Annotated in this window: 50 protein-coding genes and 1 pseudogene (1 of these 51 running past the window's edge); 21 read left to right on the top strand and 30 right to left on the bottom strand. The window is 33.1% G+C overall.

Annotated elements, in window-relative coordinates:
- The 4 genes from ACRBBL_RS19245 to ACRBBL_RS19230 all read left to right on the top strand — a co-directional run.
- A protein-coding gene (locus ACRBBL_RS19245; protein ID WP_431370711.1) for a DUF4856 domain-containing protein crosses the window boundary here: on the top strand, positions 1–551 show its end. The gene continues 655 nt to the left of window position 1, outside the view; the window shows 551 of its 1,206 coding nt (coding positions 656–1,206); its start codon lies beyond the left edge, outside the window; it ends in the stop codon at positions 549–551.
- Positions 552–821: 270 nt separating this feature from the next.
- Positions 822–1,934, top strand: coding sequence for an imelysin family protein (locus ACRBBL_RS19240; RefSeq protein ID WP_431370710.1), 1,113 nt, complete (start codon positions 822–824; stop codon positions 1,932–1,934).
- A gap of 182 nt (positions 1,935–2,116) precedes the next feature.
- Positions 2,117–3,448, top strand: coding sequence for an HTTM domain-containing protein (locus ACRBBL_RS19235; protein ID WP_431370797.1), 1,332 nt, complete (start codon positions 2,117–2,119; stop codon positions 3,446–3,448).
- Between the two features lie 10 nt (positions 3,449–3,458).
- On the top strand, positions 3,459–5,885 hold the full coding sequence (locus ACRBBL_RS19230) for a TonB-dependent receptor domain-containing protein (protein WP_431370709.1): 2,427 nt from the start codon (positions 3,459–3,461) through the stop codon (positions 5,883–5,885).
- A gap of 429 nt (positions 5,886–6,314) precedes the next feature.
- Here the strand turns inward: ACRBBL_RS19230 and ACRBBL_RS19225 are convergent, their stop codons facing one another.
- From ACRBBL_RS19225 to ACRBBL_RS19210, 4 genes are all read right to left on the bottom strand, one after another.
- Positions 6,315–9,290: a T9SS type A sorting domain-containing protein gene (locus ACRBBL_RS19225; RefSeq protein WP_431370708.1), complete on the bottom strand. Its 2,976-nt coding sequence runs from the start codon at positions 9,288–9,290 to the stop codon at positions 6,315–6,317.
- Between the two features lie 9 nt (positions 9,291–9,299).
- Positions 9,300–10,211, bottom strand: a complete 912-nt coding sequence (locus tag ACRBBL_RS19220) for a hypothetical protein (RefSeq protein WP_431370707.1) — start codon at positions 10,209–10,211, stop codon at positions 9,300–9,302.
- A gap of 215 nt (positions 10,212–10,426) precedes the next feature.
- Entirely contained in the window at positions 10,427–11,248 is an 822-nt protein-coding gene (locus ACRBBL_RS19215; protein ID WP_431370706.1) for a tetratricopeptide repeat protein, read from the bottom strand.
- The gene (locus ACRBBL_RS19210; RefSeq protein ID WP_431370705.1) at positions 11,239–11,793 is read right to left on the bottom strand and encodes an RNA polymerase sigma factor; all 555 of its coding nucleotides are present in this window, start codon (positions 11,791–11,793) and stop codon (positions 11,239–11,241) included. Before ACRBBL_RS19210 ends, ACRBBL_RS19215 begins: the two co-directional genes overlap by 10 nt.
- An 80-nt stretch (positions 11,794–11,873) precedes the next feature.
- Between ACRBBL_RS19210 and ACRBBL_RS19205 the strand changes: the two genes are divergently transcribed.
- The 6 genes from ACRBBL_RS19205 (at position 11,874) to ACRBBL_RS19180 (ending at position 19,390) form a co-directional block, all read left to right on the top strand.
- Positions 11,874–13,175, top strand: a complete 1,302-nt coding sequence (locus tag ACRBBL_RS19205) for a S8 family peptidase (protein ID WP_431370704.1) — start codon at positions 11,874–11,876, stop codon at positions 13,173–13,175.
- 26 nt (positions 13,176–13,201) lie between these two features.
- Positions 13,202–15,952 carry a CHAT domain-containing protein gene (locus tag ACRBBL_RS19200; RefSeq protein ID WP_431370703.1) on the top strand — a complete coding sequence of 917 codons (2,751 nt, stop codon included), beginning with the start codon at positions 13,202–13,204 and terminating at the stop codon, positions 15,950–15,952.
- Positions 15,953–16,123: 171 nt separating this feature from the next.
- A complete protein-coding gene (locus tag ACRBBL_RS19195) occupies positions 16,124–16,945 on the top strand; it encodes a hypothetical protein (RefSeq protein WP_431370702.1) in 822 nt (273 codons plus the stop codon).
- A gap of 29 nt (positions 16,946–16,974) precedes the next feature.
- Positions 16,975–17,811: a hypothetical protein gene (locus tag ACRBBL_RS19190; protein ID WP_431370701.1), complete on the top strand. Its 837-nt coding sequence runs from the start codon at positions 16,975–16,977 to the stop codon at positions 17,809–17,811.
- Positions 17,812–18,041: 230 nt separating this feature from the next.
- Positions 18,042–18,977, top strand: a complete 936-nt coding sequence (locus ACRBBL_RS19185) for an NAD-dependent epimerase/dehydratase family protein (protein ID WP_431370796.1) — start codon at positions 18,042–18,044, stop codon at positions 18,975–18,977.
- A 191-nt stretch (positions 18,978–19,168) separates the two neighbouring features.
- The gene (locus ACRBBL_RS19180) at positions 19,169–19,390 is read left to right on the top strand and encodes a hypothetical protein (protein ID WP_431370700.1); all 222 of its coding nucleotides are present in this window, start codon (positions 19,169–19,171) and stop codon (positions 19,388–19,390) included.
- Positions 19,391–19,429: 39 nt separating this feature from the next.
- On the opposite strand, the gene ACRBBL_RS19175 is transcribed toward ACRBBL_RS19180, so the two are convergent.
- From ACRBBL_RS19175 to ACRBBL_RS19130, 10 genes are all read right to left on the bottom strand, one after another.
- On the bottom strand, positions 19,430–20,995 hold the full coding sequence (locus ACRBBL_RS19175) for an ArnT family glycosyltransferase (RefSeq protein ID WP_431370699.1): 1,566 nt from the start codon (positions 20,993–20,995) through the stop codon (positions 19,430–19,432).
- Positions 20,996–21,057: 62 nt separating this feature from the next.
- A complete protein-coding gene (locus tag ACRBBL_RS19170) occupies positions 21,058–21,678 on the bottom strand; it encodes a lipid-A-disaccharide synthase N-terminal domain-containing protein (RefSeq protein ID WP_431370698.1) in 621 nt (206 codons plus the stop codon).
- Positions 21,675–22,388 carry a glycosyltransferase gene (locus ACRBBL_RS19165; protein WP_431370697.1) on the bottom strand — a complete coding sequence of 238 codons (714 nt, stop codon included), beginning with the start codon at positions 22,386–22,388 and terminating at the stop codon, positions 21,675–21,677. Before ACRBBL_RS19165 ends, ACRBBL_RS19170 begins: the two co-directional genes overlap by 4 nt.
- A gap of 157 nt (positions 22,389–22,545) precedes the next feature.
- A complete protein-coding gene (locus ACRBBL_RS19160; RefSeq protein ID WP_431370696.1) occupies positions 22,546–23,019 on the bottom strand; it encodes a DUF6428 family protein in 474 nt (157 codons plus the stop codon).
- Positions 23,020–23,037: 18 nt separating this feature from the next.
- On the bottom strand, positions 23,038–23,364 hold the full coding sequence (locus ACRBBL_RS19155) for an ArsR/SmtB family transcription factor (protein ID WP_431370695.1): 327 nt from the start codon (positions 23,362–23,364) through the stop codon (positions 23,038–23,040).
- A 1,269-nt stretch (positions 23,365–24,633) separates the two neighbouring features.
- Entirely contained in the window at positions 24,634–25,818 is a 1,185-nt protein-coding gene (locus ACRBBL_RS19150; protein ID WP_431370694.1) for a THUMP-like domain-containing protein, read from the bottom strand.
- 3 nt (positions 25,819–25,821) lie between these two features.
- Positions 25,822–26,922, bottom strand: coding sequence for an AI-2E family transporter (locus ACRBBL_RS19145; protein WP_431370693.1), 1,101 nt, complete (start codon positions 26,920–26,922; stop codon positions 25,822–25,824).
- Positions 26,923–26,958: 36 nt separating this feature from the next.
- Positions 26,959–27,474 carry a TrmH family RNA methyltransferase gene (locus ACRBBL_RS19140; RefSeq protein WP_431370692.1) on the bottom strand — a complete coding sequence of 172 codons (516 nt, stop codon included), beginning with the start codon at positions 27,472–27,474 and terminating at the stop codon, positions 26,959–26,961.
- A 6-nt stretch (positions 27,475–27,480) separates the two neighbouring features.
- Positions 27,481–27,822 carry a cyclic-phosphate processing receiver domain-containing protein gene (locus ACRBBL_RS19135; RefSeq protein ID WP_431370691.1) on the bottom strand — a complete coding sequence of 114 codons (342 nt, stop codon included), beginning with the start codon at positions 27,820–27,822 and terminating at the stop codon, positions 27,481–27,483.
- Positions 27,823–28,187: 365 nt separating this feature from the next.
- Positions 28,188–28,829 (bottom strand): DUF4159 domain-containing protein, encoded by a 642-nt coding sequence (locus tag ACRBBL_RS19130; RefSeq protein WP_431370690.1) that lies wholly within the window; start codon positions 28,827–28,829, stop codon positions 28,188–28,190.
- A 40-nt stretch (positions 28,830–28,869) separates the two neighbouring features.
- On the opposite strand from ACRBBL_RS19130, the gene ACRBBL_RS19125 reads away from it, so the two are divergent.
- The gene (locus ACRBBL_RS19125) at positions 28,870–29,613 is read left to right on the top strand and encodes a DUF1223 domain-containing protein (protein ID WP_431370689.1); all 744 of its coding nucleotides are present in this window, start codon (positions 28,870–28,872) and stop codon (positions 29,611–29,613) included.
- 270 nt (positions 29,614–29,883) lie between these two features.
- Here ACRBBL_RS19125 and ACRBBL_RS19120 read toward each other — a convergent pair whose 3' ends face one another.
- The 3 genes from ACRBBL_RS19120 to tsaD all read right to left on the bottom strand — a co-directional run bounded on the left by ACRBBL_RS19120 (position 29,884) and on the right by tsaD (position 32,311).
- Positions 29,884–30,591 carry a 16S rRNA (uracil(1498)-N(3))-methyltransferase gene (locus ACRBBL_RS19120; RefSeq protein WP_431370688.1) on the bottom strand — a complete coding sequence of 236 codons (708 nt, stop codon included), beginning with the start codon at positions 30,589–30,591 and terminating at the stop codon, positions 29,884–29,886.
- 76 nt (positions 30,592–30,667) lie between these two features.
- Positions 30,668–31,000 carry a TfoX/Sxy family protein gene (locus ACRBBL_RS19115; RefSeq protein ID WP_431370687.1) on the bottom strand — a complete coding sequence of 111 codons (333 nt, stop codon included), beginning with the start codon at positions 30,998–31,000 and terminating at the stop codon, positions 30,668–30,670.
- A 288-nt stretch (positions 31,001–31,288) separates the two neighbouring features.
- The gene (gene tsaD, locus ACRBBL_RS19110) at positions 31,289–32,311 is read right to left on the bottom strand and encodes a tRNA (adenosine(37)-N6)-threonylcarbamoyltransferase complex transferase subunit TsaD (RefSeq protein ID WP_431370686.1); all 1,023 of its coding nucleotides are present in this window, start codon (positions 32,309–32,311) and stop codon (positions 31,289–31,291) included.
- A 162-nt stretch (positions 32,312–32,473) separates the two neighbouring features.
- Here tsaD and ACRBBL_RS19105 point away from each other — a divergent pair, with 162 nt between their 5' ends.
- The 4 genes from ACRBBL_RS19105 to ACRBBL_RS19090 all read left to right on the top strand — a co-directional run bounded on the left by ACRBBL_RS19105 (position 32,474) and on the right by ACRBBL_RS19090 (position 40,417).
- A complete protein-coding gene (locus tag ACRBBL_RS19105) occupies positions 32,474–36,997 on the top strand; it encodes a translocation/assembly module TamB domain-containing protein (RefSeq protein ID WP_431370685.1) in 4,524 nt (1,507 codons plus the stop codon).
- A gap of 419 nt (positions 36,998–37,416) precedes the next feature.
- Positions 37,417–38,403, top strand: a complete 987-nt coding sequence (pfkA, locus tag ACRBBL_RS19100) for a 6-phosphofructokinase (protein WP_431370684.1) — start codon at positions 37,417–37,419, stop codon at positions 38,401–38,403.
- A gap of 30 nt (positions 38,404–38,433) precedes the next feature.
- Positions 38,434–39,429 carry a type I glyceraldehyde-3-phosphate dehydrogenase gene (gap, locus tag ACRBBL_RS19095; protein WP_431370683.1) on the top strand — a complete coding sequence of 332 codons (996 nt, stop codon included), beginning with the start codon at positions 38,434–38,436 and terminating at the stop codon, positions 39,427–39,429.
- 112 nt (positions 39,430–39,541) lie between these two features.
- Positions 39,542–40,417, top strand: a complete 876-nt coding sequence (locus ACRBBL_RS19090) for an N-acetylglucosamine kinase (protein WP_431370682.1) — start codon at positions 39,542–39,544, stop codon at positions 40,415–40,417.
- Between the two features lie 109 nt (positions 40,418–40,526).
- Here the strand turns inward: ACRBBL_RS19090 and ACRBBL_RS19085 are convergent, their stop codons facing one another.
- The 3 genes from ACRBBL_RS19085 to ACRBBL_RS19075 all read right to left on the bottom strand — a co-directional run bounded on the left by ACRBBL_RS19085 (position 40,527) and on the right by ACRBBL_RS19075 (position 42,894).
- Entirely contained in the window at positions 40,527–40,745 is a 219-nt protein-coding gene (locus ACRBBL_RS19085) for a hypothetical protein (protein WP_431370681.1), read from the bottom strand.
- Positions 40,746–40,884: 139 nt separating this feature from the next.
- On the bottom strand, positions 40,885–41,721 hold the full coding sequence (locus ACRBBL_RS19080; protein WP_431370680.1) for a hypothetical protein: 837 nt from the start codon (positions 41,719–41,721) through the stop codon (positions 40,885–40,887).
- A gap of 135 nt (positions 41,722–41,856) precedes the next feature.
- Positions 41,857–42,894 carry a GMP reductase gene (locus tag ACRBBL_RS19075; protein WP_431370679.1) on the bottom strand — a complete coding sequence of 346 codons (1,038 nt, stop codon included), beginning with the start codon at positions 42,892–42,894 and terminating at the stop codon, positions 41,857–41,859.
- A gap of 149 nt (positions 42,895–43,043) precedes the next feature.
- On the opposite strand from ACRBBL_RS19075, the gene ACRBBL_RS19070 reads away from it, so the two are divergent.
- Both ACRBBL_RS19070 and ACRBBL_RS19065 read left to right on the top strand, forming a co-directional pair.
- Positions 43,044–45,065, top strand: a complete 2,022-nt coding sequence (locus ACRBBL_RS19070; RefSeq protein ID WP_431370678.1) for a tetratricopeptide repeat protein — start codon at positions 43,044–43,046, stop codon at positions 45,063–45,065.
- Between the two features lie 503 nt (positions 45,066–45,568).
- Complete coding sequence (locus ACRBBL_RS19065) at positions 45,569–47,035, top strand: beta/gamma crystallin-related protein (protein WP_431370677.1); 1,467 nt, start codon at positions 45,569–45,571, stop codon at positions 47,033–47,035.
- A 105-nt stretch (positions 47,036–47,140) separates the two neighbouring features.
- Here the strand turns inward: ACRBBL_RS19065 and ACRBBL_RS19060 are convergent, their stop codons facing one another.
- From ACRBBL_RS19060 to panB, 4 genes and pseudogenes are all read right to left on the bottom strand, one after another.
- On the bottom strand, positions 47,141–47,287 hold the full coding sequence (locus tag ACRBBL_RS19060; protein WP_431370676.1) for a hypothetical protein: 147 nt from the start codon (positions 47,285–47,287) through the stop codon (positions 47,141–47,143).
- A 133-nt stretch (positions 47,288–47,420) separates the two neighbouring features.
- A complete protein-coding gene (locus ACRBBL_RS19055; RefSeq protein WP_431370675.1) occupies positions 47,421–48,116 on the bottom strand; it encodes an RluA family pseudouridine synthase in 696 nt (231 codons plus the stop codon).
- 62 nt (positions 48,117–48,178) lie between these two features.
- Positions 48,179–48,490: pseudogene (locus ACRBBL_RS19050) on the bottom strand (four helix bundle protein); the annotation flags it as partial.
- Positions 48,491–48,665: 175 nt separating this feature from the next.
- Positions 48,666–49,484, bottom strand: coding sequence for a 3-methyl-2-oxobutanoate hydroxymethyltransferase (gene panB / locus ACRBBL_RS19045; RefSeq protein ID WP_431370674.1), 819 nt, complete (start codon positions 49,482–49,484; stop codon positions 48,666–48,668).
- Between the two features lie 228 nt (positions 49,485–49,712).
- Here panB and ACRBBL_RS19040 point away from each other — a divergent pair, with 228 nt between their 5' ends.
- A complete protein-coding gene (locus tag ACRBBL_RS19040) occupies positions 49,713–50,495 on the top strand; it encodes a hypothetical protein (RefSeq protein ID WP_431370673.1) in 783 nt (260 codons plus the stop codon).
- Between the two features lie 65 nt (positions 50,496–50,560).
- On the opposite strand, the gene ACRBBL_RS19035 is transcribed toward ACRBBL_RS19040, so the two are convergent.
- The 5 genes from ACRBBL_RS19035 to ACRBBL_RS19015 all read right to left on the bottom strand — a co-directional run bounded on the left by ACRBBL_RS19035 (position 50,561) and on the right by ACRBBL_RS19015 (position 53,245).
- The gene (locus tag ACRBBL_RS19035; RefSeq protein WP_431370672.1) at positions 50,561–50,851 is read right to left on the bottom strand and encodes a YciI family protein; all 291 of its coding nucleotides are present in this window, start codon (positions 50,849–50,851) and stop codon (positions 50,561–50,563) included.
- Between the two features lie 9 nt (positions 50,852–50,860).
- Positions 50,861–51,343, bottom strand: a complete 483-nt coding sequence (locus ACRBBL_RS19030) for a GyrI-like domain-containing protein (protein WP_431370671.1) — start codon at positions 51,341–51,343, stop codon at positions 50,861–50,863.
- Complete coding sequence (locus tag ACRBBL_RS19025) at positions 51,343–52,221, bottom strand: bile acid:sodium symporter family protein (protein ID WP_431370670.1); 879 nt, start codon at positions 52,219–52,221, stop codon at positions 51,343–51,345. Before ACRBBL_RS19025 ends, ACRBBL_RS19030 begins: the two co-directional genes overlap by 1 nt.
- Positions 52,222–52,298: 77 nt before the next feature.
- Positions 52,299–52,811 carry a hypothetical protein gene (locus ACRBBL_RS19020; RefSeq protein WP_431370669.1) on the bottom strand — a complete coding sequence of 171 codons (513 nt, stop codon included), beginning with the start codon at positions 52,809–52,811 and terminating at the stop codon, positions 52,299–52,301.
- Between the two features lie 2 nt (positions 52,812–52,813).
- Positions 52,814–53,245, bottom strand: coding sequence for a hypothetical protein (locus tag ACRBBL_RS19015; protein ID WP_431370668.1), 432 nt, complete (start codon positions 53,243–53,245; stop codon positions 52,814–52,816).
- Positions 53,246–53,424: 179 nt separating this feature from the next.
- On the opposite strand from ACRBBL_RS19015, the gene ACRBBL_RS19010 reads away from it, so the two are divergent.
- Entirely contained in the window at positions 53,425–53,883 is a 459-nt protein-coding gene (locus ACRBBL_RS19010; RefSeq protein ID WP_431370667.1) for a nuclear transport factor 2 family protein, read from the top strand.
- Positions 53,884–54,161: 278 nt separating this feature from the next.
- On the opposite strand, the gene ACRBBL_RS19005 is transcribed toward ACRBBL_RS19010, so the two are convergent.
- Positions 54,162–55,580 (bottom strand): L-serine ammonia-lyase, encoded by a 1,419-nt coding sequence (locus tag ACRBBL_RS19005; RefSeq protein ID WP_431370666.1) that lies wholly within the window; start codon positions 55,578–55,580, stop codon positions 54,162–54,164.
- Positions 55,581–55,814: 234 nt separating this feature from the next.
- Here ACRBBL_RS19005 and ACRBBL_RS19000 point away from each other — a divergent pair, with 234 nt between their 5' ends.
- A complete protein-coding gene (locus tag ACRBBL_RS19000; RefSeq protein ID WP_431370665.1) occupies positions 55,815–55,994 on the top strand; it encodes a hypothetical protein in 180 nt (59 codons plus the stop codon).
- Between the two features lie 149 nt (positions 55,995–56,143).
- Positions 56,144–57,671: molecular chaperone DnaK (dnaK, locus tag ACRBBL_RS18995; RefSeq protein ID WP_431370664.1), on the top strand; the 1,528-nt coding region annotated here is incomplete at its 3' end.

Here is a 57,671-nt window from a genome sequence, read left to right as displayed (position 1 = left end):
AAGACTATACAACAATGGAGCATAAATGGGATGAAGCATTCGGGTATCTTTACGGAACTGACAATGCAACAGCACCAATTTTAAATGAAGATAGTTTTTTAAACAAATACCTTTCAAGAGTAGAAAATGATGCTGACTTTGCAGGAATAGCTTCAGAGGTATACGAAGCATTCAAATTAGGTAGAGCTGCAATTGTTGCTAAAAACTACACAGTTCGTGATGCGCAGGCAAATATTATTAGAGAAAAAATATCTACAGTAATTGGAGTAAGAGCAGTTTACTACTTACAACAAGGGAAAAATAACTTAGGAACGGACAATGCAAGTGCATTTCACGATTTATCGGAAGGATTCGGATTTATCTACAGTTTACAATTCACGCGTAAGCCAGGAACAAACCAACCATATTTCACAAAAACTCAAGTTGATGGATTTATCGATCAGTTATTGACAGGAAACGGATTTTGGGATCTAACACCTGCAATCTTAGACGAAATTTCTGATACAATATCAGCGGAATTCAACTTTACTACTACTCAGGCTGGTAGCTAAGAAAAATTATTTAGAATTAATACTATTTCTGCTTTAAAATTGCGTGTATAAAACACCGTTATTTTTTGATTAGACAAAAAGGAAAAAGCAAGCATAGCCTAAGCTACGGTTAAATTTTATTTTGAAGGATAAGCGAAAAAGAACAAGTTTTAGTGGGTAATTTTAAAATAGAAATAGTATAAAATAAAAAAGTAGCAAATGTATTAGGATAACGTTTGCTACTTTTTTATTTTTGCCATGTTTATTTAGAATAAATAGAAATAAGAAAAAATGAAGAAGTTTTTATCAATAGTAGTAGTAGCCTTATTTATTGCAGCTTGTAGTTCAAGTGACGATTCATCAGATTCAAATGGTGGTGGAAATGAAACTGCATTTGACAGAGGTACAATGTTGCGCAATATCGCTGACAATATTGTAATTCCTTCATATGAAGCGTTAAACACAAACCTAGAAGCATTTGTTACTGCGAAAAACAACTTCTTTATCACAACAAACCTTGCAAATCTTGAAGCACTTCGTTCAGCTTGGTTAACGGCATACAAATCATGGCAACATGTAGAAGCTTTCAATATTGGAGAAGCAGAACAAACGCTGTATTATTTCCAAATGAACACCTATCCTGTAAATACTACAGATGTAGAAAATAACATTGCAAGCGGAACTTACGACTTAACACATACTAATAATAATGACGCTGTTGGTTTTCCAGCTTTGGATTATATGTTATACGGACTTGGAGATACAGATGCTTCCATACTTGCAAAATACACAGCTACTACAGATGGTGATAAGTACAAAGCATACCTTTCCGATTTAGTAAATCAAATGAAAACATTGACACAATCTGTGTTAAACGATTGGACAGCTACATACAGAGATACATTTATTGCAAGTACAGCAAACACGGCAACAAGCGCATCTAACAAATTCATTAACGATTTTATTTTCTACTATGAAAAAGGATTGAGAGCAAATAAAATTGGAATTCCAGCAGGAAACTTCTCTGCAACTCCGTTACCAGATAGAGTAGAAGCATATTACAATCAAGAAGTATCTAAAGAACTGGCTTTGGAAGCGTTAACTGCTGTGCAAAACATTTTTAACGGAACTCAATTTGGCGGAAGCGCCAGTGGAGAAAGTTTTAAAACTTATTTAATCTCGTTAGATAGAGCTGATTTAGCTACACTCATTATCAATCAGTTGAATACTGCTCGTGGAAAAATTCAAGAATTAAACGCAAACTTTGCAACACAAATAAATACAGATAATACAAAAATGACAGAAGCGTATGATGCGCTACAAGCCGCTGTCGTTTTACTAAAAGTTGACATGCTTCAAGCGTTCAACGTTGCTGTAGATTATAATGATGCAGACGGCGACTAAATACCTAAATTACTCGTAATACAAGGGTTGTCGTAAGTAGGCAACCTTTTTTTGTGCGAAAGTTAACGACTTTGAAGAAATTTTTCGAAGTATTTATTTAGAAGAAACAATTAAAAGTGTTTCGACACAAACCGTTGAAGCATCTAAATCTCGATTATCGAGTGAATCGATTTAAAACATACATGCAACAGCAAACCAACGCGGCGCCATTGGCAGTTTTTCGTATAGGTTTCGGATTGATGATGTTCTACGGAATCATTCGTTTTTGGGCACATGGCTGGATTGAAAGTATCTATCTTGAACCCAAATTCCACTTCTCATATTACGGTTTTGAATGGGTAAAACCATTAGGAAATTATACATACCTCATCTTTATTATCTGCGGATTATCTGCCTTTTTTGTTACCTTAGGACTCAAGTATAGACTGGCAATTATCACGTTCTTTCTGAGTTTTACGTATATCGAATTGATGGACAAAACAAGCTATCTCAATCACTACTATTTTATAAGTATTTTGAGTTTTCTGATGATTTTCCTTCCGGCGAACGCTACATTTTCCATAGACAATCTTTGGAGAAAAAGAAGCTTTGAAAGCATTCCTAAATGGACGATTGATGTCGTTAAATTATTATTGGGAATTGTCTATTTCTACGCAGGTTTAGCAAAAATAAACTCCGATTGGCTATTTACAGCACAACCATTAAAAATTTGGTTACCATCTAAATTCGATATACCACTTATTGGAAAAACACTCATGCAGCAAGATTGGTTTCACTACGCCATGAGTTGGTCAGGAATGCTATACGATTTATTCATTCCATTCTTATTATTATACAAAAGAACACGCATATTTGCCTTTATATTAGTCGTTTTTTTCCATGTATTTACAAGAGTATTATTCCCTATTGGAATGTTTCCTTTTGTGATGATTATGGGAACACTAATATTCTTTGATGCTGGTTTTCACCAGAAAATTATTTCGTTTATCAAAAGAAGCATTGGCAAGTTTATGAATGTCAATACAAGAATGGTTGAAACATTTCCGGAATATCACATCCGTTACAAAAAAATCATCATTCCTGTGATTGTTGCTTTCTTCGCGATTCAAATTTTATTCCCGTTTCGATATGTATTATATCCAGGAAATTTATTCTGGACAGAACAAGGTTATCGCTTTTCTTGGCGCGTAATGTTGATGGAAAAAGCGGGGATTTCAACCTTTAAAATAGTAGATGGAAAAACAGGAAACTTTTTTTATGTAAATAATCTTGATTTTTTGACAGAATTTCAAGAAAAACAAATGAGTTTTCAACCCGATTTCATTCTTGAATATGCACATTATTTAGGCGATCATTTTACGAGTCAAGGACACAAAAATGTAGAAGTGTATGTAGACAGTTATGTCTCACTCAACGGACGATTAAGCCAACCATATATAGACAAAACAGTTGATTTATATCAGCAAAAAGAATCATTCAGAAACAAAAACTGGATTTTACCATTTAAAGAATAAAAACGAACTAATGAACTTAAAGGATTTTAGCATACTTAGTATACTTTGTTTGTTCAGTATTTCCCTAGCTGCACAACAAAAAATTTCTGGAAGGGTAACTTCGGCTGACACAAACAAGCCAATTGCAAATGTTGATATTTATGATCAAGGTTCAGGAAAATTGGCAACGACCAATGCAACTGGTTATTATGAATTTACGACAGAAGAAAAAAAGCTAACAGTTATCTTTTTCTCGTATGAATATGAAGTGTTGGAAAAGCAGTTTGTGGTAGATAAAGAAATTGTGTTGAATGTTGCTTTGAAGTCTTTGGGAGAGCAACTTTCTGAAGTAGAACTGAATGTTAGAAAAACAAAAATATTCGCGTTAAAGCGATTAAAAGATGTAGAAGAAACCGCAATTTACGCAGGGAAAAAGACCGAAGTTGTGTTGGTAGAACAATCAATGGCAAACTTGGCATCCAACAATGCACGTCAAATATACAGTCAAGTTGTTGGTTTAAATATCTATCAAAATGATGATGCAGGATTGCAATTAAATATTGGTGGACGCGGATTAGATCCAAATAGAACGGCAAACTTTAACACACGTCAAAACGGTTATGATATTAGTGCAGATGTGTTAGGATACCCTGAAAGTTACTATTCGCCTGCGGCAGAAGGTTTACAAGAAATTCAAATCATTCGTGGTGCAGCTTCTTTGCAATACGGAACGCAATTTGGTGGTTTGGTGAACTTTGTGATGAAAAAACCGAATCAAGCAAAACCGTTTGAGTTTTTTACTAGAAACACCATTGGAAGCAACAATTTATACACCAACTTTACGAGTGTAAGCGGAACGGTTGATAAATTCAGTTACTATGGATTTTTTAATTACAAAAAGGGTGACGGATTTCGTCCGAACTCAGAATTTGAATCAAAAAATGCGTATGCTCATATTGGTTATCAATTCAATGACCGTACAAAGTTAGAAGCAGAAGTAACATACTTACGTTATTTGGCAAAACAAGCTGGTGGATTGACAGATGATATGTTTGCAGAAAACCCGTTTCAAAGTAATAGAGCGCGAAATTGGTTTCAGATTGATTGGTTATTGTACAATATAAAATTTGCACATAAATTCTCTGAAGACACCAACTTTACATTCAATGCGTTTGGTTTGAATGCTTCGCGAAATGCGTTAGGTTTTAGAACAAACAGAGTGAATCAGGTTGATCCAGGAGGCGAACGCGATTTGATAAAAGGTGACTTTAATAATTTTGGGTTTGAAGCACGTTTGTTGAGTAAGTATGAAGTATTTGGGAAGAAATCTACATTCTTAATCGGTTCAAAATTTTATAAAGCAGACAATACTAGTGCGCAAGGTCCAGGTTCAACAGGAAGTGACCCGAACTTTGAATTTCAAACTACAGATTTTCCAAACTATCAAAATCAATCGGCGTATGAGTATCCGAATTTAAATATGGCGGTTTTTGGGGAGAATATTTTTTATGTGAATGATAAACTATCAATCACACCAGGTTTCCGATTTGAGCATATCAAAACTGAAAGCGACGGATTTTTCAAACGAATCAATCTAGATGGTGCTGGAAACGTTATTTTAAACGAAACGGTTGACAATAGTGAAGTGCGTGAACGTTCGTTTGTGCTTTTCGGATTGGGCGCAAGTTACAAACCATCGGACGCGTTGGAAATCTATGGAAATGTATCACAAAATTACCGTTCGGTAACGTTTACAGATATCAGTATCATCAATCCTGCTTTTGCAATTAGTCCAACTATTGACGACGAAAAAGGAATGACGATCGATTTCGGATTGAGAGGAAACTACAAAAACTTTCTTTCCTATGATATTGGCGCTTTCGGATTGTTTTATAATGACAGAATTGGATTTGTACAACGTGCTTTCTCAGACGGAAGTGTAAAAAGTGAACGTGGAAATATTGGTGACGCGGTCATGTATGGTTTTGAAGGTTTATTAGATTTTAATCTGAATGAAGTCTTCATCAAAAACAACGATTACAGTTTCAATTACTTCATCAATGCTGCAATTACGAATTCAGAATATACCAAAACTGATGAAAATGGAGTAGAAGGGAACAATGTGGAATTCGTGCCAAACGTCAACTTAAAAACAGGAATTCGTTTCGGTTACAAAAATTTCTTATCAAACATTCAGTATACGTATATTTCACAGCAATTCACAGATGCTTCAAACGCTGTAGAAAGTAACTTAAGCGGTGTCATTGGTGAAATTCCTGCCTATGATATTTTAGACATTTCGTTTTCATACACGTACAAGAATTTCAAACTCGAAACAGGAATCAACAATGTGCTAGACAACGAATATTTTACACGACGCGCAACAGGGTATCCTGGTCCTGGAATTATTCCGTCTAATAATAGAAACTTTTATACGACACTTCAAATAAAATTCTAAAAATATTCTGTTTGTCAGTTCGAGCGCAGTCGAGAACACTTAGATTATATAAATCTTAGCAATCTCGACTGCGCTCGATTTGACATTAGTCTTAAAAATATTCAGCAATTCATCTTCTATACATCACTACAAGGAACAAAGTGAAGCGGCAGTCAGCTTCTGGAGGAATATGTGTATTAAAACTAAAAACGTCACTTCGAGTGGCGAATCTGTGATTCGTTGTATCGAGAAGTACTTTGATAATAATGATTAATTTGATTGAATGATTTAAAGTATTCAAATAGCTTTTTTTACCACGAATTCACGAATGTTTTTAGCTTGTTTGTGGGCACGAGTTAGAAACTCGCGCTGGCGTTGGTTGTAAACCTTTAGAAAAAAAGCGAACCATTTCTGGCTCGCTTCGGCTTTTAAAAAATTGGGTTTGAGTACTTATTTTTTAACCAACTTTAAGGTTTTTAAAAGTGTACTTTCGTCATATACTTTTATAAAGTAAATTCCAGAAGCTAGGCTTTCAATGTTGATATTATACAACATACCGCTTTGCTGATTGGTAGTTAAATCATAGCTTTTTCCAGCCATATCATATACTTGAATTGCTACTTTTCCGATTAATTTTTCCTTTCCAATAAATACATTTACATCTGTATTTGCAGGGTTTGGATACAAGCGAATTTCATCGGTTACAATTTCTTCTTCTGGCAACGTAAGCAAACCAACTTCTTGAGTTGCTTGCCTTCCTACAATAGAAGGATCTCTTTGATTTGCTTTGTAATTGCTGTTACAGAAATCGGTTAAGAAAGTTGTATCTGCCAATTGCATCGGATTGGAAACATCAAAAGGTGACTCAATACGCCAAATAACTTCTGGAGACGTAACCGATTCTGGATTGGTAACAATCTCATTTCCTGCAATAATATGCACAATATAATCCCCAATAACAGTCAAATTTCCGTTGATGTAAATATCATTCCATGCGCGACAGGTATATACATTGTCTATCAATGAAAAACGTTCTACTGGACTTCCATCAAAAACGATATCATCCAAGCCAACATTTTCAGGAGTAACACCAATATCCAAACCTGTATGCAATGTTGGATCAATATGTTCATACGTGTAATTTTCAACAGGTAAATCGACATTATTAATATCATAGGTCAATATTTGCGTACTTGTATTTTGTTGTCCTTTATCATTAAGCGTTTCATATTTAATATCTACAATTAAGATCAATTCAATATCATAAAACTCAAGTCCTACACCTTGTGTTGTTTCGCTTAAATATTCTCCATCCGCAGAGAAAAATTCTTGCTTTAAACCAATTCCTGCTTTAAAAGTTCCAAGTGCATCTAATGGCATGAATGGTGTTTGAAACGAACCATCAAAGTTTTCGAAATAGTGAATGTCTATTGAAGCAGCACCGCCATCTTCGTCTGTGTACGCATGAGGCGTAAAGGATGTAGAAGCTCCCCAACCATCTTCAATAGTATTGGTATAAGGTGTTCCTGTGTAACTTCTCCACGGATCATAGGTAGTTACATCGTAAGCAATGGTTTTGTTAACAAATACATCGATATCTGCATATTCCCCAACTTTATGATTTTTATTGTACGGATTTGCATGTATATTGGTAGTGTAATGTGGATCAATAAAGGTGTTGAATTCTTGTCCATTGACATCAATATAATCGGTTTTTGCTTTAAATCGAATCGCAGCTCTTATAGTATAATCTTCAATATCTACAGCTTTATTTAACGAATAGGCAAGTGTGTTATTGACTTTAAATTGATATTCTGTTGTCCATGATTTATAGGATACATCTTGTAATGCACCACCAGAATTTACTATGAAAAAGTCATCTTCAAAAGCAGTATCGGGCGCATAGCGTCTGGTAATGGTCATTTTGGGAGAATTTAATAAAGCAAAGGTTCCCAAAACTTCGTTATATACAGGATATTCATACATGGTTTCTAAAATAGGATCTCTTTTATCTAAAGGTTCCGGAGTATCTAAATTTAGCACTTTTGTAGCTTCTGTTCCGTAGGTTCCAGGCGTGTAAAATGTAGGTCCCGCTTTTTCAATAGTAGCAGAAATTAATCCTTGAAAATTCATTTCCGTAAAGGTGACACTTGGCAATCTACTTGCGTCTGGTTCGCTAGGTAATGGTACTTTTTCAAAGTTTTGTTCAATGTATGTTTTTGCATCAGAACCCAATACTTTTTTTGCAATTTTCAACAAGTTATCAATGTCAAGTTTACCTGATTTTTTGATGAATGAACCATATTTTTCTTTCATTTTGGTAAACCATTCTGTAGCTTCAATTGGACCTGTATCAATAGCGGTTCCGCTAATTCCATACGTAATGACAGCAGTTAGTGCATACTTGAGTGTTTTTAATGCTCCTAAATTATGCTCTACAATTTCATTTTGTTTTCCGGCAGCAGCCAAATCTGTTTTGTATTTTTCATAACGAGATTCATAATCTTCTACAAGTTTTTGCAACCCTTTATAAATTAAGATTCCGCCTTTTTCTTCGTCGTTTCCAGTATAATCAAATCCAGATAAAAAACTCATCGGATCAATTTGTAAGGCGTCGTTAATTAAATCATCTCCATCTGCTTCTACAGAAATTGCTCGTCCGTGTAATTCTATATTTTCTGTTCTTATTTCATTAAAATGGATTTGTATTTTTGATGGATGATAACATGTACATGGATCATACGCAATTTGGAAATCAGCAGAAAACCACTGACGTTGCGCATTGGTAGCTTTCGCTAATGATTTCATTACCGTTACTTTTGATTCTTTATCTAACGGAAGATCTTTTCCGCTATATAATCTTCCCAATCCTGTTGCGCCAGAATTATCATCATTCAGTACAAAACTCATAACAACTTCAATGGCATCTGCGCCAGAAGAAGCATCATCGTCCAAGCCAAAATTGGCAAATAGCCTGATAACGCCTGAATATTTGTTGTAAATAACAATATATGGCAAGGCCTGAAACGTTTCATTGCTATCGGCTATGTCTACATTATTTGGAAAACGACCAATGTTAACGAGTAGCAATTCCCAACCATTTTTTGGAAGTGGTCTAGGCGAGTTATTAATATAATTGTAGTGCGGAATTGAGTTGGACCAAATATTGTCCATTTCTGGTAATGGAATTCCTGACCAAAACATGTTTGTTAAATCGTAATCTTCAAGTCCGCCGCCACCAGTAAGCGGAAACCAGTTAAATCCATTGAGATATCTTTCGTCTCCATCTGGATGTTCCAAATCTTTCGGAAGTGCATTATTTGTTGGGCTTTCAGGATCAGTACTTACATCATTGTCACATTGTGCAAACGCGATGCTTGAACCCAATAAGAGTAACACACTAAATATGTATAGTTTTTTCAACATAGTGTGTATTTATTTTTGTGTTTCAACTTTTTTCAATCTTTCTTCCAATTGTAAAACATACAACGTAAGTTCCTCTACTTTTTCAACAAGCAAACGATTCATTTCACCTAAATCGGCACCTTCTTTTTCAACTGTTTTGGCTGTTGGAATGTTTGGCAAATGTTTATTGGTAGTAACAAATGTTCTTAATTCGTCTAGCGGCATTAAATTGTAATCGTTCTCAAACACATAATCTGGAAAAGGATTTAAGGTTGTTGTATACTTTCGTGCATACACTTCTCCATTTGGACGAACTGCAAAGTTTACATCGTTTCCATTGGTACTTACGACTTGTATAGAATTATGCTTGTTGTTTTTCATACGTACACTCAAACCAAATTTAGAACCTTGACTACTGTTTGAACGAATAAATAATCCATTATCAAAAGTAGAAACAACATTAACCGCTGCTTGCTCAGGACTTGTGTTTGGTAGGTAAAAGCCATCTGAACCCATCCAGATTCTTTTGTGCGAACCATTCATTGTTAATCCAACATTTCCAGTACGGAAGCTCATATTTTTTTTCTCTTGATTGGTAATGCTAAAATCATATTTAGACATTCTGAGGACAGTTCCATCAGTGCTATTTCCTCCTGTTACCGAGTTTGTTATTCCGATACGTGCTGTTTTTCCGTAGTTTAAACTAGCGCCTCTTATGTTTTTTGTTTGTGCAGCTCTGGCAGATGGTAAATGACTTGAACTACTAGAAACTATATAATCTGTAATTCCGTGTACTTGAAAATTGAAGTGTACGTTGCTTTGACTTGTTCCTGTTCCAATTCCTACTTCTCCTGTGTTTGGATATGGAAATGTATTGTTCCATTGTGCGTTGGCAATTGAAACGAATAATCCTAATAGTAAAATAAAATAGTGCTTTTTCATTGTATAAGTATTTTGTGATTAATTACTTATATGGGAAGATTAAGCACATTCATTACCCAAGAAAAGACAAAAAATAAAATTTTAGGAAATTAGATGATAGAGGTAAATGGTTGCAAATAGTTGTTTAATAGCGCTTTATTTTTAAATCAAACCTATAAAAAAAACGAACTGATTAGTTCGTTTTTTAATTGAATTATAATTGAATGTATGTTTTTTTATTCTAGTTTTCGTAATAAAATTTTTGCTTCATTATATTTAAAACTCTCAGTATCTACTATATTTTTTCGCAATGCTTCAATAGCTTTATCTTTATTCTCCATTTTAAGATACATCATGGCAGTATACCAATTTCCTTTGGAATTTTCATACACATCGTCTACGCTTGCTAATTTTTGAAAAGTGGCAATGGCTTTTTCATTTTCATCAAGCATGTCATAAGACGCGCCAAGATTTACTAAGCTGTGCGTATACAATTCGTGTGTTGGAGTTACTTTTTGAAAAAATGCAGCAGCTTCTTTATATTTTTCTTGTTTAAAAGCGACTTCTCCTTGATAGAAAAAGTCTTTTTGTTGCCCTTTTTCAGTAAAAGATGGCAGTTCTTCGGACCAATTTATATGATCTTCATAATAGGAACTATAAGAAGAATTTATCTGTGTAACATAAATTCCAAAAAATAGAATAATTACAGCTGCAGCAGCGATGTAACGATAATACTTTTGGAAAGATCGTCCTTTATTTTCCTGATTAAAATACACGGTTTCTGCATTGCGAATGTTGGCAGACAAGTTTTGGTATTCTTTACTTCTTATTTTAGATTTCAATTCAGCCAAACGTTCTTTATTGTTTGCTGCATGAATTGTATGCCATTCTTCTGTACCTAGCGTATCAAATAGTTGTTGCTGTAAACGAACTTCTTCCTGTAATTCGGGTTCGTTTTGCAAACGTTTTTTAAAAGCGTCACTTTCAGTGATTGATAAAGTACCTTTTAAATAACCGTCAATTTGTGCTAATAATTTTTCTGTAAGTTCTATTGCCATTTCTTTAATTTTTGAAATAGTTTGTCTTCTTTTATTAGTTTTATAAGTTTTGTTCTGCATTTAAAAACACGTTGGCGTACCGTATTAATAGATGCGTATGCATATTCGGTTAGAATTTCCTCGTAGCTAAGACCATTAAAATAACTACTTAAAATTTCTTTACAATTATCAGAGAGCAAATCAAACTTTTCAATGTAAAAATCAAACAATTCCTGTTCAACAATAAAAGTGCTTAACTCTTCCTCTTTGTCTACTAGGGTATGAGTATCTGTTTTTATTACCTTATTTTTCAAAGTTTTTTTCCAAATATTTTTACAAACCACAAATAAGTAGGCTTCAAAGGACTTTATTTCAGTTCTTTTTTCCTTTTGTGTGACGATGATATACATGAGTCCATCATGAAAAACATCAGAAGCATCTTGAGAATCGCCTCTGTTTTTGAGGATAAATGATTTTATTTTGGGAAATAATTTATTGTAAATTTCTAATGTAACTTTCTCGTTTCCAGAGATAAGTGCATTAATAAATCTTTCACTATCTTTCATGAATATAAATTATAATTAAAAATATTGGGTAATGTTTTCGGTGTTTATTCCCCTATATATAAACGCAAAAATTAAATATTATGAGAAATATACAAAAACTTATTGCATTTGTATTTGCAATAGTAGTTTGTTCATGTACCACAGATGATGTGCTTGAAAAGACAGTTGTAGAAAATGAAACAGGTAAGGTTCCGAAAACGAGTTCCGCAAATATCACCAGTAAATCCAATTTTTTTCCTACATATTCAGATACAGAATTAATAGTACAATTTAAAGATGGTACAACCGATCCTGAAAAAAATACTATAAGAATGTTTAATGGAGTAACAAACTATGAAGTTTGTTATTGTACAAATAAAGACATTGAACTTTGGTCTTTTGGAGGAGTTGTAAATATTGAACCTAAAAGACGCTCTATAAAGGATCAGGTAGATGACGAAAGTACTACTGGAGTTCTTGAAGTTGACTATGAATTTGTATTTGGTTTAGACATAGATAGTCCATACACTGGAACTGATTTGGATACTGGATATGTTTCATATATAAAAGAAACAAATTCAGGTGTCACAATAGCTGTAGTTGATTCGGGAGTTGCTACAGGTTTAACTGTATTCAATACTGGTACAATGGCAAATAAATTTTTGTTTAATGTTGATGGCGTTGCTGTAGGTGATGAAAAGTCTGGTTGGGACTTTGTAAATGGAGATCCCAATACTTTTGATGATGATGAAGGAAAACATGGAAGTATTATTGCAAATATGATTACTAGCGCACTAACTACTAATGGAGTGCCACATCAAATATTGCCAGTAAAAGTTTCCAATTCTTTGGGGCAAGCTAGCTACTTTAATTTTTTATGTGGCACTTTATATGCGGCAGAAAGAGCAGATGTTGTTAGTATAAGTATGGGATGGTATGATGATGGTTTTGGGGAATCTTTAGAATCTATTTTTTTAAATATTGTGGAAGCAAATAGTAATGTAATCTTTGTAACCTCAGCAGGAAACCTTTCAAGCGATAACGATATGTTAAGACACTTTCCTTCGTCATATGAGCAAACAAATGTTATAGCGGTTGCATCTTCCAATGAAGAAAAGTCAAAAATTTCAGACTTTTCGAATTATGGTGCTTTTAGTGTTGATTTTTTTGCCCAAGGAGAAGGAATTCCTTTTTACGACGTTTTTGTACAAGGAACTTCGTTTGCAGCTCCACAGGTAACTATAGAAGTAGCTAATATATTTTATGAAGATGGTATTCTTTCGCCTGAAGAGTTAAAAGATGAATTAAGTGAACGAGGAACTATTGTATCTGATACATTTGGAGATTTAGATGGCGATCTTAGAAATACATATTTCAATAGGCTAATTATTCCATTCGATTAATAATTAATGTTTACTTTAGAGGAGAAATGACTTTTTCTCTAAGATCCATATTTGTAGTATTATTTATTTGTATTCAAAGCATTGGTTATGCTCAGAATGATGATTTGTCAGATAGTATTGATAGCATCAATGAGATTCCAAAAGCAGAAGAACGTATAAAGAAATTTAAGGTGTTGATTTCTGACACTGATATTTCTAAAACTAAAAAAGAAAAAGCTGTCCTTTTTCATGAATTGGCACGAAGTTATAACAAGGCTAAAGATTATGAAAATGCGCTGTTATATCTAACAAAAGCGATTCAAATAAAACAGCAACTTAAAGATAAAACCTCGCTAAACAAAAGTTTATACCTAAAAGCATCTGTATATCAAAAATTGAAACAGGTATCAGATGCTTATACTATCTTATTGCAAATTGTTCATGCCAATGAGAATGATAAATATACTTGTAATTCGTATCGGAAATTAGCAAACATTGAAAGAGATATAGGTGATTTTTACAAGGCTTTGCAGTATTTAAACGATGGTCTTTTAAATAAAAAACTATCAAAGAATGCTGATTTTAAAAGTCTATTATCTGGAGGTGTCATAGCCATATATTCAAAAATTTATGAGACCTCATTTGAGGTTAAAGAAGATACTTCAGATTTAGCTGCTGTGAAATTTTATCAAAAAAACATTGAGGATAATCTTGATTTTTTTCAATCATCGGAAGATAAACTTGCGGGAATTTATACCAATTTAGCTAATGTGTACGATAGTTTTCAAGAGTTAGAAGAAGCATTAAAATTTTATAAAAAAGCACAAAAAATATATAAAGAAATTGAAGACTTGTATGAAGAAAGGGATGTAACTCTTAACATCGGAATAGTGTATTCTAGACAAAAAAAGCATCAACTTGCCAATCAACTTTATCAAAGAGTTATTGATAATTCTGATGATATATATCAAATAGCCAATGCATATAATTGCAAAGGATATTTTTTGAATACAAAATTTGCAGATGAAAAAATTCCATATTTAGAAAAGGCAGTCGCAATATGTTCAGAACAAAAAGAACCGTTAAATAACGACTTTCAGTTACCAACATTATCACAAATCAAAGAAGCAGAATCCGAACAAGAAGCATTAACCTATTTGATCGATTTAGCGGATCATTATGTGGAAGCTTTCGAACAAAAAAAAGAAAAAAAGTACCTTTTAAAGGCTAAAAAAACGGTTGTGTTAATTGATGAATTAGTGTCTTTAATTCGATATGAAACCGATACTGAAGCGTCTAAATTGTTTTGGATAGGAAGAGGAGTCAATGTCTATATGCTTGCAGTAGAAACATGTTATCTTTTAAATGATATAGAAAACGCTTTCTATTTTATGGAAAAAAACAAAGCATTATTACTTCAAGAAAATATAAAAACACTACAAGCGAAACTAGCTCTCGATATTCCTAAAGATTTATTGGAACGAGAATATAATTTGAACTACGAAGTACTTAATTTACAAAAGCAATTTCTGCAAGAAATAGATAATGAATTAACTCAGCAAAAATTTGCAACCAAAAAGAGAGAGTTTCAAACTTTTATGGATTCCATGCAAAGAGCGTATCCTCAATACATAAAAACCAAAGAAAAAATAGCTATTGTCTCTTTAGAAAGTGTCATAAAAAAATATAAAGCAAAAGAAACTGCTTTTGTAGAATATATTTTACACGAAACTGATGGTTACGGAATTTACTACGATGGACAAACCCTAAACTTTTTCAAAATTGAAAATGCTACAGAATTTCAAAAGCAACTAGCATCTCTACGAAACTTTATGACCAAACCGTTGGATACTAAAGAACGAAAAGAATTTCGAGTAATTGGACATCAGGTGTTTCAAAAATTGTTTCCATTTGAAAATGCTTTAAAACGTTTGCAAAACAAAAAAATCACCATTATTTCCGATCATACGTTGCAATACATTCCGTTCGAGTTATTACCAATGCAGACTACTGGAAAATTATCTGAAAGCTATCTTATCAATACAACAGAAATTTCATATTTACAATCATTTTCACTCTTTGAGCAAATTCAGAAAAAACAAAACACACCTACAAAAAAGCTATTGGCCATCGCACCGATTGAATTTCAAAATAAAGAGTTGCCAACATTAGCAGGTGCTACAGAAGTATTTCAATTTTTTAAACAAGATACAACTTCACTAATCTTACAAAAAGAACAAGCTACCAAAGCTAACTTTTTAAAGCATAGAAACAATTTTGAGATTATTCACCTCAACACACATGCAGGTTTAGACAGCCTAACACAAACACCTTGGATTGCTTTTCAAGACAGTAATATGACACTCAATGAACTTTTTGGACTTGAAAATCAGGCAGAATTGGTCGTTTTAGATGCCTGTAAAACCAATGATGGTGTTAATATTTCTGGGGAAGGAATCATCAATCTTTCCAGAGGATTTTTCTATAACGGAACGCAAAGTGTATTGGCTTCACAATGGAATGTAAATGAAAAAGCAGGGAATGAAATTTTGCAAACTTTTTATACCGAATTAGAAAATGGGAATTCTAAATCTAAGGCATTGCAACTTGCCAAAAAGAAATATCTGCAGCTGCATGAAACTGAGCAAAACGTTCCCTATTTTTGGGCAGCATTTACACTTACAGGAAGTACAAATCCAGTTACAAGTCAGTCTTGGCTAAATACTACAACGATTACAATTGGAATTATTATGTTAATTCTGGTATTCTTTTACTACAGAAAGAAAATTTTTAGATAACATAAAGTATTCAAAAACAATATGGTAAGCTAGTTTTTTAAAAAAGACTAGCTTTTTTTCATTTTTAGTTGGGTAATGAATCTCTCAAAACTTCCCATATAGATGTAGATCTATCAAGGGAAACTCGAAAACCTTTTTAAAAGAGTAGAGGTCATTAACAAAACAACAACGATGAAAAAAATAATATATTATTTAATTCCATGTGTGTGTTCACTCTTGATTATTGGATGTAGTGAAGACGATCGATTAATAGAAAATACTGAAGATACAACGCTTCAAGATATTCGTCAATTGACAGACGATTTTTTGAAAGCACAAGACAAAATAACGATACATACGAAAGCTATTGATCCTGCAATTGCGGCAGTTGATATTAAAGCTGCAATTGATTCTTATAACAACGATCCAAGTGATATGGACAGTGTGTATGCAGACGGAATTGCAGCTTCTGGCTTAGCTTCTAGTGGAGTTGCGCAACCAAATCCAGGTAGTGGAGCTGACAATACTGGAAATCCATTAGATCATGCAGGAAAATACCATGTAGATATTTTACACCACCAATTAACACAGAAATATAATTATGTTGCGCCAAATGGAGTGTTTAATTATGACAGATCAGCAGAAGTAACGCGAAGTTTATTGGTAATGTATGGTGAAAATGTAAGTCAGTCAAATAGTCATACATCAAGTTCATTTAATCAATATTACAATCAATTACGACAAGAGCTTCAATCTGTAAATAATTTATTATCAGAAGCGATATTAAAGATGAGAGCTCAGGGAAAAATATCTTCTTTAGAAAGTCAAATATTACACTCTTATTTTACGATGCAAGAAGGCGCTACATCGCTTAGTTCTTATATTCAGTACTCTATACAAGTTGAACAAATGGTACTCAACTCAAGTTATTCACAAAGTACAAAAGACTTTTTATTATTTACGATGGCAACAGCACGTCATGACTTTAACTATTGGAATCCTTACGGCGTATAAAAACTAACTATTAATCAATTTAATGAATCATGAAAAAATATATAAATATAGTATCAATCGTAACATTCATACTTTTAATAAGTAGTTGTTCAGAAGAAATAACAAAAGAAATCAGTGCAGAGAATAAAGCTATTGAAGAAATTTCAAAAATAACAAATGACTTTTTAGCGTCACTAGAAGGAAAAATACCTTCACCAAATAGCAAGGCATTTGAACCTAACGATTTTATACCAGATATTGAAGCTGGACTAGAAGAATATATGAAAAATGGAGATGTAGGACAGGCAGTATCTGTAGGAATTGCGGCATCTCAAAAAGCGACTAGCGGACAGGTGTGTCCAGCAAATGGTAACGGAGGAAATCCAATAGGAAGTGTAATAAACGCAGCAAATCCATTAGATTATGCTGGAAGATATCATGCAGAAGTTTTAGAAGACGCATTGATTATTCATAGAAATCAAATATATCCAAATGGAGTTTTTAATTTTACGAACGCTATTAATTTTACACACAATTATTTAGCTTCAAATAATATATATGTTAATTCAACAAATGCTATGACAGAGAGCGAATTTAATGCGTTCTATGCTAATATGATTTCACTACTTCAAAACAATGACTATAAAATGTCAAAAGTTGTTAGGATACATGAAAATGAAGGAAGAATATCATCAACGGAGCGTCAAATATTAGAAATGTACTTTCTAGCGCAAGAAAGTTCTAATACATTAAATGGATATATTCAATATTCTATTCAAACAGAAAATTCAATACTAAACTCAAACCTATCGAGCAAATCAAAAGATTTATTATTATTTACTATGGCAACTGCGCGTCATGACATCAATTTTTGGAATCCTTACTAATTAAATACAAACAATTATTATCAATAAGGGAAATATGTATAATAGATACAAGCATCAGACCAACTGAAAAACTGTATCAAATTTTTGCGTTGATTATGCATATTAGAAAGGCTTTCCGTAATGGAAAGCCTTTTGATTTTCCATATAAAAGTTATAGAATTCAAAAATTACAAAAGCATTCCATAAATTATTTATACTTTTATGCGTCAAACATTTTAGGAAGTATATCAATGAAGATACTTATTACGGGAATTGCAGGTTTTATAGGTTCACATGTAGCAGAACATTTGCATAGTTTAGGTCATGAAGTTGTAGGAATCGATAATTTTTCAAATTACTATCCAATTGCGCTAAAAGATAAAAATGCTGCTGTATTACGTGCCAAAGGAATTGAAATTTTACAAGCCGATTTACGCGAAGTAACTTCCGTTGAAAAACTGCCAGAAACAATTGATTATATTTTCCACTTTGCAGCACAACCTGGTATTGCAGCGACTTCTACTTTTGAAGATTATTTGACAAACAATGTCATTGCGACTCAAAATTTACTATCGTACGCTTTGAAACAGGCTTCTTTAAAGTTGTTTGTAAATATTGGAACTTCATCTATTTATGGCTTAAATGCTACATTTCCAGAAACGGTGGCACCAAAACCTGCTTCGCATTATGGAGTTACAAAACTTGCCGCAGAACAATTAGTTTTATGCAGCTCAAGGCTGAATCAACTCAAAAGCTGTTCCTTACGTTTATATTCTGTATACGGTTCGCGAGAACGCCCAGACAAGCTCTTTACGAAGCTTTTAGACTGCGGATTGAACAACAAAACATTTCCGCTATTTCAAGGCAGCTTATCGCATTTACGCAGTTTTACGCATGTAAGTGATATTGTTCAAGGAATTACAAGTGTTATTGGAAAAGAAGAAGTGTGTAATGGTGAAATATTTAACATTGGAACCGAAGCCGAATACACAACGCAACAAGGTGTAGATGCAGTTGAAAAATTACTCAATACAACTATCAAATTTGAAGATTTACCACCGCGTTCGGGCGATCAGCAACGTACAAAAGCAAACATTGATAAAGCTCGAGAACTCTTAAACTACAATCCAATCGTAACTTTGGAAGAAGGTGTTGCCGAACAATTGGCTTGGTTTAGAGAGTTATAAAGTAAACTTGAAAACACTTTGATTTTCAGGTGTCTAACTTTGAAATAATAGAAGTCTTTACTACAAATTTTTTACTTCCGATAATTCGCGGAATTCGAAGCTACGTTTCGCGGAATCGTATGTTACATTTCTTTTAATACCTTTTTCTCTAAGGTACATTTACATCATTATTAATCTAAAAATCATGTATTATGAAAAAAAGAAATTTTAAAGGTTTATCATTAAACAAGAAGCAAATTTCTAAAATTGACAATGTATCTGGAGGAAGACCTCCATATAAAGCATCGGATTGGTGTCCTACAGATGGTTGCATTGAAGATCCAGGACCAACTCCAGAAACAAATCCACATTCAGTATGTAACTGTGGTTCTGATTTTGCTGATACGTGTGGTTCAGCAATTGGACATTGTTAGACTTAAAAGATAAAGCGAATTTCGGTTCGCTTTTTTTACTTAATTCTTTTCAATCAAGTACATATCTGTTCGCAAACGATCTTTATATCCTTTCTTAGTGTCTTCAATTGGATTCAAATCAAAGGTTTCTAGGTGTGTAATTCTGTAATTTGGAAACGCTTTTTCTAAACTTTTCTTAGCGCCAATCATCACCAATGCTTTGAATGTAGTTTCTTTCGGAATTTCTAAGGCGTGACTATGTAGCAACGAAACTTTTCCACCATAATCCCACACCAATTCAGGCGATTGAATATTAAACATATACACAGGAATCTTTTCAGTTTCCGCTTTGCGCGATATGTCTTCTAGTGAATTATACTTCGGATTTTCCAAAAATGCATTTGCCAATGGAAAACCAAACGTAATTGTCGTCATTAGAAAGAAAACAATCAAGTAGAAAACACGCTGAATTTTTCGCTCATAAAGGTATTTCAGAATAAAAAATCCAATCGGAACCAATAGTAAGGAAGTGATTATAAAAGGTGTGTAAAATCCTGTGAGATTATCTTTTAAGAAAATATATCCTGCAATTGGAAACGCCAATCCAACCAATCCGATCAAGCCAAAATTTAAGTATATCGGAATGCGTTCAAACTTTTCCATTTTCGATTGAAACGATCTAAAAACATACATAATAAAAAAGCTCGTTGTGTATGCTAACGGAATTAAAACAGGCAATAAGTAGCGCGATTTCTTTTCAGGAATCAATGATAATAATACTACGGCAGCCAAAGTCCAAAACAAACTGAATTTATACGCTTTCAAATTCTCTACACGAGTTTTTAAATATGGATACAACAAGCTAACAAAGGCAACTACTGTCCAAACTCCCGATTGCACAAAGAAGCTCCAATAGTAATAAAATGGACGTACATTACGATCTTTCCAAGCAGTAGTTTCTTTCTCTGCAATAGCTTTGGCAGTATCACCATCCATTACAGTGATATAATACGGCCACCAAGCAGAAATAATTGCAGTTACCAAAATTAATCCGACCAGCGGCAACCATTTTTTCTTAAAGTTTGAATATTTGTATACAATACTATAGGCAATGATAAAAGGTAAAAAGAGTGCAAAGTGTGACACAGGACCTTTACTCATAAAGGACAAACCTATAAAAGTTCCGGCTAGTAATGCATTACGCCATATTTTTGAGTCTTCGGAAAAGAATTGAAAAATAAAGTAAATTCCAATAATCATAAAACCGTGCGCAAAAATATCCCAAGTTCCATTTCTACCTGCAAAAATGATATAAAACGAAGTCGCTAAAATTAAGCTATTGATAAATGCTTGTTTTTTATCTTTCAAGAATTTCACTCCAAAACGATAGGAGAAAAGCACCAAAATAAATGTGATAATTGCAGAAGGAACTCGCAATGCAATTAAGCTTTTAAAGCTAAAGAGCATTCCGCCAAAAGCAGCTAACCAAGTTGGTAACGGCGGTTTTTCATAACGCGCTTCGCCGTTCATTGTAGTCAATAACCAGCTATCATCAGATACCATTTCGCGCGCTGTAATAAAGTTTCGCGCTTCCATGATATTCGGATACAATACATCAAGATTCATAAAAAAGATAAAAAAACATACTATAACGAGTATCCAAACGTAATTTTTCTCCTGTATAAAATTCATGACTGATTTCTTAAAAGCATTATGTTTCTAACGTAGGTGACAATACCAAATATATGACCTGCAATCAGAATAGGATCTTTTCTAAAAATGGCATAGGTAAATATTAAACTCGCGCCAAGCAAACTCAACATCCAAAAACCTAAAGGCAAACTCGATTCTTTTTTTCGTTCCGAATAAATCCACTGATATACAAAGCGTAAGGTAAAAATAATTTGAGAAATGATTCCTAAATACAACAACCAATCTGGAATATCTTGACTGTTGAGTAAATTGTAAATATCTTGTTTGTTGTTGTTATAGCCAATAGCAATGATAATCAATGGAAAGATGATGATAAAAATACGCACCAATTGATGCATGCGTTTCCATTCTCCTTGCAATTGCATGTTTCTAACGTAAATAAAATACGTTAGTACTTGCCCAAGCATAATGGCAAAATCGTTTCGTAAATAACCGTATACAAAGAGTAGGAAAGAAGCAATTAAACTCAGCTTCCAAAACAAAGCAGGAGTCAATACTTTTTTGTTCTTCTCAGAAATTACCCATTGTAATAAGGTTCTTCCAGAAAATAACAATTGTGCAAGCGCACCAATTCCATAAATGAGCCAAGTCATCATCCTTTCTTAGCAATAGAGTAGTTGATGTACTTTTTCTTCATCCATACGTAGGCAAAACAATCCATTAGCGGACCAAACAGACGATTCCATAAACCGTATTTTGCTTCTCCAGCAATTCGTGGAAAATGTTGTACAGGTATTTGCTTAATTTTTCCATCTTGCAACAAAATCATTGCAGGTAAAAAACGGTGCAATCCTTTAAACATCGGAATGCGCTTTGCATAGTCTGTTTTAATAATTTTTAACGGACAACCTGTATCGTCCATACCATCTTTAGTAAACGCTCTACGAATACCATTGGCAATTTTTGAAGACATATTTTTTACAAATGAATCTTTTCGGTTGGCACGAACGCCAGTAACCAAATCAAATTCACCAATATGTTCTAAAAGTAAATCAAAGTCAGCAGGCGCAGTTTGTAAATCGGAATCAATATAACCTACCAAACTTGTATCTGTATTATCAAATCCGGCTTTAATGGCAGCGCTCAATCCGCGATTCTCAGCAAAACATACAAAATTGAAAACCGTACTATCAGCACAAATCTTCTCAATCATTTCCTGACTTTTATCTTTAGAGCCATCATTTACAAACAAAATTTTGACAGGAATTTTTGCAGCTGCAGCGTATGCACCAAGCTCTTTCTCAACTCTTTCTAAATTATCTTCTTCATTATAAACGGGAACGACAATTGTAAGTTCTTTATCCATATATCAAGACTTTGTTTCTATAAATAGCTTAAAAATTTGCGCCAAAGTTATCGTTTTTTTGCAAAATCGTCTATATGAATCTAATTTAATACCAAATTATACATTAGGAACTCAGAATAGCGTTTCTAATGTATAATTATTGTTTGTGCTATTTATCTTAACAACAACCTGAATTTGGATCGCAGCCGCCGTTTGTTTGTGCTTGCAATTCAGAAAATTTCATCTTTGGTTTTTGTGCTGGAATTCCGCAATTATCTTTAGCCAAGCAATCTGTTTGTTTTGTGGTTAAGATAAAATGATTATCGGCAAAATCTAAACCATATTTACCAATAGTATTTGCTTGATATTCAACCTCAACTTCCAAATCTTCAATACCTAAAACCTTTTCAGAAAGTTCTATGATGTGCATCAATTTCTTTGGTTCTAAACGGTGATCTACATCATCTGCTGACCACAATTGAAAGTTAACTACTTTTTCATTTCGTACTACACCGCCACAATCAATAAAATTCTTAGTAATCATTCCGACTTCTGTCACATGAAAATGACTTTCTACTTTTTGTGAATTGGGTAAATAAAAATCTAATTGTTCTATATGTTGTAAGTGATTTTTAACTTCTGATAGTTTCATAAGTTTATATATAAAGGTTTAACATTTTTTTACTTGTGAGAGGGAAATAGTAATTGTATCTAAATACGCTAAAACTTCTTGCCATTTCTTCAGATTGATACAGTAGCATATATTTTTCCCTGTAATTTCACCCTGAATCAATCCTACTTTTTTTAATTCAGACAAATGTCTAGAAATTGTTGGTTGTGCCAGTGGTAATTCCATTACAATATCATTACAAATGCAGGAAGGACTCTTTGCCAAATAATGCATAATTGATAATCGTGCTGGATGTCCAAGTGCTTTCAATACTTCTGACATTGTATTTACTTCTTCTGAAAAGCCTGTTGTTTTAGTTATTCCCATATTGCAATATTAGAATATGTTTTTCTAAAAAAATAATTTTTGAAGTTAAATTTTCGTAAAAGAAGTAAAAAGGCATAAAATATTGAGTTGCAAAATGGAGAGTGAGTACGATTATTTATGTTTTTAAATCATTGGCATACAGTGTTTAATAAACTTTAATTTTGTTAGAGTAGCATCGTTTTTCTATTGAAAGATTCATAAATATAAAATGTTTTCGTAACGAAATATAAAAAACGACTCTTAGTGGTAAGCGTTTATATTCCTGATACGCGTTTTTAAAATTCAGGAAGTAATGTAAATTTTTTATTATGAAAAAAAAGAATCTTAAAAATCTAAAACTGAACAAAATGCCTATTTCAAATTTTAAGATAGGTCAAGTTAAAGGAGGAACCAACATTGATGCTTGTAGAATCCCAGAACCACGTACTACATATACAGCCTTTTATAAGTGTTCAGTATTGTATTGTCCGCCACGTGAGTCTAATATAATTTGTTCGTAAAAAAGAAGAAATAAAAAAAGGGAGGCCCTACCATAAACCTCCCTTCGTAACTGTTGTATTTGCATACAACATAGTAAAAATTCGTTTCCGAATTCTTATTTGCTGTCTAGTATAAATATTACTATAATTTTCGACTTAAAGAATAACATATAAATCTATTAAAAGAATGTAATTCATTCAAGATGTGATAGATTTATAATATGTATCGCGAGTAAAACTATTGAATATGAGAGACAATAGCGCAAAAAATAGTTTTCTTTCTACAAACTCCCCATTTAATCGATTAATGCTCTGAATTGTAGGAAATGTCTACTGTAAAAAATGTGTTTTTTTAAATTTAGTTTTATGAAAATTAGATTTAGATACTATATAAAAACAAAAAGACCGCATCCTTTTTCAAGACGCGGCTTTAAGTATCGTTATATACTAGTTACCTAAAAGGGTGTTCAAATCTATCAATTAAGTATTCTTTTATCTTTTCAAACTGTCTTGAAAATGGATTGATTCGCTAAAAAGTAATTTTTGACGACAGAAAACACTAAATGAAAGAAAATACCCAATAAGTTTACAATACTTCAAAAAAGGTTGCCCCTATAAAAGAAGTAAGGGGAACTTTTCCCAAAGTTCCCCAAAGTATAGTGGATTCCCCTAAATCCCTAAAACTGTATTGCATGATTCAAATGTAGGCAGAAGTCTTAAGTATGAGATAAGGTGTCATATTATAAATCCTACGGTAAAACCGTAAAAGCGATTTTTTTGGAAGTTTTTTCTACACTTTTAAGCAGTGTAAAAGCACTTTATTTTCTGATAATAAGGTAGTTGCGAATAAGAAGTCTACACCACCATCTGAGAGTGTTAATTTTTTCCTAATTGCAGCTACTGATACAGGAAAGTTGCGTGTAGTAATATTCGCCTTGGATAAATTTAGTTCTTTTTTGAAAATCTTCTTATTGAATGGTACTATTTTTTGAATTTCAAACCTTCTTCCTGGAAAATCTATAAGTGTATTAGATGTGTACAAATGTGAATGTGGATGTAGTTTTTCAAGTTTAAAGGAATAAGCAACACTTGAAAACCCACCAGCTTTCATAATAGCAGCATTGGGTTCGTACAAGTATTTTTTTGGAAGTCCATACTGTACATGTTGATGTTTTTCTTCTGAAAGTAAGAAATTATAGGATAGTGTTTCTGTATTAGTAAGATTCACCGTTTTAATTGCTACTTCTTCTGGGTTGTTATTTGTATCTAGTAACCACAACAATTCTTTTACTTCATTTTGAACTGCTACTACATGAATTTCTTTCACATGTTTTAATGCGCGCAAACCATTGGTAATATCTAATAGAGGTGAAGTTTTAATCAAAATTGTATCTGCATGACTATATAACAACTCTTGATGTGAAACAACATCAGGCAAACAATCTTCCAATAAAAAGACTTTTCCTTTTGCATCATTTCTTCTTGAAGGATCTATATAAATACAATCATACTTTTGTGATGATTCTTGTAAATACGAAATTCCATCATTATGCACGGTTTGAATATTATCTACTTTAAGTACACCATAATTATGTGTTACAATTTCGGAAAGTTGTTGCGAAATTTCACAATGTGTTACTTTTTGAAACTTTTCTGCAAATGCGTAACAATCTACACCAAAACCACCTGTTAAATCAATTAAAGAGCTTCCTTGCAGCAATGTAGCTTTATAAAAAGCTGTTTGCTCCGATGAGGTTTGTTCGATGTTGAGCTTGTTTGGAAAATAAATATTCTCTGTAGAAAACCACGTTGGCAGCTTTTTTTCGCATCTAGCTTTTGCCTGTATTTGTTCTATAATTTCAGTAAATGGAATGCCCGAAATTGCTTTGTATTTTAGCAAAAGTTTTGTCGGATCAGTTTTTAAATGATCGTTTATAAATTGTTGAATTTCAGATGTAAGCAGTGCTAAATTCAAAGATTAAATATCTTTAGTAATCGATTGGACAATTTTATTTTCCGATAAAAACTCTTTCAAAATAACTTTCAGAACAGTATAAGATGGCACAGCAACTACCATTCCTAAGATTCCGAATAAAATTCCCCAAATAATAATGACTAAGAAAATTTCTAGCGGATGCGATTTTACAGAACTTGAAAATATTAATGGCTGACTTAAGAAGTTATCGATCAATTGTGCAATGATAAAGAATATCATTACGCCAATTGTATTTGGTAAAATAACATCACTAAAATTATTAATCAATTCGCCGCTTGCGTCAGTTTCTAGTTTGCTAATCATGCATAAAAGCATCATTAAAACTCCACTAAACATTGGACCAACGTAGGGAATTAGATTAAGTAATGCGCACAAAAAGGCAATCACAATAGCGTTATCAATTCCAAAAATTAATAAAGCAATTGTATAAATTACAAATAGAATTAAAATCTGAAACACGAGTCCTACAAAATATCTAGATAGTAAATCTTTGATTTTTTCAAAAGAACGTGCCCATCTTTTTTCTTTAGTATTAGGAACTAAAACCATCACGCTATCTTGTAGCAATTGGCTGTCTTTCAGTAAAAAGAATGAAATGAAAAGTACTGAAAGTAATCCCATACTAAAATTCCCCAATCCACTTATTAGTGAACTGAAAAAGCTAGGAATAAGGCTGAAATCTATTTTTGAGAAGATTTTAGAGTCTTTAAGTGATTCTGAATCTAAAGATAAATAACCAGTAATTTGATCGTATAAACCTTCTACTTTTCCTTGTAACTCTTCGTTATTGAGTAAGGATAATTTTTCTCCTTGGTTTTCTATAAGTGGAATAAATAAAGCTATTAAACCAACCAATAAACTAATCATCAAAAACATGGTAAAAATAACCGCTAAGGTATTCTTAAACTTCAATCGTTTTTTTAAAAATCGAATTATAGGTCGTCCAATCAAAGAAACAACTGCGGCAATGAGAATATAGATAATAACGACTTGAATTTTATAGAAAAAATAAAGCACTAAAAGAATACCAATAGTGATCCCTAAAGCTTTTAGAATTCCGTTGGTAATTGCATTTGAAGTCATTTTCATGAGTTTGGCATTAAAAATAATACAATAAAATTAGTTTGCAAGTATACGTTGTCGGGTAATCTCATAAAGCACAATATTGGTAGCCTGTACCACATTCATACTACTATTTTGCCCAAACATATCAATATGTGTCACAATATCCGATTCGTAGATCGTTTCTGGATTTACGCCAAAGTTTTCATCACCAATTACCAATGCAATTTTTTCTAACTTTGAAAAATCAATGGTATGAATAGATTGACTATTTTCAGTAATCTCTAAAGAAATGATTGTATAGTTATCTGCTTGTAATTTTGAAATCACAGGATGAATGTCTTCTTTAATTTCAAAAGGAACTACTTTTTCGGTAGCACGTGAGGTTTTGGTCATTTTTCTACCAAACACGGGAATATTTTCACCACAAAAAATAATTTTTTCCACTCCAAACGCATCACAAATACGAAACAGTGAACCAATATTTGGTGCATTTGAAACTTGATCGGATACCAATATAATTGGAAACGTTCGTTTCTCAAAATTTGTAGTGTAATGTGTGAGTTGTGACATGTTTTATTACGAATTAGACTTTAAATGATTTATATAATTCGTCAACAAACCTTCAATTTGTTTTGCAGCAACAGGATTAGCAGAATGTACATAAAACTCAAGTTCTCTAATGTCTAAACCAGAATTGTACACGAGCCATTTTGCGGCTGCATATCCATCCTCTGCAACTTCTCCATCAGCATTTAATCCTAAATCATTATCAAAACTAATATATTTAGGAAGTCCGTTAGCTTTAATGTATGCTACAAATTTTTCATAGGTACGCACAATTACAAAATTGTAATCATCTGGATTTCTGTATACCATTTCGGGCACACGAATATCGTCTAAAAAAAGGTTGTAACTCATCTTGGGTGAGAATTTAATCAATCATTAATTTATTAAAAGTACTTGCTTTTCTCTTCTGGTCAAACCAAAGAATAAATGGTAATGCTAATATAATTTTCGTTAAACTTATATAATTATGCATAGCCACTGTAATAATTATTGCAATAGCTAACACAGTGTAAATAAACTTTGTATTTGGAAAAGCACGTAGTCTATTAATATGCTTTTTTGTAAAATTTCCACAATGGATACATCGTTCTTTAAAATGATCGCTTCCAATCTCCTGTTTTAGATCGTATCTATTATCTGATTTTACTTTAATGTAATTTTCTTTTTGACATGACGAACAATAATAACTAAGTTTCATGATTGGTTGTTAAAGCTGATTAATGTTTAAAAGCGTAATGCACAATATTGGCGCCCATTTGCAAAGCTTTCAGGCGAACTTCATCAGAATCGTTGTGAATTTCTTTATTCTCCCAACCATCACCTAAATCGCTTTCAAAAGTAAATAGCAATACCAATCTGTTTTCATAAAATAAACCCATTGCTTGCGGACGTAAACCATCGTGTTCATGAATTTTTGGCAATCCTTTCGGGAATGAATACGGTTGTTTAAAAATTGGATGTGTAGCAGGAATTTCTTTTAATTCTTGATTAGGAAAAACTTTTTTTAACTCTTTTCGAATGTATTTATTCATTCCGTAATTATCGTCAATATGTACAAAACCACCAGAAGTTAAATACTTGCGCAGATTTTCTGCATCTTCCTCCGAGAAAAATACATTTCCGTGTCCTGTCATGTGTACAAACGGAAACTGAAACAAATCGGTACTACCAACTTCCACGGTTTGTGGCTTGGCTTTAATAGTTGTATTTATATTTTGATTGCAAAACTGAATCAAATTTGGCAAAGCAGTTGGATTGGAGTACCAATCGCCACCGCCAGAATATTTTAAAATGGCAATTTCTTGAGATTGTACGAACGAAAAACTCAATAAAAATAAAAATAACGTAAGCTTCTTCATGTAAAAACGTCTTATGTATTGCAAGGTAAACTTTAAGATTATGAAACGAAAATATTTAATAACACTTTCACTTTTTACACTCGTATTTTTAGTCTCTTTTACGGATATGATCGATAAAAAACACGAACCAGTAGTCGTTTTAGAGCTATTTACTTCTCAAGGTTGTTCTAGTTGTCCGAGTGCAGATGTATTGTTAGAAAAAGTAGGAGCAGAGTTTAAAAACGAAAATGTATTCACCTTATCGTATCATGTAGATTACTGGAATTATATTGGTTGGAAAGATCCGTTTAGTCAAAAAGAATTTACGCAAAAACAACGTTCGTATGCTCAAAAATTCAGAGACAATCAAGTATATACACCAGCAGTTATTGTAAACGGACAGGAGCATTTTGTAGGTTCGAATCGTACTAAAATGTATGCGAAAATTAAAGAATATAAAAATAAGTCTTCTCAATATAATATTTCGCTTGGCGCGATAGAAAACTCAGCAAAAAACATCAAGCTTAACTATACTATTGATGGAAACGTTTCCAATGTAAAAGCACGAGTTGTTTTGGCAATCAAAGAACGTACGACTAATGTAAAACGTGGAGAAAATGCCAGAAAGACCTTAAAAAATCACAATATAGTTGTCAACGAGAACTATCTGACGAAAGTCAATAAAAAAGGAAATTTTGAAATAGAAATACCTAAAATAGTCAGCAAAGGTGATGAATTGAATGTGTTTTTTATCTTAGAAAATGACCAGAAAGATATTTTGAGTGCGCAGAAATTGGATTTTTAGATCGCTACGCTCTTAGACTTGTTTTGCTCTTAGATCGCTGACGCTCTTAGAATTTTAGTGTGAAACTTCATTGACAAATTTTCAAATCAATACTATCACAACGCGTCACTTCGAGTGAAATCTTGAAAAGATTTAGTATCGAGAAGTACTTGTTTGTTAGATCGTTTTATGAAAATTACAAATTCGTTTCAGAGCTGTTCTTGATACAAATTTCTATTTTAATAATACACGAATCGACGTTTTGTATTTTCAAACAACAAACAACAAAATCTACTCCTGATTCATAAACGCAACCGAATGACATGCTACAATTGCAGCAGTTTCTGTACGTAAACGTGTATCACCTAAAGTAACAGGAACATAATTGTTTTCAATTGCAAGCGCGATTTCTTTTGTAGAAAAATCGCCTTCGGGACCAATTAAAATCGTAACATCTTTCTTAATTTCTAAAGCATCTTTTAGCGATTGCTTCTTGTTTTCTTCGCAATGTGCAATAAATAACTGCTCGTTTTTATGTGTACTAATAAAGTTTGAAAATGAAATTACAGGTTTCAACTTTGGAAAATAGGCACTTAAAGATTGTTTTGTAGCCGATTGAATAATTTTTTCAAAACGTTCTGCTTTAATTACTTTTCGTTCTGAGTGATCGCACATAATTGGCGTAATCGTATCAATTCCGATTTCAGTAGCTTTTTCTAAAAACCATTCGTACCGATCGTTCATTTTTGTAGGCGCGACAGCCAAATGCAATCGATAACTCTTTTGTTTTTGAAACTCGTACGAAGTCACCTCAACCATACAATTCTTCTGATCGGCTAGCGTGATTTTTGCCGAAAAAATATACCCTTTTCCATTCGTAATATGCAAAACATCGTCTTCTTTTTTGCGCAACACACGTACAATATGCTTGCTTTCTTCTTTTGAAAACGTATAGTGTTTCGTTTCTGGTGTTACTTCTGGTGTGTAAAAAAGTTGCATGTATTTTTATTATAAATGTTGAATGCTAAATTTTAAATGTAAATATAGTTCTCTTAAGACTCAATACCCAAAAGGGTTATTGTTTCAATTTGTGTTTCGCATGTTCCAAGCCGAGTTCAATCCAGTGTAACAATTCAAGTTCGGTTTCGCAACCTTCAGGAGAAACATATACAAACTCTTTCATTGGCTTTTTCGTAAAATCCATTGGTCGTACAAAGTCTTTCGCTAAACTTTCTTCCATCTTTTCAGATTTTATACGAACCATTAAATCTTCTTTTACAATACCAACCGTCATTTTTCCTTCATACATAAAACAAATACCGCCAAACATTTTCTTCTCCGTAAAAGTTTCAGGAAAAAAAGTGAATTGCTCTCTAATTCGGTCTGCCAAACGTTCGTTAAATGCCATGTTTATTTGAAGTTTTAAATTATGAATGTTGAATGTTAAATTTTAAATGTAACTATAATACTTTATGTACTCTCAATGTTATTTCGAGTGGCAAATCTATGATTTGTTGTATCGAGAAGTACTCATAAATTAAATTGTGTTTCAAGATAATATTTTCGCTTCAAAGCTATTCTCGATACGATTTTCTTTCATTTCGACTTCGCTCAATGCGCAGAAAATCACTCGAACTGACGTTTTGTATTTTCAAACAACAAACAACAAACAACAAACAACCAGAAACCAACAAAGTTAAATCTTAATTCGAGAATTCGCCGTAACAGATTGATCCGTAAAATCTTCTTTTAAATATTTTAAATATCCAACTATTCCAATCATTGCAGCGTTATCAGTTGTATAGGCAAACTTCGGAATATGTGTTGTCCAACCATATTTAAACTCGCCATCTTTCAATGCTTTTCTTATTGCTGAATTTGCAGAAACGCCGCCACCAATCGCAATTGTTTTAATTCCAGTTTGCTTGGTAGCTTTCTTCAACTTATCCAAAATAATATTCACAATAGTATATTGTATAGACGCGCACACATCTTTCAAATTCTCTTCCACAAAATTCGGATTCTCCTTTGTTTGTCTTTGCACAAAATATAAAATCGCTGTTTTCAATCCTGAAAAGCTAAAATTAAGTCCTTGTACTTTTGGTTTTGGAAAAGGAAAGGCTTTCGGATTTCCTTCATTTGCTAATTTATCAATAATTGGTCCTGCAGGATAGGTTAATCCTAAGATTTTTCCACTTTTATCATACGCTTCTCCAACAGCATCATCAATAGTTTCGCCGATGACTTCCATATCAAAATGATCTTTTACAACGACAATCTGTGTATGTCCGCCAGAAATGGTCATTCCTAAAAAAGGAAACTCCGGAATGGTTTGCGATTCATCTTCAATAAAATGTGCCAAAATATGTGCCTGCATGTGGTTTACTTCAATTAAAGGAATGTCTAAACCGAGTGCGAGCGACTTTGCAAAGGAAGTTCCCACAAGTAACGAACCCATCAATCCTGGTCCGCGTGTAAAAGCTATGGCATTTAGCTGTTTTTTATCGATATTTGCATTTGCTAGTGCTTGGTGTACAACAGGAACAATATTTTGTTGATGTGCACGTGATGCCAATTCAGGAACAACGCCGCCATATGCTTCGTGAATTTTTTGATTGGCTATAACATTTGATAACACTTTTCCGTTCTGTAATACAGCGGCAGAAGTATCATCACAAGAGGATTCAATAGCTAAAATATATACATCTTTTGTGCTCATAAGTTTTAAAAGGCATAAAAATTGATATAAAGTCACAAAGATATGCTAAACATCGTGTTTTGTAATATTTTTTTTGTGAATTTGCAGTGCCCGAATAAGTTCAATAAATAACCTTTAATAATACGCATCATTAAAAGAGTCTGGAAAATAACAAAACGTGTATTGATAGCAATTATACTGCTATTTCTATTGTTGTTGATTATTTTTTCGATTCCTGCGGTACAAACAGCGGTTGGAAAAAAGGCAACTGACTGGTTAAATGAAAAATACAAAACCAATATTAATATTGAACGAATTGGTTTAAAGTGGAACGGCGATATTTCAATGAAAAATATTTACATTGAAGATTACTTAAAAGATACGCTGATTCATATCAATGCCTTAGAAACGTCTATTTTAAGTTTCAATAATGCAATTAATAACAAACTTGAATTTGGAACAGTAAATATTGAAGGACTTACGCTTAATATCAACACCGAAAAAGATTCAATCGATACTACTTTAGATGTTTTTATTGCGAAACTCGATTCTGAACCTTCCGATGGAACACCTTCTAATTTTTTGCTTACAAGCTCGAAGCTAAAACTGAATAATAGTAAATTTAGATACAAAGATCAAAACAATGAAACACCTGACATGCTCGATTTTAAAGAGCTTTCGGGAACAGTACATGATTTTCAAGTTAAAGGTCCAAATGTATCTGGAGATGTTAGAAGTTTAACGTTTTTAGATAAACGTGGACTCCGTGTGAATGAAATGAATACCAAATTTCAATATACATTGACGCAAATGCGCTTTGAGAATTTGGTCATTAAAACTGATAATTCTCAGCTAAATGGTTCAGTAATATTTGATTATGAACGAAAAGATTTTGCCAACTTTTTAGATAAAGTAAAATTGACAGCAAGTTTTACAGACTCAAAAATAGACTTTAGTGAGCTCAATCATTTTTATGATGAGTTTGGAAACAAACAAGGAACATTTAGTACAGAAATAACAGGTGTTTTAAATGATTTTACTACAAAAAACTTCGATTTCAAATCGCCTAGTACTATTATAAAAGGAGACGTTCAATATAAAAACCTATTCAATTCGACCAGAATGTTTTATATGAAAGGTGATTTTAAACGTTTTTCATCAAATTACTATCAGTTAACTGCGCTTTTACCAGATATTCTTGGAACTAACTTACCTAAAAGACTAAATCGTTTAGGGCAATTTAACCTGAAAGGTATTGCTGAAATTACCGAAACTATTATCGATGCAGATGTTCGTATAGATACAGAAATAGGAAGTTCAATACTCGATGTAAATATTATGGATGTTGGCGATAGTGAAAATGCATTGTATGAAGGCGATATACAATTTGTAGAATTCAATTTGGGAGCATACTTAAACGATCCTATGTTGGGAACACTATCTTCTGATTTGTTTGTAGATGGAAAAGGATTTACAGAAGAAAGCTTAAATACTGAAGTTGTAGGAAAGGTGAGTTCAATTCACTACAACGATTACACTTATAAAAATTTGAATGTTTCTGGTGTTTTAAAAGATCAATTATTTGACGGAAATTTAGTGTCAAGTGATCCAAATGCGAACTTTGACTTTCAAGGATTGGCAAATTTTGCTGGAGATGTAAATGAATTTAGGTTTAATGCATCTATCAATAAATTGGATTTATACAAACTGAATTTTGTTGAAAGAGACAAAGTCTCCATCTTAAAAGGAGATATGGTATTAGATCTTGTTGGAAATACAATTGATGATATGGCTGGTGATATTTTCTTCAAGAAAATTGCATACACCAATCAAAATTCAAACTACGCATTTAAGAATTTTAGCATACACTCGGAGTTTGATAAAGAAGACATTCGAAAACTTACGATAGATTCACCAGATATTATAAAAGGAACAGTCATTGGACGTTTTTACTTTGAAGAAGTTCTTGATCTTGTGCAAAACTCTGTAGGAAGTATTTACGCCAATTATAGACCAATTGAAGTACTTCCAAATCAATACTTATCGTTCAACTTTAAGATTTATAATAAAATTGTTGATGTATTTCTTCCTGATGTAGAATTGTCTAAAAACACTTCGCTTCGTGGAAGTATTCGTGGAGATAATAATGAGTTCAAGCTCACGTTTAAAACGCCACAGATTGTTGCATACGGAAGCACAATTGACAATGTAGAAATGATCATTGACAATAAAAATCCTGTATTCAACACGTATATTGAAGTCGCTAATGTGACAACAAAATGGTATGATGCACAGGAGTTTAGTTTGATTAACACAACACTAAAAGATACTTTATTCTTTAAAACAGAATTTAAAGGCGGAAAAGGATTTGATGATAATTACAACTTAAGCTTCTATCATACAATTGATAACTCGAATAAATCGGTTGTGGGACTTAAAAAATCAGATGTTTCATTTCGTGGAAACAAATGGTTTATCAATGCAAAAAACGATCGTAAAAACAGATTTATATTCGGCAAGAATCTCGATTCTATCTTCATAGAAAAGATTGTAATGAGTCATGAAAATGAAGAAATCGGCTTAGAAGCCCAACTTTTGGGTGAAAATAATAAAAACATTAATCTTCAATTTGTAAATGTCGGATTAGAGAAAATTACACCAACTATAGATAGTATTCGCTTGGGCGGAAAGGTGAATGGAAAACTAGACATTAAGCAGATTAATGGTGGGTACATTCCAAAATCGAATCTTGGAATTGCAGCTTTAGAAGTCAATGACAAACAACTTGGCGATTTAAGCATTGACATTACAGGTGATGATCGTTTGGAAAAATTTAATGTAGATGCCAAATTGGTCAGCGAAACACTTGAATCATTAACCGCAGTTGGTTCCATTAATGTAGCAAATAATATAAATACAATTGATGTAGACGCTAAGATTGATAAATTTGATATATCTCCATTTAGTCCACTTGGAGAAGATGTCATTGAGGAAATTCGGGGGCTCATTTCTGGAGAAGCCAAAGTAGTTGGAAACCTCAACAATCCAGCAATAAATGGAGAATTGAGCATATTGGCTGGCGGATTGTACATTCCATATCTCAATGTAGATTTAGATTTAGCAAACAGTTCTATTGTAAAATTATACGATCAAACTTTTGAGTTTGACAATGTGACCGTTTTAGATACACAAGATTATACTAAAGGACAACTAAACGGAACTATTAAGCATACTTCTTTTGACGACTGGAATTTAGGATTACACCTAACAACAGATCGTTTATTAGTCTTAAATACAGAATACAATGAAGACGAAGAAGAAGAAAATCTATACTACGGAACTGGTTACATAAGTGGAGAAGCTTGGATTGAAGGACCAACAGATGGACTTACCATAAAAGTAGAAGGACAAACGGAAAAGGGAACTGATTTAAAAATTCCGATTAGTTATGTAGCTTCTGTCGGTGATGCTTCATTCATAAAATTCGTTACTAAAGATGAGTTTTACGATCCAAAAAGTCAAGAAGAAAATGCCTTAAACGAATTTAAAGGTTTAGAATTGGAGTTTGACTTAGATGTTACTCCAGATGCTGTTGTTGAAATAGAAGTTGACAGAAAAGCAGGAAGTAGTATACGAGGAAGTGGTTTTGGTAGTTTGCTGATGCAAATTAATACCAATGGTAAATTTAACATGTTTGGGGATTTTATTACAGATACAGGAGAATATAACTTTAAATATCGTGGAATCATCAATAAAAAATTCACGTTAAAACCTGAAGGAACTATTACTTGGGAAGGCGATCCATTCAAAGCACAATTAAATGTAGAAGCTGTATATAACTTGCAAGCCAATCCTGATGTATTGTTAGATACGCCTACTTACAACAAAAAGATTCCTGTAGAAGTAGGAATCAAGTTGACAGGTGATTTAATGAAACCAGATCCTTTGTTTAATATCTCGTTTCCAACAACACAAGGTGTAGCCAATTCTGAATTGACAGATTTTTTACTAAATGATGATGACAAGCGTCGATTACAAGCACTATCGTTACTTTCTCAAGGACGTTTTGTAAATGAAGTAAACATCAATCAAAGTGTATTGACAGGAAACCTTATAGAAACGGCTACAGGTATTGTAAATGATGCACTTTCTGGAGATGGTGATGACAAGTTAAGAATTGGTGTAAACTACAGTCAAGGAGATCGCTCGTTGAATTTAGATACAGCCGATCAATTAGGACTGACCGTTTCGAGTCAAATAAGCGATAAAATTACCTTCAATGGACAAATTGGAGTTCCTGTTGGCGGTGTTACACAAACGGCAATTGTAGGTGATGCTGAAATAGAAATTTCTTTAAATGAAGATCGTTCATTAACAGCAAAAATCTTCAACAGACAAAATCAAATACAATATGTAGGCGAAATTCAAGGATTCACACAAGGAATCGGATTGTCTTACCAAGTTGATTTTGACACTTTAAAAGAATTGGTTGACAAGGTCTTTAAAGGGAAAAAGAAAATGGCAGAGGAAAAACGAAAAAAGGAAGAGGAAGAGAAAGCTAAAGCTGGTGGAGGTCTTGTAAACTTTGCAAAAAAAGAAGATATTAAAAAGGAAGCAAAGAAAGAAAGTAAAAAACAGTCTAAGAAAGAACCTAAAAAAAAGGTTGATGAAAAATCGAAAGAAACCGAAAAGGAAAAAGGTGAGTAGCATACATCACTTTTTATAAAAAATAGAAATAAAAATAGACTTGTGTCATGATAGGTCTTTTTTATGGATTGAAAAAAACTGAAAACAACTTCTCAAAACTGCTTTTAAACGTTTCTATAAACTAACTACACTTCTTTCATTAATTTTCTGTTCGAATCTTTCAAAGAAAATTACGTATAGTCACATTTTAATTAATTGGTGATTAGACTGTTTATTTTTCATAAATACACAATCAAAGTTTATTCATTTTCAAACTCTAAAAAGTTGAAAATATTAGAAAAAATGAGGTGTAAAACGTTAAAATTCTGAGAACTTATTAACGAAAACGTTTGAGATTTTAAAACAATGTAAAATTAGTGTGAAGCGTACTTTGAAATCAAAATAAGTTTCCTAGCTTTACTATTCAAATTAAAAAATGCATGCAAAGTAACATCAAAAAAATAGGCGTAATGACCTCTGGAGGAGATGCTCCAGGAATGAATGCAGCAATAAGAGCTGTAGCAAGAGCATGTTCATATTACAATGTAAAATGTGTAGGTTATTATAGAGGTTATCAAGGAATGATTGAAGCCGATAATGTAGAACTTACAGCACGTAGTGTGAAAAATATTGTAAGTAAAGGAGGAACGATTTTAAAATCGGCTCGCTCAATGGAATTCAAAACCAAAGAAGGACGTAAAAAAGCGTATGACAACTTAGTAGAAGAAGGTGTAGAAGCAATGGTTCTTATTGGAGGAGATGGAACTTTTACTGGAGGAATGATTTTCAGTAAAGAATATGACATTCCTGTAATTGGAGTTCCTGGAACTATTGATAATGACATTTTTGGAACAAAATTTACAATAGGATACGATACCGCACTAAATACAGTTGTTGAAGCAATTGATAAAATTCGCGATACAGCAAGTTCGCACAACCGTTTATTCTTTGTGGAAGTTATGGGACGCGATGCTGGATTTATAGCACTAAATGCAGGAGTTGGAGCAGGAGCAGAAGAAATCTTAATTCCGGAAGAAGACTTAGGGTTAGACCGATTGCTAGAATCATTACAACGAAGTAGAAGAAGCGGAAAATCGTCAAGTATTGTAGTGGTTTCTGAAGGTGATAAAATTGGTAAAAATGTATTTGAACTCGCTGAATATGTTACCGAAAACTTACCAGACTATGAAGCGCGTGTATCTGTATTAGGACACATGCAACGTGGAGGGAAACCAACATGTTTTGATCGTGTATTGGCAAGTAGATTAGGAGTAAAAGCTGTTGAACTTATTTTAGACGGACAAACAAATGTAATGGTTGGTCTATCAGATAATAAAGTAGTTGTAACAAGTATTGAAAAAGCGGTAAAAGGCGAACATAATATAAACAAAGAGTTATTAAGAATATCTGATATATTATCAGTATAAATTTAGAATAGTAAGAAAAAAGAGAATAAAATGACAAGATTAGGAATTAACGGATTTGGAAGAATTGGAAGAATCGTATTTAGAGCAACTTTAAAGCGTGACAATGTAGATGTAGTTGCCATCAATGACTTACTAGATGTAAATCATTTAGCATACTTATTAGAGTACGATTCCGTACATGGAAGATTTGATGGGAAGATTGAAGTAAAAGACGGAAATCTTGTTGTTGATGGGAAAACAATTCGTGTAACAGCGGAAAGAGACCCAAAAAACTTAAAATGGAATGAAGCTGGAGTTGATGTAGTAGCTGAATGTACTGGAATTTTCACAACTTTAGAAACTGCAGATTATCATATTCAAGCTGGAGCGAAGAAAGTAGTAATTTCGGCACCTTCAAAAGATGCACCAATGTTTGTAATGGGTGTAAATCATACTGAAGTAAAAGCATCTGACACAATTGTATCAAACGCTTCTTGTACAACAAACTGTTTGGCACCAATTGCAAAAGTATTAGATGATAACTTCGGAATTGATGAAGCATTAATGACAACAATTCACGCAGCTACCTCAACACAGTATACGGTAGATTCTCCATCAAAGAAAAACTACAGATTAGGACGCTCGGCAATAAACAATATCATTCCAACTAGTACAGGAGCTGCAAAAGCAGTTGGAAAAGTAATTCCTAAACTAAATGGAAAATTAACAGGAATGGCATTTCGTGTACCAACGGTTGATGTTTCTGTAGTAGATTTAACAGTACGACTTGAAAAAGAAACTTCGTACGAAGAAATTAAAAATGTATTCAAAGCAGCTTCAGAAGGAGCAATGAATGGAGTTCTTGGATATACTGAAGAAGCTGTCGTTTCTCAAGATTTCGTGAGTGATGATCGTACAAGTATCTTTGATGCTGGAGCAGGAATTGAATTGAGTCCAAAATTTTACAAAATCGTTTCTTGGTACGATAATGAATTTGGATACTCAAACAAGCTGGTAGATTTAGCTTTATATGTAAATAACTTATAGTATAACTTAAATAAGCACAATTGATAATATTGTATTCAATTGTGCTTATTTTGATTATATACTTCACGCAAAACATTCCTAGAAACTTAGGAATTTATTTTATATTCACACCATGATTTTATTAGTAGATAGTGGTTCCACAAAATGCGATTGGATTGCAGTGGACAAAGATGGAAATCAGTTATTAGACAAGCTTCGCACAAAAGGTTTAAATCCTGCGATTCTTGCCGAAAAAAAGCTTAAAAAGACCATCAAAAAAAGCAAAGAACTTTCAGCACATCGTCATACAGTTACACATGTTTTCTTTTATGGCGCTGGTTGCGGAACGGAAAATCCACGTTTACTATTAAAAGGCGTGTTGAATAATTTTTTCCCTAATGCAGAAGTTGAGGTAAATGAAGATACATTGGCAGCAGTGTACGCAACTGTAAATCATAAAAATGAAGCAGCTGTAGTTTGTATTCAAGGTACAGGCTCAAATTGCAGTTATTATGATGGAGAAAATTTACATCAACGAGTAGATTCTTTAGGATATAGTTTGATGGATGATGCTAGCGGAAACTACTACGGAAAGCAACTCATTCGTGATTATTACTTCAACAAAATGCCGCATTCAATACGTGTTGCATTGGAAGAAAAATACAATCTTGAAAGTGATTACATCAAGTACAATTTGTACAAACAACCAAATCCAAACGCATACTTAGCGGGCTTTGCAGAATTTATGTTTCTAAACAAAGATTCTGAATACATTATAGAATTGATTAAAAGCGGATTTAGAGAGTTTGCACAAAACATGATCTTGCAATACAAAGAAGAAATCAAAACAGTTCCTGTACACTTTGCTGGTTCTATTGCGTATTTCTCAGAAAATGAAATCAGAGAAGTCGCAAAAGAATTCGGATTTACCGTTGGGAATTTCACCAGAAGACCAATAGAAGGTTTGGTAACATTTCATACAAATGAATTAAAAAATAATCAAGCATAACTCTGTAGTAAAATGAAAAGTAAAGCGAACCGAAGTTCGCTTGTAATTTTATCCTTGATTAGGAGAAGCTAGTGATGCTTCCCTTGGGTATATGTTACATTTGGATTGTCTACATATGTGCGGTAGTAGGCGCTGTTGAATTTTCATCTTTATTTGGGCCAACACAATACCCTCCATCGTCTGGATGGCTTGGATGAGCTCTTGAATAATTACAATCGCCTCCACGACGTTCTGACCTTTTTATTCCGCCTCCATTCAATTTGTGTAGAGAGAAATTAGAAATAGCCTTTTTGTTAAGCTTTAATGATTTAAGATTTCTTTTTTTCATGATATAAAAATTTTAGTTAATAAATTTAAGGATAGGGAAAAATAAAAACAGTAGTTATTATATAGATAAAAATCAAAAGTAAAAGGGAACAAGACATCGTTCCCTTTTTTTATAACTTTTTGGTAAAAGAAACTTTTGCTTATTCAGGACACTGTAAATACCTGCTATTAATAACTCCAGTCGTATCGAAATTTCCTTGCATATAAAACCCTAAATTATAGCTAGGAGCATCTATTTGTAAACTAAATGCAAAATCTGGTGACGGATTGCTGGCAATGTGTTTAATCTCGTATGTACTATTTTCATTAATAGTAAAAGTGAAACAATCTCCATCTTGTAAATTGAAAAATGTAGTATCTGGAGTTGGTAAATTTCCATCTACAAAAATACCAATATGAACAGCACTAGCAGATCCTTGTAAATAGTTTAAACAAATAGTAATTTCACACTCTTCAACAGTCTCATCTACAGGACAGTCAAAAGAATAGTTTTGAAATGTAAGTTGGTTCGTTTTAATAGGAATACTAGTAACATTATTTCCATCAGTAATTAGTAGATTAGCTTTAGTTCCTACTAACATTTGTGTAGTTACATTGTATGTCTCACAACTGTTTATTGAAATAGTATAAGTGTTTCCTCCAGTAACAGTTCCATTGAATACGTCGACTCCAGAAGAATCTGTAATTGTTACTTGAGCAGAAGATCCTCCTGTAGTAGAAGAATACTCAAAAGTGATGTCACAATCTTCACAATCAGCAGCAACTATATCAGTAGCGCTAGCTGCATCTCTTTTTGAGATATCATTTGGAGTAATTTTTATTGAACTATTTACTCTTGAAGATGTTTCAAGATTTTTAAACTGTTCAATAATAGCATCTTTTTGACTTAAAGTGTCACTTGTTGTTACATCCTCATCTTTCTGGCAAGCAACAAACGTAACGGCAATGCATAACATTGCTAAAAAAACTTTTTTCATAATTAATTCGGTATAATAATATAATCCTTACTCTATTTACTAATAGGCTTTTCAGGTTTCGCCTTCAGTATTAAGTACGAAAGAGTATATTTTGTTACCCGAATTATTTTAAAAAATTTGTAAGTTTTTTATTTCTTATTGAAAAACTCTATTTTCTTGTTCTGAAACGCAGATGAAAGTAGTTCGTTTGGTAAGTTCTTTTAATCGAGAAGCGCCAACATACGTACACGTACTACGAATGCCTCCTAAAATATCCTGAACCGTCTCAGATACATGTCCTTTCAGGGGAATTTCAACAGTTTTTCCTTCAGAAGCTCTATATTCTGCTACGCCACCAACATATTTTTCCATAGCTGTAGAAGAACTCATACCATAAAATTGCTTGAATTTTTCACCATTGCGTTCAATCAATTCGCCACCACTTTCGTAATGTCCTGAGAACATTCCGCCAAGCATTACAAAATCTGCACCAGCGCCAAAAGCTTTGGCAACATCTCCGGGAGTTGTGCAACCGCCATCCGAAATAATATGTCCGCCCAAACCATGTGCTGCATCGGCACATTCAATAATGGCAGAAAGTTGCGGATACCCAACACCTGTTTTTACACGTGTTGTACATACCGAACCTGGACCAATACCTACTTTTACAATATCGGCGCCAGCAAGAATCAATTCTTCAACCATTTCACCTGTAACCACATTTCCTGCAATAATTACTTTGTCGGGAAATTGAGTTCTGGCTTGTTTCACAAAATCTACAAAATGTTGAGAATATCCGTTAGCGACATCAATACAAATGAACTTGAGTTGTGGATGAATCGTAAAAATTGCTCTTAACTTTTCATTATCTTTTTCACTAATTCCAGTACTCACCGCAATATGTGGAATAACCGAATTAGGAACACTATTAATAAATGTATTCCATTCCTGAATTGTATAATGTTTATGAATAGCAGTAAACAATTGTTTAGATGCCAAAGCTTCCGCCATCTCAAAAGTTCCTACAGTATCCATATTGGCTGCCATGATCGGAATGCCTGTCCATTCATACGAATGATGTAAAAATTTGAAAGTTCGTTCTAAAGAAACTTGTGAACGACTCTTTAAGGTTGAACGTTTTGGACGAATCATTACATCTTTAAAACCAAGCTTTAATCCACTTTCAATGCGCATATTAGATTGTATTTGTTTGCTCTTAAATGTAAAAATTTATCTTAATATAATTTACGTTCTATGTGATGATTTTTTATAAAGGTTATCAACAGTATTTTAATAGCTAGTTTTTGCTATTTTTATAAAAACTATTCCTAAAACGTACCATTTTGAAGTCTATAAAAAATGATTTTAATATATACATACTATATGTCTTTTTGATAGTATGTATACTGTTTAAAAATACGATTCATGCACAAGAGAAAACTCATGATGACTGGGAAATGCCGCAAGAAATCAGCGTGACTAATATTGAGGAAACAAATCGTCAACTAGATAGTACAATCAATCAAACAAAAAAGCAGCATACAAAAGCAATAGCATTGCAACAAAAAGGACAATTGTTACTGCAAACACATCGTATCAAAGAAGCCAAAGATATATATCAACAAGGATTACAAATACTCAAAAAAGAAGATTTTGAGATAGCAATTAAAATTTTAACTGGATTAGGGAAAATAGCCGATTTAGAAGGAGATCAAGAAAAAGCAGCTTCTTATGTCACTGAAGCGTATGCTAAAGTTAAAGCCCATAAATCTATTAGCGGATTGCTATGGATATTATATCATGAAGGCGAAAATTATATTACACCACAACCATTTTCAATTTCAGAATTGAAAGCAGTATTGAAATTTGCGGGTAGATATTTATATAGCAAACCTCAACTAACATTAGCTGCAAGTCATTGGTTATTTGAAAATAGTGGAGACAATGTGAAATTTACTGAAAGCGGACATATTTTTGCAGGTTTAGTATACAGAGATTGGGGACAATTTGACAAAGCATTGGCGCAATTTTACAAAGCTAATGAAGTTAATGCTGGAAATGTATATGAAGACCGTACTAGGTATGCTGCTTTGCTGAATATAGCTTCGGTACATGATATGCAAGGAGAACGAGAAAAATCGTTAGACATTATTAAAAAAGTAGCAAAAGATGCCAAAAAAGATGGTGACGATTTGGGATTGGCGTATGCATTAAAAGATATTGGAATTACACTAATGTTAGATGAGCAATATGAAGCAGCAATACCATATTTTGAACAATGCATTCCTGTCATGCAAAAAGTAAAAGATGTACGTGGAGAAGGTGTTTGTTATGGGAATTTGGCAACGGTATATCTGTCGTTAAAAAATTATGCAAAAACACAAGAAAGTATCACGAAAGCTCTAAAGTTATTAAAAGCTTCAAACTACGATCAATTATACGCTTCTACCATATTGGTAAGAGCAACTATGTATGAAAAATTAGGAAAATGGGAAGAAGCCAAAGCGATTGCTAGTAAGGGTTTAACGATGTTAAAAAAGATCAATTCTTTAGAACATATAATGCAAGCGTATCATATATATATCAACTATTACACACACAAAAATAATGCTGTAATGGTAAAAAAGTACACGGACAGCATTCTTGAAGTCAATAAAAAATACTATGAAAAATCGCGCTTGTTTGAATCAGAAAACTTAAAAGTTAGATACGAAACTGAAAAAAAAGAAGTGCAATTGGGTATTCAGAAAAAACTAAATACAGTTTTGCAAGAAGAGACCAGTTTACATAAAAGACTCAGAAATACCATGTTTTTTATTTTAGTATTAAGCGCAGTGGTTTTGTTACTTTTCTTTAATAAATACAGGCTTCAAAACAAATTGGTTGCAGAGCGTGAAAAACGAAATGTTTTGGAGAAAAAACAATTGCAAGAAACCATGAATCATAAACAACGTGAACTTGCAAGTATGACATTGCAAATGTTAAAAAAGAACGAACTGCTTCAAGAGTTGTCACATAACGTTAAAAAATTAGAACGAAAAAGTGGGAAAGATTCTAAAGAAGAAGTCAAAAAATTAAAAGACATGTTACAAAGTCAACATCGACTCGATCAAGATTGGTCTACATTCAAAGTTCATTTTGATGGTGTGCATCCTAACTTCTTCGAAAAACTGTCACAAATAGCCAATCTTACCCAGCAAGATTTACGACACTGTAGTTATATAAAAATGGGCTTGGCAACTAAAGAAATTGCGCAGTTAATGAGTATTAGTGCTTCAAGTGTACAAATGGCACGGTATCGTTTAAAGAAAAAAATAGGACTCAATAAAGAAAATGATATTTACGAGTACATAAATAAACTGTAAATTATTTCTTTTTTAAAACGAGTATGCTAAACGCAATAATACTAGCTCCAGAAATTATGGAAAGCCCAATGGCACTCCCAGAACCTGTTACTTTAAAAAATGCAATAAAGCTAAAAAAGGTACTAAGTAACCATACCATAAATATAATGGTAAGTATGTAATCAAGGTTTTTATTTTCTTTCATAAGATAAATATATCAATAATTTGATCGCATTACAATAAAACAATCAAAACCATTTCTTTAATCAAATATTCACAAATACAACAGTACTAAAAAAGGAATAAAGAGATAGTTGTAAAAAAAACATAAACTGCTGTTTTATAGTTTATTATGTTTTTATGTATAAGGTTTGTATATACTTGTTTTTTCCTCTGTATAAGATTTGTATAACCCTAGCATGACAAAAACTTCATTGTGAGTTTGTTCATTTGTTTCAACAATTCAGTACAAAGAATTGGCCTACCAAAAACAAATTATTTATTAATCACAAAAATTAGAAATTATGTCAAATTGCACAGTAACATTTTACAAAGACAAAGATTACTCAGGAAAAAGTAGAACTTTTACAGGAGCTCAAAAAGTACCAGATTTTAACGACGTACAATGGAGCGATGATTCTAATATGGACGATATGAAAGATGATGCAAGCTCTATTAAAACAGGTTCAGAAGCATGGGTACGTGTGTACTCAAAAGCAGATTATCAAGGAAGAACGGTTTTAATAGAACCAAATTCGAGTTACAATTTAAAAAATATCACGGATGATAATAATGAAGATGATATGGACGATACCATTCAAAGTTTTCAAATGTACGATCACAAGCCAGATGTAAATACAACGAATATCATCAATAATTTTATAGCTTTATATCCTAACTCGATTCATTCTAGAAAAGACAATCTATACAACAGCGAGTTTTATACACAGGATTCCAATTACCGTATTTACGATCCTATTATTGAATTAACCGATTCAAAAGCATCTTTCACCATTAATTTAGATCATATACAAGCTGAAAAAGACGATCATGCTACGGTAACGTTTGCCATGGATTTTCAAGGAAACTATACCGATCAAATTCAAGTAACCTATGAAATGCAAGATGCTTCTCAAATTCCAGATTGGCTCATTAAAATTATAGATGGCGCTATTGATGTTGCCGCAGATGCCGCTAAAATAATTGCAGATGGAGCAGAAATTGTATTGACTGATGGAGTAGGAGTTGTGGCTACGGTAGAAACGGATAAATTGATAGATTATACCGCAAAAGCCATTACGTTTTGTGTAGATCATTTAAACACGGTATTAAACGCTGTATTTACCTATCAAGATGATGGCGGAACAATGAATTTTCCGGCAGTTGTATCGCATAGTATTGCACGTTTAGTATTGGCATATTATGAAGAATTGTACGGACCAGATACCAATGTAATTGAAGCATTTAACGATACCGCATTTTTAAATTCAATAGGTGTAGATAGTTGGAATACGTCAAAGCACAATCCGTATGTAGAATTTTCAAAAAACGGATATGACTATCGATCGTATTGTCCAGATAATACGTTCTATTACGCTCAAGGCGGATCGTTATCTTCCGTAAAAATTGATGCAATTACGGACAATCAAAAAGACGATCACCTCATCATGCAAACAGTTTTTGACCCAAGTGGACGTTTATTTTCTATCGTAGGAAGTATTGATTTATTTTCAAGAAATCACGATGATGATTATACAGCACCAGCTTCTGGAGTGTTAACATACAATGATCAAGGACAAATGATTCATATTGCACAAGACAAAACAATAACAACTGTAAATTATGCTACGTTAGAAGATGCATATAGCGATAAAATGAGTCAAGCATTAACTGACACGGCATCCACATTTGATATAGATGTTACAGATCAGCAAAAAAACTTGGTAGACGCTTCATTATCAGTACTAGCAGCGATTGAAGCAGGAATATAAAAGTGAAAGAGAGAATATAAAATCTTTTATTTTAAAAATAAGCTGTCTAAAATAACGTGTTAAATCAACATAGTTTTTAGACAGCTTAGTATTATTCTTATACTATTACTTAGGGCATGGACCTTCGTTTAGTGAAATCCAACACCAAGAACCAGTACATCTTTGTGTTCCAGCTCCAACTACTTTTTCTTGCTTAAAATTTGAGATTGCTTTCTTGTTAAGTTCCAAATTTTTGATACTTCTTTTTTTCATGATATTAAAATTTTTGTGGTTATAAGAAGTCAAGTTATACAAACAGAATTTGATTTAGGTACAGAAAAACCGTAATTATTGTATAGGTATTTATCTGTATATGAGTATAATGGGTAAGGGTTGTGTGCTTTTGCTACAAGCAAGCGTTCCAAACAGGATCATTTGGTAACGGCGCTATAATTTCCAAAGGTTCTTTTTTTACAGGATGTGTAAAAACGAGTTTTCTAGCGTGCAAATGAATGCTTGCATCTTTATTGCTACGATCAAAGCCATATTTTAAATCACCTTTTATTTTACAACCAATGGAAGAAAGTTGTGCTCTAATTTGATGATGTCGTCCCGTATGTAAAGCAATTTCTAGCAATACATATCGATCTAACTTTTTCTTTACAGAATACTCTAAAATGGCTTTCTTACTACCTGCAATTTCTTTTGCAAAAGCAGTCGATTTATTATTCTTCGGATTCTTTCGAAGCCAATGTGTCAGCGTATCTTGTTGCTTTGGCGGCATATTTTTAACTACTGCCCAATAAGTTTTCTTAGCTTTCTTTTCTGCAAACAGCGCATTCAATCTGGGTAAGGCTTTAGAAGTTCGAGCAAACACTATAATTCCCGTAGTTGGTCTATCTAAGCGATGTACAACTCCTAAAAATACATTCCCAGTCTTATTATACTTTTCGGCAATATATTCCTTTACAACATCGCTCAGTGGTTTATCGCCAGTCTTATCACCTTGTACAATATCACCAGCACGTTTATTGACAATAATAATATGATTGTCTTCGTAGAGTATTTGGAGATTGTTTTTGGTGGAAATTATTTTAGACATGTTAGACTTCTTAGATTTTTAGACTGTCTTCGACAGTTAGATATATAAACTAGATATGTTTTTTATATTTTGAGTGTAGTTGTAAACTTTGATGTCATTTTAATAATCTCTTCGAGTTCTTGAGTGAGTTTTTGTAAATTTTCTTTTGATAGAAAATGCAAATCATACGCAATTAATAGTTGTGTTTCTATTTCATAAGCTGAACCAATTGCTATTCGTAAAAAGCGAATAAAATCTTTATTAGAGTTCCTTGAACTTCCTTCTGCAATGTTTGATGGAATTGATACAGAAGCCCTCCGTAATTGATTGGTTAATCCAAATTTTTCCGATTCAGGAAAATTTGAGGTTACTTTATATATTAATGAACAAAAAGATCGACTTCTTTTTCAAATACCTAACTCTTTAAAACGATGCATATTAACATATTTAATTAATTAAACATGAAATATTTTAAAAAGGTATTTTTTCTACAAAAAAGACTATTTATGAGTCTAAAAATCTAAAAGTCGAAGACAGTCTAACAATCTAACGATCTAAACAAGTCTAAAACTAATATTGCTCCTTCTCATTCGGAAAATCAACTGACTTTACATCTGCAGCATATTGTTTAAAAGCATTGGTCATTTCTTCATACATATTCAAATAACGACGTAAAAATCGCGGATTGAACTCATGAGTCATTCCTAGCATATCGTGCGTCACCAAAACCTGTCCGTCAACACCATTTCCAGCACCAATTCCGATCACAGGAATCGAAATACTTTCTGCAACTTCTTTGGCTAATTTTGCAGGAACTTTTTCTAAAACAACAGCAAAACAACCAGCTTTCTCTAGCATTTTTGCATCTTCTTTTAGTTGTTCAGCTTCTTTCTCTTCCTTAGCACGAACTGTATATGTTCCGAATTTATAAATAGATTGTGGCGTTAACCCTAAATGTCCCATCACAGGAATTCCAGCATTTAAAATACGTTTTATAGACTCTTTAATTTCTTTTCCACCTTCAACTTTAACAGCGTGTCCACCAGATTCTTTCATAATTCGAATCGCAGAACGCAAGGCTTCTTTCGGATCTGATTGATATGTTCCAAAAGGTAAATCGACCACAACTAATGCTCTATCAATTGCTCTTATCACAGAAGAAGCATGATAAATCATTTGATCTAAAGTAATTGGTAAGGTAGTTTCGTGTCCTGCCATCACATTACTTGCAGAATCTCCCACAAGAATCACATCAATTCCTGCGCCATCTACAATCTTTGCCATGGTATAATCATAAGCGGTCAACATGGAAATCTTTTCTCCATGACTCTTCATTTCCACAAGTGATTTTACGGTTACTCTTTTGTATTGTTTCTTTGCAACTGACATATAATTGGTTTTCTATGGATGTAAAAATAAGAATAAAAAGTAAGGTGTAGACCCGCGGACAGTATTTTATACACTTCTATGGTAGAATCCTAAAAATAAACGATCAAATCATCAATATGTAAGTGATTTCTACTTGTTTTATAAATAGGTGTTTATGCGCTCAAAAGCTGTACTTTTTTAAAATACTTTTAATCAGAACTAACACATTGATTTATAAAAACTACCATTATGAAAATTTTATTCGATTTATACGGACAACAAATACAAGCGCAAGTCAATCAAGGAGACCGATTGACAGGTATGTTTGCAACACTAAATGATGCAGGGTATGCATACGATATAGCAAAAGGCGCATTAAGTGATACAGCTTTAACTGGTTATGATGTGTTGATATTGACGACTAGAATGGACAATCCTTTTGAAAAAGAGGAACTCGCAGCAATTACTAATTTTGTGAAGAATGGTGGTGGACTTTGGTGTATGGCAAATCATGCTGGTTTTAGCTTAGGAAACATCGATAACAATCATGTACGTTATACAGGTTCCGTATGTTCTACATTTTGGTCAGCATATGAGGCAGCTGCATATAGTAGTACAAATAGTGCAAATAATGAAGTTTCACTTACGGGTAGTAATCTTTCCAATCATCCGACAATTACAGGGCAAAATGGTTGGCCAATTGTAAAAGGAGGCAATTCTACAGTAGTAAATACTGTTGTCACACGAAGTTTTTGTGCAGTATATCCAAATCAATTCAGTCAGAGTATTGGAGCATTACAAGGTTTAAACTATGTAGAGAACACACAAAATAAGGCGCCAATTACTGCTGGCGTTTTGTGGAGTATTGGACTCAGTGATCAAGATAATGTTGGAAAAGGTAGAGTTGTTATTTGTGGCGACTCTGGTTGGTTGGGAAATACAAATAGCAATTGGCCAGGTCCAGGAGAATATCAAAATGGAGATAATGCACAATATATGTTGAATACAGTTACTTGGCTGAGTGGCGCGTAATAGAAAGCTTTTATTAAATAGACATCACTATAATGCTGAGTACGATTTTTTGTAAATATTCATTTTCACGATTCTTTCAAAAATGACCATTCGTCACAAGTTTTACTTGGTATAAACTCTGTGATCTTGTAGTCTGCCAAATCATGAATTTTAAATGGATCTTGTTCCAAAATCGTAGCAAGTTGCAATTTATCAGTCATTTTCGATAAAATAACTCCGCCAGTTCTTGGAACCTTTCTGCCGGAAGCATGAAAATGACCAAGTTCGTAATGTAAGTTCAAATAAGCAATATGATCTTCTAAATGCTTTTCTACGCTTTCTAACGGAACTTTATAGGTAAGTGAAATGATGTACATGTTTTTATATTATTTTTTAATAGGAATCCAAACTTCTTCCTGCGAATCCTTGTCTGCGGGTTTGTACTTTTCTCCTAAAACTTCAAAGTGTGGTCTATTGTCTAATGTATACTCAGAATTAGGTATCCATTGCCCAAAAATATAATTTGCCATTTGTGCAAAGTCTTGTGGCAATCCTTTATAGATAAATACAGCATACAATCCAGATTCAATAGTTAAAGTTTCCATATCTTCTGGAATACTATCAAAACTTGAAACTTCGGTCATGGCGTACTTTGTAAATTCAGTTTGCGGATTAAAGTTTCTAAAATATGAAATATCGTCATACACCTGAATCGAATACAAATCCGTTCCAACTGCATTTTTGACACTTTTTCTATTTATCATAAAGCTTTTCCAAAGGATCGGCGTTGTATTTTGAATTAAAGACATTCTTGCAGATTTCCCTATGAGTTTCTTCTGCGGAAGCGTTTGTATTGTTGGTTGTGTCATTATGAATTAATTGAAGCATTTTTTCGACTTCCAAAATACCACATTAAAATGCTTCCTGTGACAAACATCCAAATAGAATACGCCACAATCGGAATAGCCATATCCAAATTTTTTAAAACGGTAGTGGCAATAACAATAGCCAAGGTTCCGTTTTGTATGCCGCTTTCTACGGTAATGGTAATCGAGTCTTTTAAGTTTAATTTAAATATACGTGCAGTTATAAATCCAAGTCCCATGGTAGCTATATTTAGTAGCAAAGTTACCAAACCAACTTCTTTCATCGCATTTCCTAAAAACTCCCACTTAGCAATCACAATTGCAGCAAAAATTAAAACAAAAATTACGGTTGAAGCGGTTCGCATTGGACTTTCCATTCGTGTGGCAAACGCAGGTTTTGAACGGCGAATAAACATTCCTATTGAAATTGGAATAATAATAATGACTAGCACTTGAAGTATAATATCTAACACGGGCAATTCTTTTATAATACTTGAATCACCACCAAAATAATCAAGCGCATACGTCAAAATCAATGGAATTGTCACTATGGTTGCAAAACTTACAATCGCTGTTAAAGTCACTGATAAGGCAATATTTCCTCTACAAATTTGAGTAATTAAATTACTAGTTGGACCACCTGGCGCAGCTGCTAAAATCATCAAACCAATTGCCATTGTGGAATCTAAACCAAAGGCAACAGCCAATGAAAACCCAATAATTGGTAAAAATACAAGCTGATTCAAAATGCCAATAAATGCAGCTTTTGGATATTTAGTAATGCGTGTAAAATCTTTTGGAACTAAGGTCATTCCCATCCCAAACATAATAATAGCAAGCGATAAAGGAAGTAATACTTTGGTTAAAATAGTAACAATCATTGGTTGGTTATTTTAACAAACAATGTAATCATAATAAATGAAATGAACTTTTGTAAGCTGTTATTTTTTTAAATACTTTAGAAGTCTAAAATGGTAAGTTGTAGGCTGAAATTATGGTTTCGTGGTTGTAGTGCGCTATTTTTTAATAGATTAATATTCCAACCGTAATACAGCGTTATCCAGCCTAACATGGAAATTCCAACTTTTGGCATCAACCGTACTTGTGAAGCATCATTAGAAAAAATATAATCCGTGCCAACTTGTGCGGAAAGAAACGCAATACTGTTTTCATAAGCTAATTTTACACCATACACATCTTGTCTATTGAGACGTAAATATTCAACGCCAGCGCTAATGTATTGAAACCGCATGATCAAACCGCCGTAACCAGGCTCTTTAGTAGGCCAAGATGAGAGTACATAACTGGCTTCCAAGTCTATAGTTCGTAATGAATTAAAAGAAAACCGATAGCCATTTATATTATCCCAAGGATTGAGTTGAAACTTTTTCTTTTGTGAAAACGCTTCATCTTGTGTTTGTGCCGTGAGCGTAACACTTATACAGAAAAAGAAGAGTAGATATTTGTACATAATTATTTATAATCTGAAGGAGCTGCTACAATATCAAAAAGAAGTTCTCCTTGTTCATTAAAATAATTATAACCCAATGTGATACTATTTTTTCGGAAAGGTTCCATATCCGGACTTCCTTTCAATCCACTAATAATGGAACTTTTTATAGTCTTACGTACTTCATCTAAATCATTTACGGAAGTATCCATTCCTTTTACAGTGTAATAATACTCAAACTTAGTTTTTGCAGTCAATGCCACGCTGTCCAAACGTGTGTATTCGTCTATTACGGTTGGAGTGCTAGCATTCATTTCTTTGACGACTTTCTTCATTTCAGTAGTAATGTCTTTTTTAAAGAAAGATTTTACACCGTAAGAAACTAATCCAAAAACAATAGCGCCTACAATAATACCAACAATTTTTCCTTGCTTATTCTTTTCTTGTGAACTCATAAAATAAATGTATAATTCTAATAATTGTTAAAAGTAGTTAAAATGTATTACTTACTTCATTTAATGAAAAAAATGTAGCCAAATAATTGAGTAGGAAGATTTGTTAAAAATCTTAAAACTATGATAAAATTTAACTGATTTTAATTTATTTAAGTTAATTTTCTCAAAAATCAATCAACATGAAACCCTATATTTTCTTTCTAATTTTAGTTGTAAGCTTTCGCTTGAATGCCCAAACAGACGACGAAAAAGCAGCAAAACAAGCAGTTATCCAATTCTTTGAAGGCTTCCACAAAAAAGATTCTGTGATGATGCAACAAGTAGTTCACAAAGATTTAATTCTACAAACAACATTCACTACAAAAGATGGAGAAGCTGTATTGCGAAATCAACCAGCGGATGGTTTAATAAAAGCTGTAGTAACCAGACCAGATAGTCAAACGTGGAATGAAAAAATTCTTTCGTACAATGTGCAAGTGGACGGAACCATGGCAAATGTATGGACACCGTATGAGTTTTGGCTCAATGGAACGTTTTTACATTGCGGTGTAAATTCGTTTCAACTATTCAAAGACAACGGACAATGGAAGATTATTTACTTAATTGATACACGACGAAAAAAAGGGTGTCAGGAATAGTAACTAGGCTAGCTTACTAATAACGAAAGTCTAATAATCTAAAAGCAAAGCGTGTCTAACATGAAAGTAGTTCTCGATACATTTTATCTCCATTTTATTTAGATAAAACACTCGAATAGACGTTTGGGAAATTGAAGTTGAAATGTTAAACGTAAAAGCCTACTAACATACCAAAAGCAAAGTGATTTAAGAGGCAAAGCTGATACTAAAATTCTAAGAGCGTCAGCGATCTAAAAGCAAAGCAAATCTAAGCAGTCTAAAAGCGAAGAGCATCTAAATTAACAATCCGCTACATTTACACCAACGGCCAATCCGCCTTCGGAAGTCTCTTTATACTTCGAATTCATGTCTTTAGCAGTTTCCCACATCGTATTGATTACTTTATCCAACGGAACTTTTACATCTTCAGGATTAGTTTCCATTGCCAATTCGGCAGCGTTGATGGCTTTAATTGCACCCATGGAATTTCGTTCAATACATGGAACTTGTACCAAACCGCCAATAGGATCGCAGGTCATTCCCAAATGATGTTCCATTGCAATTTCGGCTGCAATCATCACTTGTTCAGGTGAACCTCCATACAATTCTGTCAATGCGCCAGCTGCCATGGCAGACGAAACACCAATTTCAGCTTGACAACCGCCCATAGCTGCTGAAATAGTGGCACCTTTTTTAAAAATACTACCAATTTCTCCTGCAACGAGTAAAAAACGTTTGATATGAGTAAAATCTGCTTTGTGATTTTCAATAACCAAATAATACATTAAAACGGCAGGAATAACGCCAGCACTTCCGTTGGTTGGAGCTGTAACTACACGACCTAAAGAAGCATTTACCTCATTTACAGCCAAGGCAAAACAGCTAACCCATTTAAAAATTTGACGAAATTTGACGGTAGTTTTTCGAATTGTTTGTAACCATTCTTCAGGAGAAAAATAAGGTAAATCACCTTTTAACTTTTGATGAATATCGTATGCTCTGCGTTTTACATTCAATCCGCCAGGTAAAATTCCTTCTGTATGACATCCTGTGTACATACATTCTAACATTGTATTCCACACACGTTCTAATTCGGCATCAATTTCTTCTGGAAAACGAAGCAGTGTTTCATTCAATAGTACAATTTCAGAAATTTTTTTTTGTTCGTTTGAACAGAAATCGAGTAAATCAGTTGCTTTATTGATTGGAAAAGGAAAAATACGAATTGGATGATCGCTGTCATCATGAGTTTCAGTTTCTTTTACCACAAATCCGCCACCAATAGAATAAAATGTAGAAGAATGTATTTTGTGATTTACAATAGCGTGAAAAGTAATTCCATTAGGATGAAACGGTAAAAAATCACTATTAAAAATGATATCTTTTTTAGGATCAAAAGAAATCTCTTTTTCTTGATTAAAAGATAAAATATATTCTTTTGAAACTGTTTCTACAATAGTTGGAATCTGTTCGGTAGGAACTGTTTCGGGATCGGCACCATATAAACCGAGTAATACGGCTAAATCGGTAGCATGTCCTTTTCCTGTTAAGGATAAAGAACCAAACAAATCTACCTTAATAGATGTTACATCATCAAAAAGTTCAGCAGTTTTCAATTCCTTAATCCAGCTTTCTGCTGCTCTCCAAGGACCTAACGTATGCGAACTCGATGGACCAACACCGATTTTTAACATATCAAAAACACTAATATATTCCATAATTGTATAATTACTTCTCGGCTGTAAATATAGAAGTAAAGTTTGAATTTACATATCTTTTATTTGTAGTTAAAGTTATTTTAAAATGTGGGAAATGATATCAATTTTCTATAAATTTAAGTAATCTAGATAAACAGGTTTTATGTTTTTTCATTAAAATGATTAAAATCTGAATATGAATTCATCAATCTTTTTTATTAACGGAACTCAAAGAGAGTTCACAAAACTATTAGTATGAAAAACAAAAAAATGAACAGAAAGCTGAACTTAAAAAAAATTAAAGTTTCAGAACTAGGAACAGCGAACATTAAAGGTGGCGGATCGTTATTTACCTGTTTTTGTTGTACATCAGATCATTGTCCAAATTCGGAAGATCAATGTGAAACAATACGAGGAAATACGTGTTTCTGCTAATCTATCAGACAACGTTTTTAAGGAATGCTGACATCATGTCAGCATTTTTTTGTTGGCATAATCATTGACTTATTACAAACAAATTAGAAAAGCAAAATAGTTAAATTAAAGTATAACATATCACAATAGATAAAAGTTTAAAATAAGTTATGAGTAAAATTATTGGAATCGATTTAGGAACTACCAACTCATGTGTTTCTGTAATGGAAGGAAACGAACCAGTTGTAATTGCAAATGCTGAGGGAAGACGTACAACTCCTTCTGTTATTGCTTTTGTTGAAGGTGGAGAAATTAAAGTTGGTGATCCTGCAAAAAGACAAGCAGTAACAAACCCTACAAAAACAGTTTATTCAATTAAACGTTTTATGGGGAACAAATTTTCTGAATCTTCAAGAGAGGCTGGACGTGTTCCTTACAAAGTAGTAAAAGGAGACAACGATACGCCAAGAGTTGATATTGACGGACGTTTATATACACCACAAGAATTATCAGCAATGATTCTTCAAAAAATGAAGAAAACTGCTGAAGAGTTCTTAGGACAATCTGTTACAGAAGCTGTAGTAACAGTTCCTGCATATTTTAATGATGCGCAACGTCAAGCAACAAAAGAAGCTGGAGAAATTGCAGGTTTAAAAGTGAGAAGAATTATCAATGAGCCAACTGCTGCGGCATTAGCTTACGGATTAGATAAAAAAGGTCAAGATCAAAAAATTGCTGTTTTTGACTTTGGAGGTGGAACACATGATGTTTCTGTCTTAGAATTAGGTGATGGAGTTTTTGAAGTATTAGCTACTGATGGAGATACACACTTAGGTGGAGATGATGTAGATGAGAAAATCATTAATTGGTTGGCAGATGAGTTCAACAAAGAAGAATCAATGGATTTACGTAAAGATCCAATGGCTTTACAACGTTTGAAAGAAGCTGCTGAAAAAGCTAAGATTGAATTATCTAGCTCACCATCAACAGAAATCAATTTACCTTATATTACAGCAACAGCTAGTGGACCTAAGCATTTAGTGCGTTCATTATCTAGAGCTAAATTTGAGCAATTAATTGACGATTTAGTAAAAAGAACAATTGAACCTTGTCAAACTGCCTTAAAAAATGCAGGTTTATCTACAGGAGATATTGACGAAATTATCTTAGTTGGTGGATCAACACGTATTCCAGCAGTACAAGAAGCAGTTGAAAAATTCTTTGGTAAAAAACCAAGTAAAGGAGTAAACCCTGATGAGGTTGTTGCAGTAGGAGCAGCTATTCAAGGTGGAGTTTTAACTGGAGATGTAAAAGATGTATTATTATTAGACGTTACACCACTTTCATTAGGAATTGAAACAATGGGGAATGTAATGACGAAGTTAATTGATGCAAACACTACAATTCCAACAAAGAAATCACAAGTATTCTCAACAGCAGCAGACAATCAGCCATCTGTGGAAATTCATGTATTACAAGGTGAACGTCCAATGGCAGCGCACAATAATACAATTGGTCGTTTCCATTTAGATGGTTTTCCACCAGCAAGACGAGGAACACCTCAAATTGAAGTGACGTTTGATATTGATGCCAATGGTATCGTTTCTGTTTCTGCAAAAGATCAAGCAACAGGTAAAGAGCAACAAATCCAAATCCAAGCCAGCGGTGGATTGTCCGATGCGGATATCGACCAAATGG

Origin of the sequence: Kordia sp., assembly GCF_050633145.1 — a bacterium.
GTDB lineage: Bacteria > Bacteroidota > Bacteroidia > Flavobacteriales > Flavobacteriaceae > Kordia.
Note: the sequence above shows the minus strand (reverse complement) of the source record. Positions and strands in the feature narration are given on the sequence as shown.

What these genes read in the sequence shown, in the direction of transcription:
- ACRBBL_RS19020 (WP_431370669.1), bottom strand. Translation starts at nt 52,811, where the DNA reads ATGTACAAATATCTACTCTTCTTTTTCTGTATAAGTGTTACGCTCACG.
- ACRBBL_RS19035 (WP_431370672.1), bottom strand. Translation starts at nt 50,851, where the DNA reads ATGTACATCATTTCACTTACCTATAAAGTTCCGTTAGAAAGCGTAGAA.
- ACRBBL_RS19040 (WP_431370673.1), top strand. Translation starts at nt 49,713, where the DNA reads ATGAAAATTTTATTCGATTTATACGGACAACAAATACAAGCGCAAGTC.
- tsaD (WP_431370686.1), bottom strand. Translation starts at nt 32,311, where the DNA reads ATGAGCACAAAAGATGTATATATTTTAGCTATTGAATCCTCTTGTGAT.
- ACRBBL_RS19135 (WP_431370691.1), bottom strand. Translation starts at nt 27,822, where the DNA reads ATGAGTTACAACCTTTTTTTAGACGATATTCGTGTGCCCGAAATGGTA.
- ACRBBL_RS19210 (WP_431370705.1), bottom strand. Translation starts at nt 11,793, where the DNA reads ATGAAAGATAGTGAAAGATTTATTAATGCACTTATCTCTGGAAACGAG.
- ACRBBL_RS19155 (WP_431370695.1), bottom strand. Translation starts at nt 23,364, where the DNA reads ATGGGAATAACTAAAACAACAGGCTTTTCAGAAGAAGTAAATACAATG.
- ACRBBL_RS19005 (WP_431370666.1), bottom strand. Translation starts at nt 55,580, where the DNA reads ATGGAATATATTAGTGTTTTTGATATGTTAAAAATCGGTGTTGGTCCA.
- ACRBBL_RS19225 (WP_431370708.1), bottom strand. Translation starts at nt 9,290, where the DNA reads ATGTTGAAAAAACTATACATATTTAGTGTGTTACTCTTATTGGGTTCA.
- ACRBBL_RS19205 (WP_431370704.1), top strand. Translation starts at nt 11,874, where the DNA reads ATGAGAAATATACAAAAACTTATTGCATTTGTATTTGCAATAGTAGTT.
- pfkA (WP_431370684.1), top strand. Translation starts at nt 37,417, where the DNA reads ATGCAAAGTAACATCAAAAAAATAGGCGTAATGACCTCTGGAGGAGAT.
- ACRBBL_RS19080 (WP_431370680.1), bottom strand. Translation starts at nt 41,721, where the DNA reads ATGAAAAAAGTTTTTTTAGCAATGTTATGCATTGCCGTTACGTTTGTT.
- ACRBBL_RS19010 (WP_431370667.1), top strand. Translation starts at nt 53,425, where the DNA reads ATGAAACCCTATATTTTCTTTCTAATTTTAGTTGTAAGCTTTCGCTTG.
- ACRBBL_RS19185 (WP_431370796.1), top strand. Translation starts at nt 18,042, where the DNA reads ATGAAGATACTTATTACGGGAATTGCAGGTTTTATAGGTTCACATGTA.
- ACRBBL_RS19085 (WP_431370681.1), bottom strand. Translation starts at nt 40,745, where the DNA reads ATGAAAAAAAGAAATCTTAAATCATTAAAGCTTAACAAAAAGGCTATT.
- ACRBBL_RS19125 (WP_431370689.1), top strand. Translation starts at nt 28,870, where the DNA reads ATGAAACGAAAATATTTAATAACACTTTCACTTTTTACACTCGTATTT.
- ACRBBL_RS19145 (WP_431370693.1), bottom strand. Translation starts at nt 26,922, where the DNA reads ATGACTTCAAATGCAATTACCAACGGAATTCTAAAAGCTTTAGGGATC.
- ACRBBL_RS19055 (WP_431370675.1), bottom strand. Translation starts at nt 48,116, where the DNA reads ATGTCTAAAATAATTTCCACCAAAAACAATCTCCAAATACTCTACGAA.
- ACRBBL_RS19065 (WP_431370677.1), top strand. Translation starts at nt 45,569, where the DNA reads ATGTCAAATTGCACAGTAACATTTTACAAAGACAAAGATTACTCAGGA.
- panB (WP_431370674.1), bottom strand. Translation starts at nt 49,484, where the DNA reads ATGTCAGTTGCAAAGAAACAATACAAAAGAGTAACCGTAAAATCACTT.
- ACRBBL_RS19025 (WP_431370670.1), bottom strand. Translation starts at nt 52,221, where the DNA reads ATGATTGTTACTATTTTAACCAAAGTATTACTTCCTTTATCGCTTGCT.
- ACRBBL_RS19220 (WP_431370707.1), bottom strand. Translation starts at nt 10,211, where the DNA reads ATGAAAAAGCACTATTTTATTTTACTATTAGGATTATTCGTTTCAATT.
- ACRBBL_RS19115 (WP_431370687.1), bottom strand. Translation starts at nt 31,000, where the DNA reads ATGGCATTTAACGAACGTTTGGCAGACCGAATTAGAGAGCAATTCACT.
- ACRBBL_RS19030 (WP_431370671.1), bottom strand. Translation starts at nt 51,343, where the DNA reads ATGACACAACCAACAATACAAACGCTTCCGCAGAAGAAACTCATAGGG.
- ACRBBL_RS19235 (WP_431370797.1), top strand. Translation starts at nt 2,117, where the DNA reads ATGCAACAGCAAACCAACGCGGCGCCATTGGCAGTTTTTCGTATAGGT.
- ACRBBL_RS19230 (WP_431370709.1), top strand. Translation starts at nt 3,459, where the DNA reads ATGAACTTAAAGGATTTTAGCATACTTAGTATACTTTGTTTGTTCAGT.
- gap (WP_431370683.1), top strand. Translation starts at nt 38,434, where the DNA reads ATGACAAGATTAGGAATTAACGGATTTGGAAGAATTGGAAGAATCGTA.
- ACRBBL_RS19120 (WP_431370688.1), bottom strand. Translation starts at nt 30,591, where the DNA reads ATGCAACTTTTTTACACACCAGAAGTAACACCAGAAACGAAACACTAT.
- ACRBBL_RS19215 (WP_431370706.1), bottom strand. Translation starts at nt 11,248, where the DNA reads ATGGCAATAGAACTTACAGAAAAATTATTAGCACAAATTGACGGTTAT.
- ACRBBL_RS19190 (WP_431370701.1), top strand. Translation starts at nt 16,975, where the DNA reads ATGAAAAAATATATAAATATAGTATCAATCGTAACATTCATACTTTTA.
- ACRBBL_RS19000 (WP_431370665.1), top strand. Translation starts at nt 55,815, where the DNA reads ATGAAAAACAAAAAAATGAACAGAAAGCTGAACTTAAAAAAAATTAAA.
- ACRBBL_RS19160 (WP_431370696.1), bottom strand. Translation starts at nt 23,019, where the DNA reads ATGAAACTATCAGAAGTTAAAAATCACTTACAACATATAGAACAATTA.
- ACRBBL_RS19180 (WP_431370700.1), top strand. Translation starts at nt 19,169, where the DNA reads ATGAAAAAAAGAAATTTTAAAGGTTTATCATTAAACAAGAAGCAAATT.
- ACRBBL_RS19130 (WP_431370690.1), bottom strand. Translation starts at nt 28,829, where the DNA reads ATGAAGAAGCTTACGTTATTTTTATTTTTATTGAGTTTTTCGTTCGTA.
- ACRBBL_RS19240 (WP_431370710.1), top strand. Translation starts at nt 822, where the DNA reads ATGAAGAAGTTTTTATCAATAGTAGTAGTAGCCTTATTTATTGCAGCT.
- ACRBBL_RS19170 (WP_431370698.1), bottom strand. Translation starts at nt 21,678, where the DNA reads ATGATGACTTGGCTCATTTATGGAATTGGTGCGCTTGCACAATTGTTA.
- ACRBBL_RS19195 (WP_431370702.1), top strand. Translation starts at nt 16,124, where the DNA reads ATGAAAAAAATAATATATTATTTAATTCCATGTGTGTGTTCACTCTTG.
- ACRBBL_RS19015 (WP_431370668.1), bottom strand. Translation starts at nt 53,245, where the DNA reads ATGAGTTCACAAGAAAAGAATAAGCAAGGAAAAATTGTTGGTATTATT.
- ACRBBL_RS19060 (WP_431370676.1), bottom strand. Translation starts at nt 47,287, where the DNA reads ATGAAAAAAAGAAGTATCAAAAATTTGGAACTTAACAAGAAAGCAATC.
- ACRBBL_RS19075 (WP_431370679.1), bottom strand. Translation starts at nt 42,894, where the DNA reads ATGCGCATTGAAAGTGGATTAAAGCTTGGTTTTAAAGATGTAATGATT.
- ACRBBL_RS19140 (WP_431370692.1), bottom strand. Translation starts at nt 27,474, where the DNA reads ATGTCACAACTCACACATTACACTACAAATTTTGAGAAACGAACGTTT.
- ACRBBL_RS19090 (WP_431370682.1), top strand. Translation starts at nt 39,542, where the DNA reads ATGATTTTATTAGTAGATAGTGGTTCCACAAAATGCGATTGGATTGCA.
- ACRBBL_RS19165 (WP_431370697.1), bottom strand. Translation starts at nt 22,388, where the DNA reads ATGGATAAAGAACTTACAATTGTCGTTCCCGTTTATAATGAAGAAGAT.
- ACRBBL_RS19200 (WP_431370703.1), top strand. Translation starts at nt 13,202, where the DNA reads ATGACTTTTTCTCTAAGATCCATATTTGTAGTATTATTTATTTGTATT.
- ACRBBL_RS19175 (WP_431370699.1), bottom strand. Translation starts at nt 20,995, where the DNA reads ATGAATCTTGATGTATTGTATCCGAATATCATGGAAGCGCGAAACTTT.